This is a genomic window from Streptomyces sp. NPDC004629 (assembly GCF_042873595.1).
Classification (GTDB): domain Bacteria; phylum Actinomycetota; class Actinomycetes; order Streptomycetales; family Streptomycetaceae; genus Streptomyces.
Genome location: NZ_JBIALO010000011.1, coordinates 225,765 through 283,435 on the forward strand (window position 1 = coordinate 225,765; position 57,671 = coordinate 283,435).

The window sequence follows — 57,671 nt, forward strand, 5'->3', positions numbered from 1 at the left end:
GAAGCTCCAGAACTGGGACTGGTTGTCGATGACCTTGACGTCCGGCCAGTTGGGCTTGATGTAGTCCTTGAGGGTCGCGTCCTGTTCGAGGATGTTGTAGAGCACCAGCTTGTTGCTGACCTTGCGCTGGATGGTGGACCACTTCTTTGTGCCCTGGTACTGCTCCTGGATGGACATGAGTGCACGAGCCACGGTGTTGAGTCCGCCCCAGGCCTGTACGTAGAGCGGCCCCGGCTTGTCGTCGAGGATGGCCTCCTTGATCAATTCGGACCCGGCCGTGGGCTTGGAAGTGTCGCTGACATTCTCGATGTTGCCGATCTTGTACAGCGAGCGGAGCCGGGCGGGGGTGGGGTAGCCGTCCGCGTGCTTGCGCAGGTTGGGGTAGATCTCGGCGTACCGATCGAGGTAGTCGTCGACCCATTGGTCCCCGGTCCACCGGTACGGCGCCACCGTGTCCCCGTTGCCCGCCCAGTGGAACCGCGAGCTGGTGAGGACGATTCCGGCGGTGTCGAACTCGTTGGAGTAGTAGAGGTATCGGATGAAGGAGTCCATGTCGTCGACTTCGCCGTCGTTCGTCAGGATGACCCGCGGCTTGTGGTGGTGCTTGGGTCCGGCCGATGCGGCATGGGCGCCGGCGGAGGTGGTGGGCGCTGCCTGGGCCACGGTCGGCAGGACGGCCGCCGTGAGGGCGACCAGGATCGCTGTCGAGAGCTGACGCCGTCGGCGAGGTCTCGGGCCATGGATGTGCATGTGCCTCCTCTTGATTTCTCACGATGCGGGAGAGTGAGGTCTCCTGTGGCTCTGACGGTTCTGCGGTGACGTGCGAAGCATGGGGGGCGTTTCGAGCCCGGGAGCTGATGGTCGGATCCGCATGCACCGGCAACAGGCGGGCCGCGGACTCGTAGACGGGCGGTCGGCCGGCGGTGACGTCCCTGGCGGCGCCTGACCGTCGCCGCGTCATCCCGGATACCCGCGATGTATGCCTATTCATGACTGAGTCGACAGGCATGGATTCTGTGAGTGAGTCACGGCCCTGTCAATGGATCGAACAGAAGGAGTCCGCAGCGGACGTCGGGTACTCGCTTCGTCGCAGCGGGACTTCCAGCGGCGGGCGCACAGAAGCGGAATGACATGACGACTCACTGCCAAACGCGCTGAGCTGCGGCGAGAGTTGGGGCTACCGCAGGATCGGAACACGTGCAGCGGCACAGTTCCAGCGCATGCCACGTCGGACGAACAGCCGGCCGGGCGGGAGCGGGATGCGTACAGTCGGCTCCCACCAGGTGTGCCTGCAAAGGCCGAGCACCGTCGGAGTGCTCCGGCCGGGAGGTGTCGCACGTATCGCTACGGACCAGTTTTGGAAACCTTCTTGACACGTAAATAGGCCTCACGTAGCTTCCTCGACATGTCTGATCGGGACCGCATAAAAATGCACAAGGAGCCGACCTACGGGGCCGGCATCTGGCACTTCGCCACCTACGTCGACCGGTACGCGACCGACGGCTACGGCGACCCGAGGACCGTCCTCGATGCCATCAAGCTCGCCGGAGCGGTCGGTGACCTGTCCGTCGTCGATCTGAACTGGCCGTTCCCGCCCGGCGGCATCAGCACCGCCGAGGTCAAGGAGGCCCTCGCCGCCGAGGGACTGCGTGCCATCGCCGTGACGCCGGAGTTCTACACCGGCGCCTTCGCCAAGGGCGGCTTCACCAATCCCGACGCGGCCACTCGCCAACGGGCCATCGACCTGGTCGCCGCCTCGGCCGAGGTCGGACGCGAACTCGGTGTCGACTACATCAAGCTGTGGCCGGGGCAGGACGGATACGACTATCCCTTCCAGGCCGATTACACCGAACTCTGGGACAAGTCCGTCGGTGCGGTGCGTGAACTGGCGCAGTCGTTCCCCGACCTGAAGTTCGCGATCGAGTACAAGCCGCGTGAGCCCCGCAACCGTATGGTCTTCTCCTCCGTCGCCCGAACCTTGCTCGCGATCGAGGACATGGGCGTCGACAACGTCGGGATCCTTCTCGACTTCGGCCACTCCCTGTACGGCGGAGAGACCCCGGCGGAAGCGGCCAGGATGGCGATCGCTCGCGACAAGCTGTTCGCCATCGACGTCAACGACAACTTCCGCGGCTGGGACGACGACATGGTCGTCGGATCGGTGCACCTGCTGGAGACGTTCGAGTTCTTCTTCGCTCTGCGCGACGCCGGTTGGGACGGCGTATGGCAGCTCGACCAGTTCCCCTTCCGGGAGGACTCCGTGGAGGCCGCGCGCGCGGGCATCCGCACCATGCGCGCCTTCCACCACGCGCTGAACTATCTCGACCGGGACGCCCTCGCTGCGGCCCAGTCCGCGCAGGACGCCCTCGGTGCCCAGCGGATCGCAAAGCAGGCGCTCTACCGCGCGCTCGCGGAGAGCGAGTCGCTGTGACCACCGTTCAGGCCACGTCCGGCCCGCTTGAGGTGGACGAGTCCGCCGCCCGTCTCTACCTGGAGCTCGGCAAGCGACTTCGCACGGCATCCCCTTCCGAGGCGGCTCCCGAGCTGGCCCGGATATCCACCCGCATCCGCCGGGACATCCTGACGACCATTCAGGCGGCCGGCATGGGCCACGTCGGCGGAGACCTCTCCGTCACGGACTTGATGGTCACCGCCATCTGGGGTTGTCTGCGCCTCGACCCGTTCAAGCCGGACGACCCGCAGCGCGACCGGTTTGTGCTGAGCAAGGGTCACTGCGCCGCCGCACTGTACTCCACGCTCGCATCCTGCGGCTTCTTCGCACAGGAGCGTCTGACGGACTTCATGGGTCCGCTGTCGCCGCTCAACGGCCACCCGAACCGGGTCAAGGTGCCCGGCGTGGAGACCAACACCGGCCCGCTCGGCCATGGTTTCCCGGTCGCCACCGGTTGTGCACTCGGCGCAAAGCTGCGCGGCGAGTCATGGCGGACCATCGTCGTGCTCGGCGACGGTGAGATCCAGGAAGGCAGCAACTGGGAAGCGGCCATGACCGCTGCGCACTACGGCCTGGAGAACCTCGTCGCCGTCGTGGACCGCAACCGGCTGCAGCAGGGGGCACGCACCGAGGACACCAAGACGCTCGAACCGCTGGACCACAAATGGGCCAGTTTCGGGTGGGAGGTCCGGGTCATCGACGGCCACGACCATCGTGCGATCAAGGAAGCCTTCGGACCTTCGACCGCGGGACGCCCAGTCGCCGTGATCGCCAACACGATCAAGGGTAAGGGGATTTCGTTCATGGAAGACCGGGTCGAGTGGCACCACAAGGTGCCCACCGACGAGCAGGTTCGACTCGCTCTTGAGGAGCTGAGCCGATGACCGCGCTCGACGCGCCCGCCCTCACCTTCGACTGCCGGGCCGACTTCGCGGACGAGCTGATCACTCTCGCCCGGACCGACGACCGGATCGTGGCGGTGTGCAACGACTCGGTCGGCTCCAGCAACCTGGTCGCCTTCCGTGAGGAGTTCCCGGACCGTCTGATCAACGTGGGCATCGCCGAACAGGATCTGGTCGGGGTGTCGGCCGGACTCGCCAACGCGGGTTACATCCCCTTCGTGTCCGCTGCGGCACCCTTTCTCACCGGCCGTGCCCTGGAGCAGATCAAGGCCGATGTCGCCTACAGCGACCGACACGTGGTCCTGTGCGGTCAGAGCCCCGGCATGGCTTACGGAGAGCTGGGGCCGACCCACCATTCGATCGAGGACCTCTCCTGGATGCGGGCGGTTCCCGGATTGCAGATCGTCGTGCCGGCCGACCCCGCGCAGACCCGCAGCGCGGTGCGGTGGGCTGCCGCGTCGGGGCTCCCGTCCTATCTGCGCATCCCCCGTTTCAAGGTGCCCGCCGTCACACCACCCGATGCCCCCTTCGAGCACGGACGGGCCCTGAGGCTGGCAGAGGGCACCGACGTGACACTGATCGCCATCGGCACCATGGTCTCCCGTGCGCTGCAAGCGGCCGATCGCCTCAAGGAGCAGGGCATATCGGCGCGCGTGGTGAACATGACCTTCGTCGAACCGCTCGACGTCCAGGAAGTCCTCGCCGCCGCTGAAGACACCGGTGCCATCGTCACGGCGGAGGAGGGACTGGTCTCCGGGGGCCTCGGTGCGGCGGTGGCGCGTGTGGTCGCGGAGTCCCGTCCGGTGCCGGTACGCATGCTGGGCGTGCCCACGTTCGCTCCGACCGGCAGCACCTCCTTCTTGCTGGACCACTTCGGTCTGAACGCCGCGGGCATCGTCGGCGCCGCGCGTGAGGTTCTGGGGCGGGGCTGATGGAAAGGCTCGTCCTCGCTGTTGACCAAGGCACCAGCTCGACGAAGGCGCTCCTGGTCAATGCCGCCGGTCGTATCGTTGCGCGCGGTGACGCGGCGCTGTCCCAGAGCCATCCGGCACCCGGTCTCGTGGAGCAGGACGCACGTGCGCTGCTGGCCGGCGTGCAAGCGGCGATCGCTGCCTGCGTGAAAGGAATCGATCCCCGAGCGGTCGTGGGGATCGGGCTGAGTACCCAGCGCGAGTCTGTGGTCCTCTGGGAGACGAAGACGGGCCGGCCGGTCGCACCATTGGTGAGCTGGCAGGACCAGCGAGGGGCCGAACGAGCCGCTCGCCTCGAAGGAACGCCGTTCGCCGACCTGGTCCGCCAACGGACCGGACTTCCGCTCGACCCCATGTTCTCCGCGTTGAAGATGGCCGCACTTCTCGATGAGCACGATCCGACCCGCGAACTCGTGAGCTGCGGTCGGTTGCGCCTCGGCACGGTCGACAGCTGGCTTGTCAATGCCATCACCGGAGCCTTCGTCACAGAGATCGGAAACGCCTCACGCACCCAGCTGCTCAATCTCCGGACCGGAGCATTCGACAAGGACCTGCTGACGGCGTTCGGCGTACCCGAGCGGGCCCTTGGGGAGGTGGTCGCTTCGACCGGTCCCTTCGGACACACCAGCGGCTTCGATCCCCTGCCCGACGGCATCCCTGTTGCCGCGGTGCTGGGGGACTCACACTCCGCGTTGTTCGCCCACGCCGGATGGCGGCCGGGCGTGACGAAGGCGACGTACGGCACCGGCTCGTCCGTGATGACGCTGACCTCCTCGCTAGGAGCCGCCGGGGCCATCTGCGACACCATCGCATGGTCGGTGGGCGGGCCGGCCTTCGCTCAGGAGGCGAACATCCGCTCCAGTGGACGTACGCTGACCTGGCTGGCCGATCTTCTCGGCGCAACCGTGGAAGAGGTCATCGAGCTCGCGGAGTGCTCCGACGCCGATGGTGTGACACTCGTCCCCGCCTTCGGCGGTATCGGCGCACCGTGGTGGGACACCCGGGCGCAGCCTCTGCTCGCGGGCTTCAGTCTGGGAACCGGCCGTGGGCAGGTGGCCCGGGCCGCGCTGGAATCGGTGGCCCATCAAGTCGACGACGTGCTCGGCGCCATGACGGGGATCGACCGAGTGATGGCCGACGGAGGCCTGACGCGCAGCACGGCCCTCATGCAACTCCAGGCAGATCTCAGCGGCGTGGAAGTGGCCAGGACCCATCATCCGGATCTCTCGGCCGCCGGGGTCGCGGATCTCGCCGGACTGACTCTCGGCCTGTGGTCCACCCCCGATCTGGAAAAGCGGGCCGACGACGGTCTCGAAGTCTTCACGCCCACATGGAGCGAGGACCGACGCGAGGCGGCCGCCTCGCGATGGCATGAGCGCCTGCTGGCCGCCCGAGAACTGGGGGCCCGAGGAAACGAGAGGACATCATGACAGTAGTGCCCGAGGGCCGATCCACAGGGGACAGCGCTCGCCGACGCAATCCCATCACTCTCGGCCGCGGCAGTCTCATCGCACTTGTGGTGGTGCTCGCCGCGATGCTGGCCTCCACGACCTACCGCTCCGACAGCCAGGGCGCGCCCGGTCAGGCGGCCAAGTTCGATGCCGCAAAGTACGGTGCCGCCACGTACAAGCCGAAGGTCGTTCCAGCCATCCAGAAGAACGCCGTCGACATCGCCGTCCTGCACAAGGCGCTCGCGGCCGACGGCACTGCGGCGGGAAAGAAGTACGGCCACCGCGACGGCACCGGCCTCTACAGCTACGCGGTCACCCTCACCGGCACGGCCGGCAAGGCCGCGAGCGGGCTGCTGCCCGTCACCGTGCCGGGCCTGGGCAAGGCACGGGTCGCCGTCCAGATCGGGCCGGCCGTCAACGGGACCGCCCTGCGTGACGCTTCGGGCTTCATCAGATTCGGCCAGTTCGTCAACCAGGTCGACTACGCCGATGCGGGCACCGCGCTGAACAACCAGATGAAGGCAACGCTCCTCGCCCATGTGGACGCCGCCTCGCTCCAGGGCAAGAAGGTCACCGTGGTCGGTGCGACAAGCCCGCTCACCGCTGACCTGCTCACCGTCACCCCGATCTCGATCGAGTCCGCGTCGTGACCGCCACAGCCGCGCGGACGCGCACCGCCCCGCGCACGTCGATCCTGCAGGCTGTCGACGTCACCAAGATCTACGGCGGCACCAAGGCCCTGAAAGGTGTCAGCCTCGATGTCGCGCCCGGTCGTGTCCTGGTGCTGTTCGGCGAGAACGGTGCCGGCAAGTCGACTCTGATGAAGATCCTCAGCGGCGTCGAGTCGCCCACCACGGGACACATCGAACTCGACGGCGAGGCGGCGCAGTTCGGAAACGCCCGTGACGCTGCCGACCGTGGAGTCTCCATCATCCACCAGGAACTGAGCCTGTGCCCGAACCTGAGCATCCAGGACAACCTCTTCCTGGGACGCGAGCAGACCAGGCGCGGCCTGCTGAGCCGCGCCGTCCAGCGGGAGAAGGCGAAGGCGGTTCTGCGGCGCCTGGACGAGAGCCTCGACCCCGACGGCCTGGTCAGTGATCTGCGCCTAGGACAACAGCAGTTGGTGGAGATCGCCCGAGCCCTGCTGCAGAACGCACGCGTACTGATCATGGATGAGCCGACCTCGGCACTCAGCGCCCCGGAGGTCGAGGTCCTCTTCCAGGTCATCCGTGAACTCACCGCCGAAGGCGTAGCGGTGATCTACATCTCCCACCACCTCGAAGAAGCACTGGACATCGCCGACGACGTGGCCGTGCTACGGGACGGTTCGATGGTCGCGACTGCGGCAGCCGGCGATATCGACCTCGCCTGGGTCGTCCGCACCATGGTGGGACGCGAGCAGGACAGCCTCTTCCCCCTGCGTGAGCCCAGGCTCGGATCAGTCGCGGTGGAAACCGTGGACCTCTCGGTCGCCGATCCCGCCAACCCTGACCGTCTCGCAGTCGACGGTATCTCGCTGCAGATCCGGGCAGGCGAGACGGTCGGTATCTATGGGCTCATGGGAAGCGGGCGCACCGAACTCCTGGAGTGCCTGGCCGGCCGGCTGCCCGCAGCCTCGGGAGACGTCCGCCTGCACGGTGAACCGCTCACAGGCTCCATCCGCCAGCGCATCCAGGCGGGGGTCGCCCTGGTTCCGGAGGACCGTCAGCGCGACGGACTCGTCCAGACGATGAGCGTCGGTGAGAACCTGTCCCTTGCCGCCCTCACACGTTTCGTCCGCCGGCTCATCGTCAGCCGTAGCCGCGAACGATCCTCGGTCGAGTCGATGATCAACGACGTCACCGTGAAGACATCCGGCGCGGACGCGCCCATCGGTTCACTGAGCGGCGGCAATCAGCAGAAGGTCGTCATCGGCAAGGCCCTGATGACCGATCCCCGGGTTCTGCTGCTCGACGAGCCTTCGCGGGGCGTGGACGTCGCTGCCAAGGCGGATGTCTTCGACGTCATGGCGCAGCAGGCGCAACGCGGACTGGCCGTGCTGTTCACCACGTCCGAGGCCGAAGAAGCGCTGCACATCCCCGACCGCCTGCTTGTCCTGGTCCGCGGACGCCTGGTCGCGGACGTACCACCCAGCAAGATCACGCGAGACCGGCTGATGAGCCTGGCCGACGGAGCAGACACCACTGAAGAAGGCCCGCAATGACCGACACTCTGACCACCGAACACGCCTCCTCCCTGCAGCAGAGCCAGCAAGCCGCGAGGGAGGCCCGGCGCCTGAAGACCCTCAACTCGATCTTCGAGCTCCGGGCATTCATCGCACTCGGCGTACTGATCGTCGTCTTCAGCCTTCTGTCCGACTCCTTCCTCACCGTCGACAACGTCATCACGATGACCAAGCACGTCGCGATCAACGCGGTGCTCGCGCTGGGCATGCTGCTCGTCATCCTCAAAGGCGGCATCGACCTGTCGGTCGGCTCGACCGTGGGCCTCTCCGGAGTCATCGCGGGTGAATTGCTCAAGGGTCTGCACATCAGCGTCTTCGGGGTCGTCGCCTACCCACCCGTGTGGGCAGTGGTCGTCCTGTGCCTGATGATGGGCGCCGTCGTCGGCACCATCAACGGCATCCTCATCACCCGTCTGAACGTCGCGCCCTTCATCGCCACACTGGGCATGCTCTACGTGGCACGCGGTGCGGCCCTGCTGATCTCCGGCGGCACGACCTACCCCAACCTCGGCGGCGACCCCAGCACCCACAACACGGGATTCGGCTGGATAGGCGCCGGCCGGCCGCTGGGCCTTCCGGTGGCCATCTGGATGATGATCGCGCTGGCCGTCATCGTTGCGGTGCTGCTGCGCTCCACGGCGTTCGGGCGCTGGCTGTATGCGACCGGCGGCAACGAACGAGCCACCGAACTCACCGGCGTTCCCGTCAAACGCGTCAAGACGATCGTCTACGTCATCTCGGGTGCCTGCGCCGCCCTCTCCGGAGTCATCATCGCCTCCGAACTCACCTCGGCAGCCCCACAGGCCGGCGACAGTTTCGAACTCAACGCCATCGCGGCCGTCGTCATCGGGGGTGCCGCCCTCTCCGGAGGACGCGGCAATGTACGCGGCACCCTGGTCGGCGCCTTCGTGATCGGCTTCCTGGCCGACGGCCTCGTCATCCTCGGTGTCTCCACGTTCTGGCAGACGTTCATCAAGGGCGCCGTCATCATCATCGCCGTCATCCTCGACCAGAGCCAGCAGCGGTTCCAGCGACGGGGTGCGGCCGCCTCGGCGGTCGCCGTCGCAACCGCACAGTCCGACCCGGCAGAACCAGGGACGAACGGCACCACCGCGTCCCCCGGCACCTCCCGCTGAGGAAACCCACCCACAAGTTTCCCCCCACGCCTCACCCTCTTCCACTCGCGTCAGCGCTGACGCACATTCAGGAGGCCCACGTGTCCCACTCTCGACGTCACCTGCTCACCGCGGCGACCGCCGCCGTCACCGCAGGGCTGCTCCTCACCCTCAGCGCGTGCGGTTCGTCGGACGACTCCGACACGGGCACCAAGGCCTCGAACTCGAAAAAGAGCAACCTGATCGCGATCATCACCCCGTCGCCGGACAACCCCTTCTTCAAGGCTGAAGGGGACGCGGCCAAGGCCAAGGCCGAAAGCATGGGCTACAAGACCTCCGTGGCCTCACACGACGACGACCCGAACAAGCAGAGTGAGCTGGTCGACGCCGCCATCTCCCGTCATGCCGCGGCGATCATCCTCGACAACGCCGGAGCTGACGCGTCGATCGGCCCTGTCCAGAAGGCGACGAAGGCGGGAATCCCCGTCTTCCTCATCGACCGGGAGATCAACAAGACCGGCGTCGCCAAGGCGCAGATCGTGTCCAACAACTCCCAGGGGGCTCAGATCGCCGCTCAGGAGTTCGTCAAGGGCATGAAGGAGAAGGGCAACTACGTCGAACTCACCGGTAAGGCCTCCGACACCAACGCCGGTGTCCGTTCCAAGGGCTACAACGACGTCATCTCCCAGTACCCGGGCATGAAGAGGGTCGCCCAGCAGTCCGCCAACTGGGACCAGCAGGAGGCCTTCAGCAAGATGGAGACCATCCTCCAGCGCAACCCGAACATACAGGGTGTCATCGCCGGCAATGACACCATGGCCCTCGGGGCGCTCGCTGCCCTGAAGTCCGCGAAGAAGACCGGTGTGGTCGTGGTCGGCTTCGATGGAAGCCCCGACGCCATCGCCCAGATCAAGTCCGGCGCGATGCTGGCCACCGCTCTGCAGCCGGCGGCCCTCGGAGCCCAGCAGGCCGTGGAGCAGGCAGACACGTTCATCAAGACCGGCAAGACAGGGCAGCCGGAGAAGCAGTCCATCGACTGTGAACTGGTCACCAAGGCAAACGCCGACGACTTCGGAGTGTTCGCCAGGAAGTAGAAAACCGCTCAACGGTACGGGGCGAAGGCGACAAAGCGCGCTTTGCCCCGTAACCAATCGACTCCAGCCTGTATAATCAGGTACTTCGATCGGCCCTTACACGCCAGAGGAGACAGGACTCACCGGTGGTGATCGCTTCTACGCCGAGCCAGGATCACCTGCGACTACTCGTCAAAGTAGCTCGCATGTATCACGAGCGTGGGCTGCGGCAGCCCGAGATCGCCTCACAACTCAACATGTCCCAGCCGCGGGTCTCCCGTCTACTCAAAGAGGCGGCGGACCGGAACATAGTTCGCACAGTCGTGGTCTCCCCCGACGGCATTCACGCTGAAATCGAAGAGGCGCTGATCGAGCGGTACGAACTTCGGGACGCCGTCATCGTGGACACTGAAGGCACGGGAACGGATGTGATCCCTGCTCTTGCTGCCGCCACGGCAACGTATCTGGACGCCACCCTCAAGGGCGGTGACGTCATCGGCATTTCCTCCTGGAGCGCGACGCTCCTAGAGGCGGTCAACGTCATGCATGCCAAGAACCCGCCCGTGGCAGAGGACGTGGTTCAGATCGTCGGAGGCTCCGGAAGCCCCGAAGTCCAACTCCATGCCACCCGGCTCACCGGCCGCCTGGCCGAACTCACCGGGGCCCGGCCCGTTTTCGCACCGTCCGCCGCTCTCGTGGGCAGCCGTGAACTGCGCGACCTGCTGTCGCAGGAACCCGCGGTGGCTGCCGTGATGAAGGCATGGTCCCGCCTCACCCTCGCCCTGGTGGGCATCGGGACGCTTGACCCCTCTCCACTGCTGCGTCGCTCCGGAAATGCGATCGCCGCAGACGAACAACGCCAACTTGAGGAACTGGGGGCAGTCGGCGACGTCTGTACGCGCTATTTCGATGCGGAGGGTCGTGCCGTAGCCGCACCCTTCAACGATCGCATCATCGGCATCGCCCCGGAACAACTCCGGAGCATTGAACGTCGAATCGGAGTCGCCGGCGGTATGTCGAAACTGGCAGCCATTCGAGGAGCTGTCCGAGGTGGTTGGGTCAATATCCTCATCACCGACATCGAAGTTGCCCGCGCCCTTTTGAACCGCCGTTGACACTGTGACCGCGTCGCGGGCTCTACGCTCGCGTGAAGCCGTGGCTCCGCTCCACCTTCGCCACGTGCAGCGTGTAGCTCTCGTACCACTCGGCTCGCCCGCGCTTCTGCGCCGCGCGGTGCTCGGCGTTGCTTCGCCACTCCGTGAGGGCGTCGGCGTCGCGGAAGTACCCGACGGTGATGCCCAGCCCGCCAGGAGTCTGCGCGTGGTCCATCCCCAGAAACCCGGGAACGTCCTTCACCAGGTCTTCCATGCGTGCGTCGGTCTCGCTGTAGCCGCTCTGGTCCTGGGTTCGCACCGTAGTGAAGACAGCCACGTAGTAGGGCGGTTCATAGGCCTCGACGGGCGCGACGGGCGCTTCCGAGTGATCGCTCATGACGTCACCGTAAGACGGGATACGCCCGACGATCCAGCGTCTTTCCCGAACGGGATACATAACCGCCCTGTCCGGGCTCAGTGGGTGCGCGGTGTGCGGACGGCGAGGATGGCCATGTCGTCGTGGCCGTCGCTGGGGTGCTGGTCGGCCAGGGCTTCGACGAAATCCTGAAGGGGCAGGGCGGCGTGCTCCGAGGCGAGGGCCGCCAGGCGCTCCAGTCCTGTCTCGACCGGGTGTACCGGGTGTTCGATGAGGCCGTCGGTGAACATGATCACCGCGGAGCCGGCCGGTATGGGATGGGTGTGGTCGGTGCGTGGCCGGGTGGTGTCGACGCCCAGGGGAAGGTCGGGGTCGGCGTCCAGATAGCGGGCCGGGTGGCCGGGGCTGAGCAGCAGGGGTGGGGGGTGCCCCGCCGTACTCCAGTACAGCGTCCACCCGCCGGGCGGGGCGGGTTCGAGGCGGGCGAGGCAGACGGTGGTGACGGGCTGGTCGTCGATCGTCTGGAGAACTTGGTCGAGGTGGGCCAGGACGGCGCTGGGTGGGGTGCGCTGGTGACTGAGCAGAGCGCGCAGCATGTTGCGGATCTGGGCCATGGCGGCTGCGGCCGGCACATCGTGGCCGACAACGTCGCCGACAACGGCTGCACAGGCGCGGTCGGGCAGCAGGAGGGCGTCGTACCAGTCTCCGCCTATGTGACCTGGTGTTCTGGCCGCGCGATAGACCGCGGCGGCCCCGAAGGGATGCAGGTCGGGCAGGCGTGGCAGCAGGAGTCGTTGGAACTGTTCGGCGTCGAAGCGGGTTTGCTCATAGAGACGGGTGTCGTCGATGGCGAGGCCCGCCGCGCCGGCTAGTGCGACGATGAGTGCCTGGTCGTGGGCGTCGAAGGGCCGGCCGTCGCGGCGTTCGGCGACGTAGAGGTCACCGAAGATCCTGCCGCGGGTGCTGATCGCGGCGCCGAGCAGCGTGTGCATCGGCGGATGGCCGGGCGGGAAACCGGCCGAGTCCGGGTGGGCGGCGATGTCATCGACGCGCAGCGGTTCAGGGTGGCTGATCAGGTGTCCCAGCAGTCCGCGGCCGCGCGGGAAATCCACCTCGGCGAGATCGGCCCGCTCCTGATCCGACAGGCCCTTCGGGATGAACTCGGCGAGGTGAGCGCCGTGTTCATCGAGCACGCCGAGTGCGCCATAGCGGGCGCCGACCAGTTCCCTCGCGGTATCCACGATCAGCTGCAGGATCACGGACAGATCCATGTTCCGGCCGAGGACGGCCTCATACAGGTCGTGCAACCGGTCCTGGGCCCGCGCCAGCGATCTGAGCTGCTCGGCGATCAGCTCAAGCTCGGTCCCCAGACGCGGACGCCGAAACTGGTCCGACTGCCCGCAGTCGTTCTGTTCCCTTGGCATCATCGGCGCCTGCTCGCCTGCCGTTCGGTCTTTGTGGTCCTGCGCCGGACCGTAGGGGCGTCCGGCGATCCCGGCGGATCTGCCCGCAAAGCCGCTCACGCGATCCGCGCACCGCACGGGCTCCTGGAACGACCGTGATCAACAGCTCGCGACGTATCCCGTCGAACAACTCAAACCGATCATTACACCAAAGTCGGCACGTCACACGTGGATCACCGCCGCCCGTCCCGGCGGGGCGGTCCGGGAACGCACTGTGTGTGGTCACCGGTGCTCCCGCAGTAGCGTGACGCGGCGTTTGTACTCCTCTTCGTCGATCTCTCCGCGGGCGAAGCGCTCTGCGAGCAGGTCCTCCGCCCGTCGGCTCTCCCATCCGCTGTCGCCGGCCGGGCGGCTGCGGCGGGCGCCGGTGAGGTAGTGGGTCAGGGCGATGACCCCGGCGATCAGCAGTCCCCAGAACAGAATCATGATCATGGTCATGAGGAGCCATCCGCCCCAGCTCCAGTCGCCGTACCACATCACGCCCATCACCTTCTTGGGCCGGTCCACCCTTGGGGCCAGGATCGCGCGGTACGGCCTCGTCGGAAAGGAGTACATGGGTCCTCATCCTGGAGGCCGAACGGCCCATACGGGGCGGAGCGGGTGCTTGATCCCGGGCTGCGTCGCCGCCCCCTCGACGACCAGGGCTTCTGGCCGGCCTTCGAGGCGGCGGAGGCCCTGGCCGTCCCGCTCCACCTGCACCCCGTGACACCGCCGGCGGCCGTGCGGCACGCCTACTACGACGGGTTCGCACCCGAGGTCGGCGCGGCACCGGCGACCCACCGCCTCGGCCGGCGCTACGGCACCGGCGTGGCCCACCTGCGCCTGATCCTCGCCGGGGTGTTCGACCGCTTCCCCGGCCTGCGGCTCGTCAGCCACGCCTACCGTCGTGGCGGACCTGACCCGTCTCGTCACCTGACACGGGCCGGTGCGGCGGGCCGGGCGTCGACTCCCCGGTGGGACAGGCACAGGCTGCCCCTTCTGGCCGCAGCGTGCCGCACGTCGGCGTCGGTCCATCGCGGCCGGGTGCCGCGCTCGACCAGGGCGCACCGGACTCCTTCGTCGAAGTCGGGTTCGACGATGACGTTCCTGGCCGTGGCGAGTTCGCGGGCCAGGCAGTCACGCAGGGAGGCGTCGGCTCCGAGCCGCAGCAACCAGTCGGTCGTCACCAGGCTCGCGGGGCTCGCCGCGCGCAGGGCCGCGAGCGCAGCGGCGGGTCCTTCCCCTGGCAGGAGGCTCAGCGCGGGCTCCAGTTCGGCCAGCGGGGTGTCGGTGAAGACCGTGAGCATCGCTGTCGCCGCGTCCTCGTCGGCGTGGTCCGGCGTCGCAGGCGGTATGTGGGCTGCGTCAAGGGCGCCGATTCCGTCTCGTGCGAGCGCGTCGACCAGGTCTTCCAGGTGTGTGCGCGGCACATGATGGGTCGCCAGACCGCTGCTCAGGGCGCCCCCGGCAGCCACCCGCGCGCCGGTGAGCCCGAGGTAGCGGCCCCAGCCGGGGGTCAGGCGGGGCGGGAAGTGGCTGGCACCGACGTCGGGGAAGAAGCCGATGGCGGTCTCCGGCATGGCCAGCGCGCTGTGCTCGGTGACGACCCGGTGGCTGCCGTGGACCGACCCGTCCGCCGGGGCCAGATCGGAGGACATCGGTGTCCACCACAGTCAACAGTCGCGCTGTATCCGCGGGCCGTCCCGTCAGGGATCCGCGCCGCGCCGCGCTCCGCGGCGGCATCCTCGGCTACTACGCCGATCAGTTCGACATCTTTGTGCCGATCATCACCCTCGCGCCCGCGATGATCTACTTCGAGCCGGTCAACACCTCGAAGACCACGGCCGCGCTGATCGCCGCCGCGGTCTTCGCGGCCACCCTGCTCGCCCGCCCGCTCGGATCAGCGGTGTTCGGCTACTACGCCGACAAGGCGGGCCGACGGATCACCACCATGGTCGCGGTCGCCGGATTCGGTGTGACGACCTTCCTGATCGGACTGCTGCCGGGCCACCAGCACATAGGACTGTGGGCGATCGCCCTGCTGATCGGCATGCGCTTCCTCGGAGGCATCTTCATGGGAGGTGAATACGCCACCGCCGTACCCCTGGCGATGGAGTGGAGCCCCGCACGCAGACGAGGACTGGCCAGCGGGCTCATCACCTGTACCTCCCCGCTGGCCACCGCCTCGATCGCCGCTCTGAGCCTGCTCCTGCTCAGCGTCATGCCACCCGACGGCGTACACAGCACCTACGTCCAGTGGGGCTGGCGCATCCCGTTCTTCATCGGCGGCCTGCTCGGGATCGTCCTCTTCTTCTACTACCGCCGCAATGTCGAAGAGGCCCCCGCCTTCGAAGCCGGCGAGTCGACGGCATCCCCGCTGCGCGAACTCCTCGGCGGACGCCACCGCCGCGATCTCGCCCAGGTCTTCACCCTCATGACCGGTGCCTGGTTCCTCACCAACGTCGCCGCCGCCGTGCTGCCCTCGATGCTCAGGAACGACATCGGCCTGCCCGACCGCACCGTCAGCATCATCCTGTTGATCTCGTCGGTCGTCTGCGTCGGCACCTTCATCGGCTGCGCCGTGCTCTCCCAGCGCATCGGGCGGCGCCGCTTCTACACCCTCTTCGGCATCGTCGCCGCCGTCTTCGCCTCCACCTGCTACACACTGCTCACGACACTGAACGAGGACCAGGCCGTGCCCGCCACCCTACTGGTGATCGGCGTCCAGGTCTCGACGATCTCCATGTACGGGCCGATCGCCGCCTACCTCACCGAGCGGTTCCCGGCATCGATCCGCGCAACCGGCTATGGCGTCGGATACAGCCTGGCCCTGATCATCCCCTCGTTCTACGCCTTCTACATCAACGGGCTCGCCACGTTCACCGGCAGCGCGTCGGCCCCCGTCGTCCTCCTCGTCCTCGGTGGAGTGCTGGTCGCCGTCGGCGGAGCGCTCGGCCCCGAAACCAAGGACGTCGACATGACGGCCGGCACGGCTGCCGAAGCACGCCCATGACCGGTCTCTCCCCCGCGCCCGCCCCGGCGCCCTCCTCCGACGAAACCCGCACCAAGATCTTCACCGGCCCCCGGATCCTCGCCGGTGACGGCACCGAGCCGGAGGCCCTCGCCGTCCGCTCGGGGTGGATCGTCGCCACCGGCACCCGGCACGACCTGCGCTCCGCCTTCCCCACGGCCGAGGAGGTGGCCCTCGACGGTGCGCTCGTCGTTCCCGGCTTCAACGACGCCCACTGCCACCCCTCCCAAGCCGCACTCGCCCGCGTGCGCGTCGACCTGAACACCCTGCCGGACACCGGCGCCGTACTTACGGCCCTGCGCCGCCAGGCTCAACGCACACCCCCTCGCTCCACCGGGCCGTGGCCAACAGCGCCGGCCTGGCCGCCCTGGGCTACCGGAGCCCCGCAGACGCCCCACCAGGCGGTCAGCTCGGTGCGCATCCCGGCGGACGCCTGGACGGGCACCTCATCGAACGTGCTTGGCTGGACCCCTGACTACCCGGCACCGGAGCCACGTCGATCACACCGAACGGAACGCCCTGCGCACAACAGGCCGCGCTGAAGGAAGTGATCGCGGAACTCCACGCACCACCGCACTGGCCGCAGGCGAACTCACCGCACGCGTCGGCATGCTGCGGTGGCACAGCTACGCCGACCCCCGACAACAGACAGTCCTCGACACCATCGAGTCCCTGCCGAAGAACCGGACCCGGCACCGGATCGAGCACTGCAGCCTCATCGACGACGGCCTCGCCGAGCGGATCGCCCGCGCACGGCTCATCACCGTGCCGTTCGGACCGTTCGTCATGCTGCACGGAGAAAAACTGATCGACTACTACGGAGACCGGGTCGACAACGTCTGTGCCCACCGCACCCTGCGCGACGCCGGGATCGTCGTGGCCGACCCGTCCGACTACCCGCTGGCTCCCCCCGACCCCCTGGTGCCGAACAGCGCGTCGGGCCACGGGACGCGGTCGACGTCTACACCCGAGGCTCGGCAGCGGCCTCGGACGAAGTGTCCGTCAAGGGAACCCTGGCCGTGGGACGGCTGGCCGACCTGGCCGTACTGGACACCGACCTCACCACAGCCGAGCCCGACGCCCTGACCGAGATCCGGGTGCGTTCCACCTGGGTGGGCGGAGAGTGCGTATACACCAGCCACCGGTAGGCCCCGACCTCTCCGACGGTGCGCTGGACGCCTTCGGCGAGGAACACCGGCAGCTCGGCCGGCGGCACGCGGTGAGTCACAAATGCTCGCGGTGTGCCGTGCACGATGAGGGGGCGGGTCAGTTTTTGGTGTATCTGAGGTACGGAGCGACGCTGCGCAGCTTCTCGCAGGTCTCCTCGATCTCCCGCTCGGGGCTGGACTGAGCGGTGACCCCGGCGCCCGCACGCAGCCACACCTCGTTCGCCCTGCCGATGAGGGTGCGCAGGACGAGGGCTGCGTCCAGGCCGCCGCCGGTGCTCCCCCGGAACACCGCACCGCCGTACAGACCACGGGGCCCTTCCTCATGGCGGGCCAGGGCCCGCAGGGCTGCGCCTTTGGAGACACCGGTGGCGGTGATCGCGGGGAACAGCGAGGCGAACGCGTCCCAGGGCCCGGTTTCGGGCCGCAGCCGGCCCGTCACCCGCGAGGCAAGGTGCTGCACCGAGCCGCGCGGCCGGACCGCCATGAACTCCTCGACCGTGACGGAGCCGGGTCGGCACACGGCCTCCATCTCCTCCCAGGCCAGGCGTACGGACACAGCGTGTTCGTGTATTTCCTTGGGGTCGGTGAGCAGTTCCACGCGCCTGCGTTCGTTCTCCACCGGGTCGGCCACCCGTGCGCGGGTGCCCGCGAGCGGCTGAGTGCTCACGCGTCCGTCCTCGCCGACCTCCAGGACGGTCTCGGGGCTGAACCCGGCCGCCCGGTATCCGCCGAGGTCCATCAGGTAGGAGCGTGCCGGGGTGTTGGCCCGGCGGCCCGCGAGATAGGTCGCGGGGAAGTCCACGCGGGGCTCGGGGGGCAGCGGAACCTTCCGGGACACCACGGCCTTCTCCAGGAGTCCCGCCCGGATGTCCGCGACCGTACGGGCCACCGCCTCGCCGTAGGCTCCGGCGCCTGCGGCGATGACGCCCTCGGTGCTCTCCGGCGACAGTTCGTCGGGGGCGTTCCGCTGCGCCGGTGCTTCCACGAGCAGGTCGGCGACCTTGCGTGTCCATGCCTCGTCCACCGCGCGGACCAGGGTCCGGTCGCCGGTGAGGGTCACCTCGACGGACGGGATCAGAACGTGCAGCAGGGGGTGGTCCCCGGTCGCCGCGGGGTCCGCGTGGAGGAGGTGGGAGAGTTCGAAGGCGGCCCAGCCGTAGAAGTGGCGTTCCGCGTCGCGCAGGGCGGACAGGGCGGTGGCGAACGCCGTCAGTGGTTGCCGGTCGGTGCGCGATGTCCAGGTGCGCCCGGCGGCCCGCGCGGTGATGCCGGTGGCGTTCGCGGTGACGCTCACGGCGGAGCCCGCCGCGAAGTGCCAGACGCCGCCTTCCGTCTCGTACACCATGTACTGGTCGGCGAGTCGCGCCTGTGCGAGGCGGGTGGCGGTGGCCGCGGGGTCGTGGCAGGGCTCCCGGGTGCTCGCGCAGGCGAGCGGGGGGACGGAGTTCGCCCATGCCTCCCAGGTGGGCCGGGGACCGGTGCTCATCGTGTCGTGCCTTCCCTGTTGCGCTGGGTCCGGTGAATCGCTGGTGCCGGGTGAGGGGTCATGACCGTGCGGCCTCCAGTCGCCAGCCGTGGGCCCGGGCTCGTCGCTCCCAGAAGGAGGCGTACGTGCCGCCGGCCGTGACCAGGTCGTCGTGCGTGCCCCGTTCGGTGATCTCGCCGTCCTCCAGGACGAGGATCTGGTCGGCGCTCACGACGGTGCTCAGCCGGTGCGCGATGACCAGGAGGGTTTTACGGTCGGCCAGGGTGCGCACGGCCTCGGCGAAGTGCGCCTCGTTCTCCTGGTCGAGCGCGGCGGTGGCCTCGTCGAGGACGAGGATCGGGGCGTCCTTGAGCAGGGCGCGGGCGATGGACACGCGCTGGCGCTGCCCGCCGGACAGCCGCGCGCCGGCCTCCCCCACCGTCGTGGCCCACCCGTCGGGCAGTTCCTCGATCACTCGGTCAAGACCGGACAGGGCCGCGGCCGCGGCCAGTTCACCGGGACCGGCGTCCGGTGCGGCGATCCGGACGTTCTCCTCGATCGTGCCGTCGAAGAGGTAGACGTCCTGGAAGACGAGGGATACGTGGGCGGCCAGTTCGTCGGCGGTGATGTCGCGGACGTCGACGCCGCCGATGCGGACGGTTCCCTCGGTGGTGTCCAGGAAGCGGGCGAGCAGCCCGGCGACCGTGGTCTTGCCCGCGCCGGAGGGCCCGACCAGCGCCGTCATGCTGCGCTCGGGCAGGCGGAAGGTCACGTCGCGCAGGACCGGGCGTCCGGCCGTCCCGTCCGCCGCACCGCTGTCGTAGCTGAAGCCCACCCCTGTGAACTCGACGCTCGCGTCCCGGGGCGTCTCGGGCTCGGCGGGCTGGGGAAACGGCGGTTCGTCGAGGACCGCGCCGAGCCGTTCCAAGGTGTTGCGGGCGATGCGCATGCCCGCGCCGGCCTCGGCGGCGGACGACACGCTGTCGATCAGCCGGACCAGCAGCACGAGGAGTGCCAGCAGGGTGGGCACGGTGAGTGACCCGTCGAGTTGCCAGGAGACTCCCAGAGCGAGCAGCAGGGCGAACACGAGCCGGGTGACGAAGGAGAAGGAGACCAGACCGGGCAGGCCCCGTGCGATGAGCCGCCGGTCCGCGCGTGCCTCGGCCACCAGGGCGTCGTCCAGCGCCCCGTAGCCCTCCGCGGTCCGGCCGAACGCCCGCAGGACGGGCTGGTTGCGCGCGTATTCCAGGACCCGGTCGGCGGACTCGCCGATCGCGGCGTCACGGCCGAGGTCGAGCCGGCGCATCACCGCGGTGCTCGCCAGTTGGACGGCGAACAGTACGGGGGCGCAGAACAGCAGGACCAGGGCCGTGCGGACGTCGAAGAAGAAGGTGGCGACCACCAGCGTCACCGGCGTGAGGAAGGAGTTGATGAAGGGGCGCAGCAGGTGGGCCGGTGTGCTCATCACCTGGATGACGTTCTGTCCGGCCAGCCGGCTGAACTCGGCAGTGCGGCCGGCGGTGAACCAGCCGAGGGGCAGTCGCAGGGCCTGGTCCGCCATCCGGCGGTGGAGCACCCGGGAGAGCCGGGAGCCGACCGTGAATCCGCCGCTGAGGGCGGCGCCCTGGAGTACGGCGTGGGCGAGCGCGCAGACGACGAAAGCCGTCAGCCAGGGCCACACGTCGTCGGGGTCCGTGCCGAGCAGAGCCCTCAGGACGGGCACGAGGAGGGCGAAGGCGACGCCCTGGAGGACGGCCGCCCCGCACTGGAGGACGAGCAGCCGGTTCAACGGGCGGGAGCCTTCCGGCCCCAGGACGCGGTAGAGCTGACGGATCATCGTGTGCTTCCCTCTCGGATGTCGTCCGCCGCGCGGTCCGTGTCCGGGGAGGCGGTCAGCCGGCCGGGAACGGCGGCGGTCCGCTCCGGCGGTGCGGTCCGCTGGGCCTCCCACAGCGTGGCGTAACGGCCCTGGGCGGCCAGCAGGTCGTCGTGACGGCCCTGTTCGGTGATGCGTCCGTCCTCCAGCACCACGATCCGGTCGGCCGAGCGGACGGTGGCCAGCCGGTGGGCGATGACGAGCAGGGTGCGGCCGGCCGCGAGCGCGGACAGCGCGTCCTGGATCAGCGCCTCGGAGTGCGGATCGGCGTACGCGGTCGCCTCGTCGAGGACGAGGACGGGGGCGTCGGCGAGCAATGCCCGTGCGATGGAGAGGCGTTGCGCCTCTCCGCCGGAGAGGGTGACGGCCGTGCCGAGTTCGGTCGCATAGCCGTCAGGCAGGGCCATGACGCGGTCGTGGATGCGGGCGGCGCGCGCGCACCGTTCGACCTCCTCGTCGGTGGCGTCGGGGCGGCCCAGCCGGATGTTGTCGGCGACGCTCGCCCGCAGCAGCCGTACATCCTGGAGGACGAAGCCGACCCGCCGGTACAGCTCTGTCGCGGGGATGTCCCGCAGGTCGGCGCCGCCGAGGGTCACCTTGCCCTCGGTGACGTCGTGGAAGCGGGGCAGCAGCGACGCCAGGGTCGACTTGCCGGAACCGGAGGGTCCGACCAGCGCGGTGACCGTGCCGGGCGCGAGGTCGAGGTCGACCCCACGCAGGACGTCGGTGCGCCCGTCGTAGGAGAAGGACACCCCACGCATCGAGATGTGGTGGCCGTCGGGCAGGGCGGGGGTCGTGGGCTCGGGCAGGGCAGGGGTGCGCAGCAGCTCCGTGATGCGTACGGCGGCGGCCTGGCCGGCCCGGATCTGCTGGATGCGGGGGCCGACGACGCCCATCGGGGCGGCGACGGCGGGGCCGAGCAGCAGGAAGGGGACGAGTTCCGCGCCCGTCATCCAGCCGTTGGTGACGAACACCGCGCCCGCCACGGACAGAAGCAGCAGGACGACGGCCGGGGCGACCACCAGGACGGCGGCGGTGGAGCTGACCAGGGTGGCCCGGACCCAGCCGGAGAAGAAGTCGGCGAACCCCTCGGTCGCGGCGACGAAACGCTCGTGGGCCTTGCGTCCGCGCCCGAAGCTCTTGAAGACGGCGATGCCGGCCGCGAACTCCACGGCGGCGGCGGAGATCCGCCCCAGCGCGGCACCGAACTGTGCCATCTGCGCCGCCGCGCCCGACATGGCCCGGCCGAACAGGAGCACGCCGAGGATCAGGGGCACGACGCTGAGCAGGGCCAGGCGCCAGTCGACGCTGAACAGGTAGCCCAGAGCGAGCACCGGGGCGGTGAGCACGGCGACGACGTCGAGCAGCGTGTGGGCGAACAGCGTGTGCAGCGCGCTCACATCGTCCTGTACCGCCTGCTTGACCTCGCCGGTGCCCTTGTCGGTGAGCCGGCCGAGCGGCAGCCGCCCGATGTGCCGGGCGAGCCGGCGGCGGAGGGTGAGCTGGAGGTCGTTGTCGGCGACATGGGCGAGGGCACCGGCCGCCGTCGCGCACACCAGGGCGAGCAGGCCCCCCGCGCAGGCCAGCGTCACCAGCGGCCACAGGGCGTCACCGTCGGCGGGGGACGCTCTGGTGAGGCGGTCGGCGATACGCGAGACGGCGATGAACGGGACCACTCCGGCGAGGGCCGCGACAGCCTGGAGGCCGACGGCGAGGACCAGTCGGCCCCGGACGGGCTCGGCCAGCGCGCGCAGCGGCGGCGGGGGCGCCTCGGTGTCCGCGCCGGAGGCTGCCGGGTCCGGGCCGGGCCCGGACGGTTGTGACTTCACTTGACGAGTACTCCGATTTCGGGGATGGGCCTGCCGCCCGCCTCGGTGATGCGGCGGCTGGTCATGCCGGACTCTCGGGCCAGTTGGGCGACGTCGAAGGTGTGCCAGTCGTAGCTGTCGGCGACCTCGCGCACGGTGCGGCCGTCGCGCAGGACCTTCCAGGTGGTGGTGAACCGCATGGCGTCGCCCTCGGTGGGTTCGCCGCCGATCCACCACTCGTACGTCTGGCGTCCGATGGTCTCCCTGAGGGACATCACCGGTGGGATGACGCGTGGTGAGGAGACACCCATCAGCTCCACGACGATGGGCGCCCCGTCCGGCAGGCGGGCCGCGAGCCGCTTCCACAGCGCGACGCGTTCGGGGACGGTGAGATGACCGGCCACGCCGAAGATGACCACGGCGGAGAGCCGTTCGGGCAGGACGAGGTCCTGGGCGGCGCCGTCGACCACCGTCACCCGGCGTCGCAGGTCCGGGTCGCGGGCGACCCTGGAGGTGAGCATGGCGCGCATGGTGGCCGACGGCTCGGCCGCGAGGATGTCCGCTTCGGGCAGTGCGCAGGCGATGACTTCCGTCACGCGTCCGGTGCCCGCGCCGATCTCCAGGACGGGGCCGTGCGACACGTCCAGGCCGGTGAGGACGCGGGTCAGCGGGGGGCCGCTGCTGGCGGTGTGCCGGGTGGCGACCAGTTCGTAGAACTCGGCCGAGGTCGAGTAGTAGTCGATCACGATGGGCTCCGGGCGTGGGTGGCCGGGCGGGCGGACCCGGCCGGTCGGAAGGGTGCGGCTGGGACGCCGGGCGAGGCGGGCTGGGTACGGGCAGCCGGGCGGTGGCGGCTCATGGGGTGCTCGGCCATGTGTGTGCGCCCGTGGTCAGCGAGGGGTCCATCCTGCGCAGGACGGTGGCGACCACCTCGCGGCGTTGCGGGGTGAGATAGAAGTGGTCGCCGGGGAAGACACGTACCTCGGTACGGGTGGTGGTGAGGTCCGCCCAGCCGCCGGCCCGGTCGCGGCAGCGTTGTTCGCCGAGTTCCGGGTCCGCGCCGCCGGTCAGCACATGGATCGGACAGGTCAGCGGCGGCCGGGGGTCGGGTCGGTACGTCTCGATGATCCGGTAGTCGTGGCGTACGGTCCCGAGAACCATGGCACGCAGCCCGGGATCGTCGAGGACCTCACGGCTCGTGCCGCCGAGCCGGCCCAGTTCCGCGCTCAGTACGTCGTCGCTCTGGCGGTGCAGTTGCCCGGTCACCGCCGTGCCGGGAGCGGCCCGGCCCGACGCGAAGAGCCGGCGCGGGCCCGGTGCTCCGCGGCGGTCCAGCTCGTGGGCCAGTTCCCAGGCGACGGCGGAGCCCATGCTGTGCCCGAAGAGGGCGTACGGCCGGTCGAGCAGCGGCAGAACGGCGTCCGCCACCGCGCTCACCAGCTCCCCCATGCCGGCTGTCGCGGGCTCCTCGATGCGGTCTTCCCGGCCCGGGTACTGGATGCCGAGGAGTTCCACCTCGGGGGGCATCAGTGCCGCCCAGGGCCGGTAGAAGGTCGCGCTGCCGCCCGCGTGGGGCAGGCAGATCAGTGTGAGCCGGGACGCGGCCCCGTCGCTCCACCGCCTGATCCACGGGCTGTCCGCACGGGCGGCACGCGTGCAGGCGCCCGGCGAGAAGGCGGCGGTCACCAGGTCACCGTCAGTTCTTCGAGGCCGAAGGTGGCCGAGTCGTGCTTGAAGACGACCTGGTCCCGGTCGCCGGCGAGGCGGAGCGTGGGGACGCGGCGGATGAGCGTTTCCAGGGCGACCTCCAGCTCCAGCCGCGCCAGATGCTGTCCGATGCACTGGTGCACGCCGTAGCCGAACGCCACGTGATGGTTGTCCGTGCGGTGGAAGTCGACCCGCTCGGGGTGGTCGAACTGTTCGGGGTCGTGGTTGGCGCCGGCGAGGAGGGCGATGACACCGTCGTCGGCGGGGACGGTCCGGCCGGACAGCTCGATGTCCTCGGCGGCCACCCGCAGCGGTATGGAATCGGCGACGGAGAGGACGCGCAGGAGTTCGTCGACGGCGGCGGGCATCAGCGAGGTGTCGTGGCGCAGTTCGTCCATGAGTTCCGGCTGGTCCAGGAGGAGCAGGGTGCTCAGGGCGATCATGCTGGTGGTGGTCTCGCGGCCGGCGTTGATCGTGATGCCGAGGGTGGAGAGCAGCTGGTCCATCGTCACATTGCCGGTGGTCAGGTGATCGGTGACGAGCTGGGAGATCAGGTCGTCGCGGGGTTCCTCCCGCCGCTCGGCGATCAGTTCGGCGAGCAGCCCGAAGAGGCCGCCGAGGGCTTCGGAGACCTGCTCGGCGGTGCTGTGGCGCGAGCCGGAGATCCGGGTGACGTCCCGGAAGAACTCAAGGTTCTCCCGGGGGATGCCGAGCAGTTCGCAGATCACCGAGGTGGAGACGGCGTTGGCGTACGCGGAGACGAAGTCCGCGGGGCCGCCGGCGGCAAGCATGCCGTCCAGGACCTCCTCCACGCGTGCCTGCACGGCGGGTCGCATCGCGCGGACCCGGCGCACGGTGAACACCGGCAGGAGCATCCGCCGGTAACGGGTGTGCTCGGGGGCGTCGGTGCGGATGAAGGGCCGGAACCTGGCCCCGGCCTCCTGTTCGCCTTCCCCGAGGGCGGGGAAGTTGGCCCGGCGGATGTCCGCGCTGACGCGCGGATCCGAGAGCAGTTCGCGTACGTCGTCGTAGCGGGTCACCACCCAGGCTTCCCGCTTGGTCGGCAGGGTGACGCGGGCGACCGGGTCCTCGGCGCGCAGTGTGTCGTACTCCTCGGGTGCGGCGAAGGGACAGCCGCGCCGGATCGGGAAGTCGCGGGGCGGGACCGCCACGTGGGGTGCGGCGCCGGTGGTGGGTTCGTCGGGGGTGTCGGAGGTCGTCGGGGAGACGGGGATGCTCATCGGTGGTCCTCAGTCGTCGGTGAGGGAAGAGGCAAGGGATGCTTCGGTGGTGCGCGGGGTGTCCGGGGTGTCCGGCGCGTCCGGTTCGTACAGCGCATTCGGTGCGTCCGGTGCCCGGGTGAGTACGGCCAGCGGGGGTGCGCCGGGGCGGGTCGGCAGGGTGTGTGCGGTCATGCCGGACTCGGCCTCCACGTCCTTCAGGCCGAAGGGGGCCCAGCGGTAGGAGTCGCGTACTTCGCGTACCGCCTCCGTGGCGTCGTCCCGGTAGACGCGCCAGGTGGAGTGCAGGCGCATCAGGCCGTCGGCCGTGTCGTCGGGTGCCGCGCCGAACGACCACTCGTAGCGGTGCCGTCCGGCCGTGGCGGTGGCGAGCCTGGTCTCGGGCAGAGTCAGCGGCTCCTCGAAGCCCATGAGTTCGACGACCACGAGCCCGCCGGGGGCCAGCCGGCGGGTCAGCCGTCGCCACAGCAGGGCTCGTCCGGCGGGGTCGAGATGGCCGAGGACCCCGCAGAGCAGGACGACGCTGATCTGATCGGGGAGGTCCAGGTCGGGGGCCGCGTCCGCGGTGACCGTGATCCGGGAGCGCAGGTCCGGATCGCTGAAGACGCGGCTGGTGAGCACGGCGCGCATGCCGACCGCCGGTTCGCAGGCGACGATCTCCGCGTCCGGCCGGGCCCGGGCGACGGCCTCGGTCACCAGGCCGGTGCCCGCGCCGATGTCGACCACCGGCCCGCAGCTCAGGTCGGCGTCGGCGAGGAGCGCGGCGATCGCGGGGGCGCTCGCAGTCGCGGTGTGCTCGGCCGCGACGAGGTCGAAGAACTCCGCCGACGGGGTGTAGGGCGCGGTGTCCTCAGGGCCGGCCGTACCGCCCCGGCTCAGGCCGGGACGGGTGCCGGACGGTGCGTCGGAGGGTGCGTGCCGGGTGTCGGCACGCACGGCGTCCGGGGCCTGCCCGGCACCACCCCCGGAGAGTGCGTGGGCGGGGGGTTGTCCCGGCGCCGGGAAGATGTCACTGACCGCGAGGGGCCGCGGGGCGGCCGGCCGGACGATCTCGGGCGGTCCGAGCCGTGCCGCGAGGTCGGCCCAGATACGGCACACGGCCAGCTCGTACTGACCCGTGCGCAGGGCGTCGTCACCCCGCTCGGCGGCCTCACGGAGCCCGTCCAGGGCGCTCCCGATGGCTTCCGGCCACAGGTCGGAGAAGACGGTACGGAAGGTTCCCGTGTTCCCGACGACGGACGTGGTGCCGAGCCCCAGGCGGCCGGTGCCCGGGCCGTCCAGGACGAAGCGTCTGTCGGCGTCGCGTCCGATGTGCAGGCGGGGACTCCACAGGACGGGCCCGTGGGTGTCGGCCAGGGTGAGGACTCCGCCTTCCGTGCCGAGGGAGAGCCGGTGCCAGTGCAGGGCGTGGTTGTCCCGGTCGGAGGGGTCGAGCTGGTGGTGCACTCTCAGGGTGAGGGGTACGCCTGCGAACACACCGTGCAGGGAACGGAACGGCTGCGGCCCGATGTCTGCGGGCAGCGGTGCCGGGTCCGCGAAACGCCAGGGCCGCAGGGTCCCCAGTGCCTGTCCGAGGATGTCCACCAGCGGATGCATGAGGTGGACCGGTGTGGCGGCGTCCACGAAGAGCGGTCGCTGCCGTGCGACGAGCCTGCGGGCCGCGTCGATGAAGGCGCGGACGGGGGCGACGTGCGGGTAGTGGGTGTTGAGGCGGTACTGCACCCCCCGGCGGCGGGCGTGTTTGAGGTTGTCCGTCAGCTCGGTGAGGTGGAGGGGGTGTTCCTGGAGGACGTGGATGCCCCGGTCCATGAGCGCCTTGGCCAGCTCGGTGCCCTGCCCGCCCGATATGGACGAACTCACCGCCACGCACGCGGCGTCGATGCCGGCCGGGAGGTCGTCGAGGTCCGTGTGGTACGGGACGCCGAGGCTCCGGGCGTATGCCCGGGACGCTGCCGAACCCCGGCTGAGGATGCCGGCCAGCGCGTAGCCGGGGCGCAGGTGTGCCGCCTCGGCGTAGAAGCGGCCGAAGTTGGTGCCGCAGACCAGCACGCGGAACGGAGCCGGAGCGCTCACAGCACACCCTCTTCCACCTGCTCGGCGCCGGCCGCCGCGCCGGTGAGCCGTAGCTCGGCGGCTCCTTGGGAGCGCAGGTGCCGCACCACGGTGCCCGGGTCCAGCACATCGCAGGCGAAGTGCACGCCGGCCGGGACCTCGGCCCGGAGCACGGCGTCCACTGCCAGCGCGCCCACGGCCGCGGTGAGCCGGTAGCTGCTGGCCGCGCGCAGCGTCAGTCCGGCCGTGGCCGGCTTTCCGGACGCGGTGCCCGACAGCGCGAAGTCCATGACGTAGTAGGGCTTGCGTCCGGCCAGGTCGAGGTCGCCGGCGAGGATCAGACGGTCCGCCAGCGTCGCCGGGTCCTCTCCGGCGGCGAGACTTCCCGGCAGCAGATTGAGCAGCGCGCGTACGCGGGGACCGGGGTGGACGTTGTACCAGTCGAGCCGGTCGAGGCCCAGGACGCCGGCGAGGCGTTCGCTCTCACCGCTGAGATAGGGCTGCACGGCCACCCGGCCGGGGAAGCCGTCGTGTTCCGTGTCCTCGGCGGTGCGCAGGGCGCGCGGGACGCGCCGGCCGCCGCGGACGGCCGCAAGGGCCTCGCCGTAGGCCGCGCCGGCCGCGCCGCCGGAGGTGAGGGAGAGCATGAGGTCGCGTGCCACGGTCGGCGAGCACCTCTCCAGGCCGCCGCAGTGCGCGGTCAGCGCAAAGACGCTGTTCATTCCCTGCCCGGCCAGCCAGCGGGGCAGGAGGCTGGACAGGCCGGGCAGGGCCCCCGCCGACAGGACGACGGTGCGGCCGTCGCGGGCCGGGTCGCCGTCCTTGTGGATGTCCTCGGCGGCCGGATCGTCCCCGGCCACGTCGACGCAGTGCGCGCCGGCGGCGAGTGCCGCCGAGGCCACCGTGGCGCGGAGCAGGTAGGTGGGGCCGACGCAGTTGAGGACGATGTCGCAGCCCTCGGTGAAGGCGCGCAAGCCGTCCGGTGCGGTGGCGTCCGCCCAGACGGTCTCGTCATGGCCGGTGGGGTCCTCCTCGGCGACCTCGCAGAGGGCCGATGCGGTCCGGCCGCCCAGGCGGAGTCCTGTGTGGCCGAGTGCGCGCAGTTCGCGTACGGCGGCCCTGCCGACCGCCCCTGAGGCCCCCAGGACCCCGATCAGGGGCTTGTGTCCAGCCGTCGTGTTCCGGGTCATCGGGTGATCGCCCCCTGGGTCAGTTCACCGAGGGTCTTGAGGATGCCGGGCGCGTGCTCGACGGACAGGCAGCTGTAGTGGTCGCCGCCGATGTCGACGATGTCCAGGTCTCCCAGGGTGAGTTCCTCCCAGTAGGTGGTGACGGCGTCCTTGCTGCCGGGGAAGGGGTAGGCACCGTCGTGCCGCAGGAAGGTGATGTCACCCGCGTAGGGTTCGGCGTCGTACCGGGTGATGGCGAAGACGCTCTGACGGAAGGCGAGGAAGAGCCGCGTCATGTGGTCGGGTTCGTAGGTGCCGGCCGAGGCGGGAACCGCCTCGCACATCCGCGCGATGCGGGTGGCGCGGGGTACGCCGGCGAGTCGCCGGAAGCAGCTCGCGACGTCCTCGAACTCCTCGGGCAGCGCGGCGAGTCCGCCGTCCGGCAGGACACCGGGGCTGGCGGCGAGGACGGCGTCGGCCGCCGCGGCCACCCGGTACTGGTCGTCCGGGAAGCCGAGTTCGGCGGGGTCGATGCCCATCATGACGGCGAAGGAGTACTCGGCGAGCAGTTCGTCGTCGAGCCGGAAGCGGGGGCTGTGGCTGCTGATGACGGTCAGGCTCTCCACCGCTGCCCCGGACTCGGCCAGGTTGCGGGCCACCTCGGTGGCGATCAGGCCGCCCAGGCAGTAGCCGACGACATGGAAGCGGCTTTGCCCGTTCGCCGTCAGGGCCCGCGCGTAGTCGGACGCCACCTGCTCGATCAGTCCCTCCGGCGGGGCGGCGAGGAACCCGTTCAGGTCCGGGACCTCCACACCGACGACCTCGGCGAGGCCCGGCGAGCGCCGCCTGATCTCGGTGATCAGCGCCCGGTACGGCATGATCGTCGCGGTTCCGGCGTGCACGAGCACGGTCGTGGGCTCGTCGGCCGACCGGGCGCCGTGCAGGTGGATCACCGGGTCCGTACGCACGGCACCTGACGCGGGTGTGTCCTCGGGGCCGGCCAGGCCCCGCAGAAAGCCGGCGAGGCCGGCGACCGTGGGGCGGCGCAGCATATGGCGCAGGACGACCTCCCACTCCAGGTCCGCCGCCTGCGGTACGCGTTCGCGCAGCCGACCCACCATCCGGGCCACCAGGAGCGAGTCGCCGCCGAGGTCGAAGAAGTCGTCGTTGCGGGTGACGTGTTCGACCGCGAGGAGTTCCGTCCACAGGCCGGCCAGGCTGTTCTCCAGCTCGTCCCTCGGCCGCTCGTCCACGACGACCGGTGTGCTCTCCCGGGGCAGCCAGGTCCGCAGGCGCGCGCGGTCGGTCTTGCCGTTGGCCGTGCGGGGCAGGGCGTCGACGACCTGCCACACCGAGGGCAGCATGTACTCCGGGAGCCGGGTGGCCGCCGTGCGGGCCAGCTCTCCCACCGGCACATGGTGCCGGTCGTCCTTCATCGTGGCGATGAACACCTCCTGGCCGGTGAGCGCCAGGGTGTCCTCGGCCTCCGGTAGCGCGGTGACGTCGGATGCGGCGTGCCGGCCGAGGAGTTCACGCCACTGCGTGTGGGTGAGGAAGGACTGTCCGGTGTGCTCGCGCACATCCGTCCACGCCCGGCCGGCGACCTCCAGGAACTCCATGGAGACCAGCAGGGGCAGGTTCTCGTCGCGGGTGTTCTCCACGAACACGAGCTGTCCGCCCGGTACGAGCAGTTCTCGCAGCCGGCCCACGGCCGCGTCGGCGTCGGCGGCGGCGTGCAGCGTGTTGGCGCAGACCACGACGTCGAAGGTGTTGGGCAGCAGGTGCTGGGAGCGCGGGTCCTCGTCGACGTCGAAGCGTTGGTAACGGACCCAGCCGTGGTCGGCGAAGCGCTCGCGGGCCTCGCCCAGGAAGAACGCCGAGGCGTCGGTGAACAGGTAGTCGACGCCGTACTCGGCGAGGACGGGCACCAGTTCGCCCGTGGTGCCGCCGACGCCGCCGCCGACCTCCAGCACACGCAGCCGCTCCTCGCCGGTGTGGCTCGCCGCGATCTCGCGCAACGCGGCGACCACCGCACGGTTGAGGTGCCGGATGGCGAGGTTGTCCCGGTAGGCGGCGTCCGCGGCCTCCGTCGCCGCGCCGGGGAAGAGCAGGTCCCGGATGCCCACCTCCCCGGCGACCAGTTCGGGCAACCGTTCGGCGCAGGTGCGCATGACGGTCAGCAGCTCGGTGCTCCACCCGATCTCGTGTTCCACGTCTGCGGCCAGCCGCCAGCGGCGCTCCGCCTCGGGCGCGGAGACGGGGACAAGGCCGGTGTAGGTGTCGTCGGCGGCACGGTGGGTGAGCCGGTCCCGGGCGGCCAGGGCGCGCAGCCAGCGCCGCACGATGTGCCGGTGGCGGGGCGTGGCGCGCAGCGCCGTGCCCACCTCCTCCGCCGTGCGCGCGGCACCGTCCTCGAACACTCCGCAGCCCACGAGGGCTCGGGTCATCTCGGCGAGTGCCACCTCGTCGAGGGCGGCCAGGAACTCCGTGAGCCGTGCGGCGTCGACGGCCGCGGAGGCTTCCCGTACGGCGTCGGCGGCTGCCGCGCGCGCCTGTTCCGCGCCCGGCGGGGCCGGCTCGTCGCCGTCCTTGCGTGCCGTCTCCACGAACGCGGCCAGGCGTCGTCCGCCCGCGGCCGAGTCGTCGACGACGACCGCGCCCGCCGCGACCGCGGGGTGGGCCTGCACGGCGGCCTCCACCTCGGCGAGTTCGACGCGGTAGCCGCGGATCTTGATCTGGGCGTCCTCCCGGCCCAGGAACTCGATGGTTCCGTCGGGGAGATACCGGCCGAGGTCACCGGTGCGGTAGAGCCGCCGTCCGCTGACGGGGTCGGTGAGGAACCGCTCCGCCGTGCGGGCCTCGTCGCCGAGGTAGCCCAGGGCGACGCCGGCACCGCCGATGTACAGCTCACCCGGCACCCACTCGGGCCGTGGCCGCAGACGCTGGTCGAGTACGGCGAACGCCTGGTTGGTCAGGGGCTTGCCGTACGGGATGCTCGGGCGGGCGGTGTCCACCTCGCCGATCGGGTGGGCGATGGACCAGATGGAGCCCTCGGTGGCACCGCCGAGTGAGATGATCTCCAGTCCGGGCATGAGGTCGCGGGCCTGGTCGGGCAGGGCGACCGGTATCCAGTCGCCGGATATCAGCGCGAGCCGCAGCGAACCGTCGTCGGTGGGTGGCTCGGAGCGGAGCCAGTCGCACAGCATGTGCAGTTGGCCGGGCACCGAGTTCCACACCGTCACACCGAAGTCGCGGACGAGTTCGGCCCAGTGGGAGGGATCTCCGCGCCGGTCGGCCTGGGGAAGGACGAGGGTGGCGCCCACCGCGAGCGGCCCGAACAGGTCGTAGACGGACAGGTCGAAGCCGAGTCCCGCGATGCCGAGAACGCAGTCGCGCTCGGTGACCGCGTAGCGGCGGTTGATGTCCTGAACGGTGTTGAGGGCGGCCCGATGGCTGATCATCACGCCCTTGGGCGTGCCGGTGGAGCCCGAGGTGTAGATGACGTAGGCGAGTTCGTCCGGATCGCGTCGGGGCGCGGTCGGGCCGGAAGCGGTGGTTTCGGGGACGAGATCGACCGCGACGGCCGACACGGTCGCCGGGAGGTCGTCGGTCTCGGCGAGCCAGGACTGGGTGAGGACCGTGCGTACGCCCGCGTCGGCGATGATCGTGTCCCGGCGGGCCCGCGGCTGGGCCGTGTCGACGGGCAGATACGCACCGCCCGCGATGAGCGTGCCGAGGACGGCGGCGACCTGCTCCCATCCCTTGTCCATCCAGACGGCCACCGGCTCCCCGGGCGCCAGGCCGGACGCCGCTAGCGACTCGGCGACACCGCTCGCGCGGGCGACGAGTTGCCGGTAGGAGAGCGTCGTCTCGGGCGTCCGGACCGCGATCGCGTCCGGTGTGGCCTCTGCCCGGGCAAGCAGAGGTTCGTGGAGGAGGGCGTCCGGCAGAGGTCCCTCGGTCGCGTTGACCGTGCTTCGGCGGGCCTGCTGCGCCTCGGGAAGGGGGATGCGGACCGGTGCGTCCCAGGCGGCCTCACCGGCCTCACCGTCGGCCGACAGCTGTCGCACGAGTGCCGTCCAGGCGTCGAACATGGCCTCGGCCACCCCGTGGCTGAGCGCTCCCTCCCGGATGTCCCAGGACAGGCTGAGCGCGTCGCCGCGGTGCATGACCTGGCAGTCGAGCCATACCTGCGGCGTCCGGGTCGCGGCGTAGACCACCTCGGGGGGTACGCCCTCGGCGGTGCCGCCCTGGCCCAGGGCGCTGGTGAAGACGACCGGCATCAGGACCGGGGCGCCGGCCCTGCGGGAAAGCTCGGCCAGCACCTCCGAGCCGGTGAACAGCGGATGGGTCAGGTCTTCGAGGAGCTGCTGCCCGACGGTTCTGGTCCGTTCGGCGAAGGTGGCCGGGGCGGCGAGGTCGACGGCGAGCAGTTCGAGCGAGGTGAAGTCACCGACGAGACGGCCGATGTCCTCGTGCAGGCCGGGCCGGTCGACCGTGGGCACGTTGAGGGTGAACCGGCTGGTCCGCGACCAGTGCCCGACCGTCTCGGCGTAGGCGGCGAGCAGCGCCGTCGACACGGTCAGCCCGCGCCGCGCGGCGCGCTCGGTGAAACGCTCCCGCTCGGCCGCGGGCAGCAGGACCTCCAGCCGGCGGAACGTCACCGCGGCGCCGGACGCGCGCGGACGGCTCGCCTCCTCGAAGCCGCTCACGGCGGCCTCCCAGGGTTCGGCGAGGGGCAGTTCGGGGGCGGGCGGCAGCGTGTCGAGCCGTTCGGTCCAGTAGGCACGGTCACGGGAGTGGCCGTCGGTGTCGGCGAGGGCGCGGCGGGCCAGGACGTAGTCCCGGAAGGTGATCCGCGGAGCTTCGGGGAGTGCGGCACCCCCGTAGCGGTGCTGGAACTCGGCGAGCAGGATGCGCAGGCTCGCATGGTCGACGACGAGCATGTCGAAGGAGAGGTGGAGCACGGCCCGCCCGGCGGTCCTGCTCACATGAACGTCGAAGAGCGGCCACCGGTCGGTGGGGGTCTGACGTGCGGACAGCCGGGCGCGGGTGCGTTCCACCTCCGCCTCGGCGGAGGCGGGCGGGAGCGCGGTCAGGTCGTCGGCCCCGACGGCGAGGGCGGGTGCGTCGGGCAGGACCTGCTGGTAGCCGTCGTGGTGGATGACGGCGCGGAGCATGTCGTGCCGCCGGATCAGCTCCCGCCACACGGCGGTGACCCGGTCCACGTCCAGGTCGGGGTATTCCAGTTCGACGTAGGCGTGGCAGCCGACGCCGCCGTAGGCGTAGGCGTCGGTGCGGCCGATGAGGTAGGCGGCCTGGATGTCCGTCAGCGGGAACGGTTCGTGGCGGCTCTCGGGGTCGCCGCGCAGTGTGGGCTCCCCTGCCTCCAGGTGGCGCAGGATGGCGTCCTTGTGCGTGCGCAGTTCGGCTCGGTGTGTGTCGGTGAGCCGGCCCTGGGGGGCACGGAAACGCAGGTGTCCGTCCTGGGCCCACAGGACCACACCCTCGTCGGCGTAGCGGGCCAGCAGTTCAGCGATGTTCACAGCTCTCCGGTCTCGTAGGCGGTCTCGTGGACCGCGAGCGTTCGGGTGACGTCCGCGGCGAGCGCGGCGATGGTCGGTACGGCGAAGAAGCGGCGAACCGGCACGGTGGCTCCCAGACGGCGCTCGATCGCCGTGAGCAGGCGCAGCGCGGAGAGGCTGTCGCCGCCGAGGCTGAAGAAGTTGGCATGGCGGTCCGGCACGGGTTCCGCCAGGTACTCACGCCAGAGTTCGGCGAGGGCCGTCTCGGTCTCGCCCCGTGGCGGCTCGCAGTCGGCGGACACCGGCTCGGGGCCCGCCGTGCCGGCCAGCGCGTTGCGGTCGACCTTGCCGTTCGCGGTGAGCGGCAGGGCGGGCAGCAGCAGGATGCGGGAGGGGACGGCGTAGCCGGGCACCCGCTGCGCGAGCAGGCCGAAAAGGTCCTCGACAAGGCCCGGGTCCTCGATGGGCGAGCCGCCCTCGGCGGGATCCGGCTTCCCGTCGGGTGCGACGGCCTCGACGGGCGCGGCCCCGTCGCCGGGCGGCGTCTTCGGACCGACGGCCCTGGGGTCCAGCGGTACGGCGAAGGCGACCAGGCGTTTCGCGGTGCGCTCCCCCACGGCCACGACGGCGGCCCGCGCGACGGCGGGGTGTGCCTCCAGCGCGGCCTCGATCTCGCCCGCCTCGATACGGTGGCCGGCGATCTTGAGCTGGCTGTCGAGGCGGCCCAGGAACTCCAGCAGTCCGTCACCCCGGAACCGGCCCAGGTCGCCCGTCCGGTACCAGCGCCGGCCGTCCCGTACGACGAACTTCTCGGCGGTGCGGACCGGGTCGGCCAGATAACCGCGGGCCAGTCCCGCGCCGCCGATCCACAGCTCGCCGGGCGTCCAGTCGGGGCAGTCCCGCCCGTCCCGGTCGACCACCCGGTAGCGCTGCCCGGTCAGGGGACGGCCGTAGGGGATGGACACCCAGTAGGGGTCCACCTCGGCGACGGTCAGGGTGTTGGACCAGATGGCGGCTTCCGTCGCGCCGCCCATGGCGACGAACGCGCAGGGCCCTGCGGTCCGGGCCCGCAGGCGGGCCGGCAGGTCGAGGCCGATCCAGTCACCGGAGACCAGTGCGGTCCGCAGTCCCCGCACGCCGCCTGATGCGTGACCGCCCTGGACGCCCTGTTCGTCGGCGTCGAGCAACAGGTCGAGCAGGGCGGGGACGGTGTTCCAGACGCTCACGCCGTACCGGTCCAGCAGGCTCGGCCAGCGTGCTGGTTCCCGGCGCTGGTCCTCGGTGGGGAGCAGGAGGGAACCGCCCGCGGAGAGCAGGCCGAAGAGGTCGTACACGGACAGGTCGAAGTCCAGTGCGGACAGGGCGAAGACGCGGTCGTCCTCCTTGATGCCGTGCCGTGCGTTGATGTCCGCGATCGTGTTCCAGGCGGCGGCGTGGGAGATCTCGACGCCCTTGGGCTCGCCCGTGGAACCCGACGTGAAGATCACGTAGGCGAGCGCGTCGGGCGGCATCGTGTGCGGCGCCCGCAACGGCTCGCGGCGCTGTGTGTCGGCGAAGGGGACGGCGCGGGGACCTGTGCCGTCCGGGTCGGGCCAGTCCCCCAGGGCGACACGGAACCCGGCCGTGGTGTGCACCCGCCGCAACCGGGCAGCGGGCTGTTCGAGGCCGAGGGGGACGTATGCGGCGCCGGCCGCGAGGACACCGAGGACCGCCGCGATCTGTTCGGGTCCCTTGGGCAGGGTGACCGCGACCAGGTCGCCCGGCCGTACGCCCGCGTCGACGAGGGCGGCGGCGGTGCGCAGCCCCTGCTCGGCGAGGGTTGCGTAGGTGATCTCCTCCCCGGCCGTCGTGATGAGGGCGGTACGGTCGGGGCGGTCCGTCGCACGGGTGAAGAAGGTCTCGTGCAGCAGGCGCGGCGCGACCGGCTCCAGGGCGGATTCCCGTGCGGAGGCGGCACGCCGTTCGCGCTGGGTGGCGGGCAGCAGGTCGGGCAGCGGTGCCTCCCAGTCGCCGGTGACGAGGTGCCGCAGCAGCCGTGCATGGGCGTCGAACATCGCGTCCAGCACGCCCTCGGCGAACAGTTCCTCCACCGCGTCCCAGGTGACGATCAGATTCCCGGACTCCTCCGTGACCTGGTTGTCCAGGCAGACCTGCGGGGACTGGGAGATGCCCCAGACCTTCTCCGGGAAGCCCGTGTCCGGTCCGGCCAGCGTCGCGTCACCCACGCCGATGGCGCTGGTGAACACCACGGGTGCGGCGGCGTCCACCGTGCCCGTGCGACGGCCGAACTCCCTCAGCAGCCAGTCGATCGGCACATCGGCGTGGTCCAGGTCCTGTGCCTGACGGTGCTGCAGCGCGACGGCCGCCGCGAGCCAGGACGCGCCTTCGCGCCGGTGACCCGCGAGGGACAGGGAGGTGAAGTCGCCCAGCACCCGGTGGATGTGGGGGTGTACGTCACGCCGGTTGAAGAGGGTGAGTGTGACGGTCACGGCGTCGGTGCCGCTCCAGGCCGCCAGGACTTCCGCGTACAGGGCCAGCAGAACGGTGGAGGGCGTCAGGCCGTGCCGGGCCGCGTTCTGCTTGACGGCCTGCCAGTCCTCGGCGGGCAGGCTGAGCCGGCGCCGGGTGAAGTGGGGCGTGTCGAGCGTCGCCGGGTCCCGGTCGAAGGGCAGGGCGGGAGGGGGCGGCAGTTCGTTCAGCCGGGTCTGCCAGTGGGCGCGCGCCCGTGCGGCCGGCTCCGGGTCCGCCGTGGGGCGGGTCAGGTAGTCACGGAACGTCACGTCGACGGGCGGCAGTTCGTGTCCCGGGTCGGCGTAGAGCGCGTTCAGTTCGGCGTAGAGCGTGGTGATGGACAGCGCGTCGAGCACGAGGTAGTCCAGGCCGATGCCGACACGGACACGTGTCCCGCCTTCGCTCTCCTCCTCGCCTGCGCGGTAGCGCACGGCCTCGACGGCGAAGAGCGGCCACCGCGCGGGGTCGCGTACCTGGTGGGACAGCCGGGCGCGCAGGCCGGCAAGAGCCTCGGACGCGCCTTCGGCGCAGGCGTCCTCCACCGGTATGCGCACCGCGGGTACGTCGGGCAGGACACGCTGGTGTCCGTCCTCGACGACGGCGCGGAGCATGCCGTGCCGGCGGACGAGGGTGTTCCAGGCGCGCTCCAGCCGGTCCAGGTCGACGTCTGTGCCGTCGAACTCGGTGTAGTGCCAGGTGCCGACGCCACCGAGGGTGAAACGGGGATCGCGGCCCGTGTGGTAGGCGGCCTGGACGTCCGTCAGCGGGAACGGCTCGTGGGCGTGGTCCGGGTCGGGCACGAGGACGGACGGCGCCGGCTCGTCGGCCGCCGTCGTGGGGTGCAGCGTCGCGCAGAAGTGCTGGAGCACGGGGCGGGCGAACAGGTCGGCCACACGGGCGCCGGGGAACCCGGCGGCGCGCAGCCGGCCGATCATCCGCGTCGCGACGAGAGAGTCGCCGCCCAGCAGGAAGAAGCTGCTCTCGCGGCCCACCTCGGCCACCCCGAGCAGTTCGGCCCACTCGGCCGCGACGGCGGTCTCCACCGGGCCGGCCGGCGCGGATGTGCGGGCTTTGTCCTGGCCGGCGGTCTCGGTCAGGGCCCGGCGGACCGCCGCCCGGTCGAGCTTGCCGTTGGCGGTCAGCGGCAGGTCGTCGAGGACCAGGACGCGCTCGGGCACCATGTAGGAGGGCAGTCGTTCCGCCGCCCGGGTGCGGACGGCGGCCGGATCGGGTGCCCGGCCATGGGCGGACACGGCCGCGGCCAGGTGACGCACCGGCGTGTCGAGGACGGTGGCGATCGCGTGCAGAACGGCGGGGTCGTCCTCCAGCGCGGACTCGACCTCGCCCAGTTCGATGCGGTGGCCGCCGATCTTCACCTGGTGGTCGGCGCGTCCAAGGAACTCCAGCACACCGTCGGGCCGGTAGCGGGCCAGGTCACCGCTGCGGTACCAGCGCTCACCGGCGTGCTCGACGAAGCGTTCCGCCGTGCGCTCGGGGTCCGCCCGGTAACCGGTCGCCACACCGGGGCCGCCGATCCACAGTTCGCCGGGGACGAGATCGGGGCAGTCCCGTCCCCGTCCGTCCACGACGCGAGCCCGCATGTTGCGCAGCGGAACGCCGTACGGGACGGACTTCCAGTCCGGGTCGGTCTCCTCCACTTCGAAGACCGTCGAGTGGACCGCCGCCTCCGTCATGCCGCCGAGTGCCACGAAGCGGCAGCCGGGTACGAGGGCCCGGAGTCGGGCCGGCTGGTCGAGTCCGACCCAGTCCCCGCCGAGCAGGACCATGCGCAGCGATGTCCCCAGGCCCTCGGCGCCGCCGTCGTCCCCGGCGTCGGCTGCGGCCATCAGCAGGTCCAGCAGTGCTGGCACGCACTGCACCAGCGTCACCCCGTGCGTACGCACCAGTCGCGCCCAGTGGTGGGCGTCACGGCGGTGCTCCTGTCCCACGGCGACCACCTGGCCGCCCAGGGACAGGGGGGTGAAGATGTCCCAGGTGGCGAGGTCGAAATCCAGGGCGGAGATCGCGAGGGTGCGGTCGGAGGGCCCGAGCCCGAGCTGGTCCTCCATCGCCTCGATGGTGTTGACGACCGCTCGGTGCGGCACCTCGACGCCCTTGGGCAGTCCCGTCGAGCCGGACGTGAACAGCACGTAGGCGGGCAGGGCGGGATCCGGCCGGACGACCGGTGCGGGCCGGGCCGCCGACGCGTCCTCAAGGAGCAGCACCGGCGCTGAGGAGACGTCCGCGCACAGATGGGCGTGGGCCCGGTCGGTGAGTACGGCGGACGCGCCGGCCACGGAGTGGATGCGGTGTCTGCGCAGGGCGGGCTGTTCCACGCCGACGGGGGCGTAGGCCGCGCCCGCGGCCAGGATGCCGAGGACCGCGGTGATCTGGTCGGCGCCCTTGGGCAGGGTCAGCGTGACGGTGTCGCCTTCCCGCACGCCGTTGTCCCGCAGCAGGGCGGCGATCTGCCGTGCCGTGTGGGCGAGTTCGCCGTAGGTGAGCGTGTCGCCGGTCGTGCGGACGACCGCGGTGCGGCCCGGCTCGGTTTCGGCGAGCTGGAAGAAGCGGGTGTGCAGGGCGCGGTCCGGGACGGGCGTGGGCGGCAGGGCCGCGACCGCGCGCCGGGCGAGGACATCGGGCGCCGGCAGGCCGTCCACCGGCCGGGCCCAGGCGTCGGGGTCCGTCACCAGGCGGGTGATGAGGCGGCGGTAGGCGTCGAACGCGGCGTCGGGCACGCCTGCTTCGAACACGCCGTCCCGGACGTCCCAGTTGAGGAGGAGGCCGCCGTCGAGTTCGGTGACCTGGGCGTCCAGGTAGACCTGCGGGCCCTGCGAGATGATCCAGGAAGGGCGGCCGAAGGACTTCTGGACGTCCTGCTCGAAGATCTCGCCCAGCCCGATGGCACTGGTGTAGACGACGGGGGCCAGCACCGGGGAGCCCTCGACGCGGGCGAGGTCGCGCAGCACTTCGACGCCGCCGTACGCGCCGTGGGAGATGCCCTCTTGAAGGCGTTCCTGGAGGAGGCGGGCCTGCCGGGAGAACGGCAGGGACGCGCTCAGGTCCGCGTCGAGCAGGATGGAGCTGCTGAAGTCCCCGACCAGCCGGGCGACTTCGGGACTGAAGATCTCCCGGTCGAACAGCGGCAGGTTGAGCAGGAAACGCCGGCTGTCGCTCCAGGCGGCGATGACCTCGGCGAAGGCGGTGGCGAGGGCGGCGGCGGGGGTCAGGCCGTGCCGGCGTGCGGCGTTGATCAGCGCCGCCTTCTCGTCGGGGCCGAGCCAGTGGTGGAGGCGGCGGGAGTGGGTGAGTGTGGTGTCGTTCGCGCTGACCGGGGTGAGCGGATCGACGGTCGTCGGCAGTCGCGGGGCGCGCGGCAGTTCGTGCAGGCGCTCCCGCCACCAGGCGGCGTGCCGCTCGCGTTCCGCCCTTCGCCGGGTGTTGTGCTCGGCGAGGTACCGGCGGTAGTCGAGGCCGAGTGCGCGTGGCGGGTCGTCGGGACATTCGTAGAAGCGTTGCAGGTCGGACAGGAGAACGCGCAGGCTCAGCGCGTCGCCGGCCATCATGTCCAGGTCGATCTGCAGCCGCGTCCCGCCGCCCGGGAGCAGGCACACGGCCGCGCGGAAGACATCACCGGCGGCGATGTCCGTACGAGCGTGGGTGTTGCGTTCGCGCAGCAACTCCAGTTCGGACTCGGCTTCTTCAGGCGTGCGTTCGCGCAGATCGTGGACGGTCAGTGGCGCACCGGAAGCGCCGAGGCGCTGGCGCCCCTCCTCGTCGAAGACGGCCCTCAGCATGCCGTGCCGCCGCACCAGTGCCTGAAGGGCGGCGTCGAGCCGGGCCGGATCGACCTCACGGCCGTCGAGTTCGACGTAGAAGTGTGCGGCGACGCCGCCGAGGGGCTGCCCGTCCTGGCGTCCGATCCAGTAGGCATGCTGCATCGTCGCCAGAGGGAAGGATTCCTCCTCCGCCCCGGTCGTCGCCGCACCGGGTGATGCGGGGGCCGGGGCGGTCCGTGCCGACGCGGGCTGCCGGGCCGTGGCGGGCGCGTCGCCGCGCGGGGCCTGCCCCAGCAGGGCCGTCCATGCTCCCAGGGTCGGAACGCGCGTGAGGTCCTGGAAAGTGACCGTGCTGCCCTCGCGTCGCCAGGCGCCGACCAGGGACATCAGCACCAGTGAGTCGAGACCGAGTTCGAAGAGGTCACGGTCGTCGTCCAGTTCCCGCGGCGCCATGTCCAGCGCGCGGGCAACCGTTGCACGCACCGCCACCGCCGTGTGGGGGCCGCGGCTGTCGACGTCACCTTCCGATGTCCGCGCCTTGACGACTGCTTCATCGCTCACTACTGGGGGCCTTCCGGTCGGGTGGGGTGGGCGGCGGTCGGGGAGCGGACGCTGACAACTCCCGCGCGCAGGGCCGAAACACTTAGATAGAAACGATTATCATTTCTATACTTCACATCGTAGTCATATGACGGGCCCGGCGCCAGAGCCCAAGGCCCGGCAATGAGAGGCGGAGACCTGCATGACCGAGACTCAACCGACCTGGTCCGAGGCCGAATCGGCGCGCTACCGGGCCGCCGGCCACTGGGAGGGGGTGACCTTCGGTGCCCGCCTGCGGCGGGCGGCCGCCGGCCATGGCGGGCGCGTCGCCCTGGTCGACGGCGACCGGCGGTGGACCTACGCGGACCTGGACACCGAGGCCGACCGTGTCGCCGTCGGACTGCGCCGGCTGGGGATCGGGCGGGGCGACCGCGTGGTGGTCCAGCTCCCCAACTGCGCCGAGTTCCTGCTCGTCTGGTTCGCGCTGCAGCGACTCGGGGCGGTTCCGGTGCACGCCATGCCCGGCCACCGGCGCCGGGAGATCGGCCATCTGGTGCGACTGGCCGGCGCCGTGGCCTGTGTGGTGCCCGACCTGCACGCCAGGTTCGACCACCGGGAACTGATGAACGACGTACGGGCGGAGCAGGGGCCGGGCAGCTCGCTGCGGCATGTCATCGTGGTCGGCGACCCCGGCCCGTACGACCGCTTCGTCCCGTTCGACGCGCTGCGGGTGGACGCCTCGTCCGTGTCCGGCCCTGACTCCGGCGCCGGCGGAGCGGACCCCGCCGATCTCGCCCTGCTGCTGCTGTCCGGCGGCACCACGGGACTCCCCAAACTCATCCCGCGGACACACGACGACTACGCCTACAACGCCCGCGCCTGCGCCGGCATCTGCGCGCTCGACGCACAGGCCGTGTACTTGGCGGTCCTGCCGATCGGATTCAACTTCACCTTCGCCTGCCCCGGTGTGCTGGGCACCCTGATGGCCGGAGGAACCGTCGTCATCGCGCCGGACCCCAGTCCGCAGACGGCGTTCGCCCTCATCGAGCGGGAGCGCGTGACCATGACCTCCCTGACTCCGCCGCTCGTTCCCCACTGGATGGACGAAGCCGCCTCCGGCGCCTGGGACCTCGGGAGCCTCGCGGTGGTGCAGGTCGGCGGGGCACGGCTGCCGGAGGACCACGCGCGCAAGCTGGGGCCGGCGCTCGCAGTGAGCGTGCAACAGGTCTTCGGCATGGCCGAAGGGCTGATCAACCTCACTCGACTCGACGACCCGGACGACCTCGTGTGCACCACACAGGGCCGGCCCGTCTCGCCGGACGACGACGTGGTGGTGGTGGACGCGGACGGCAAGCCGGTCCCGGACGGCACGGCGGGTGAACTGCTCACCCGGGGCCCGTACACGCTGCGCGGCTACTACCGGGCCGAGGCACACAACCGCACGGCCTTCACCCCGGACGGCTACTACCGGTCCGGTGACGTGGTGCGGCGTCTGCCGACCGGGCACCTCGTGGTGGTGGGGCGGATCAAGGACCAGATCAACCGTGGCGGCGAGAAGATTCCCGCGGTCGAGGTGGAGGAGCAGTTGCTGACGCATCCGGCCATCACCGCGGCGGCCCTGGTCGGCGTGCCGGACGAGCGCTGGGGTGAGCGGTCCGTCGCCTTCGTCGTCTGCGCGGGCGCGTCCCTGGGCGTGCGAGAAGTGGCCATCCACCTGAAGGAGCGCGGGCTCGCCAGTTACAAGGCCCCGGACGAGGTCGTCCAGGTTCCCGCTCTTCCGCTCACCGCCGTCGGGAAGGTCGACAAGGCGGCGCTGGCTCTGCTGCTCCGGCGGTGAGGCGCGGCCGGGGGGAGCGCCCGGTGGGCGTTGCGCTCCCCCCGGCGGAGGTAAGAGGCTCCGCACCCGCCGCCCGCTCACCGCTGCTCCGGCACCGGGGAGACAGGACGGTCGGCGCAGGCGAGCAGTTCCCGGGTGACCGGGTGTTCCGGGGCCACCAGCACCCGGTCGACCGGGCCGGCCTCGGCCACCCGCCCCTTGTCCAGGACGACGACCCGCTCCGCGTGGCGTGCCACGGCTGCCAGGTCGTGTGTCACCATCACGACCGTCAGTCCCAGCGTCCGCCGCAGCGAGTCCAGCAGATCCAGAATCCCGCTCGCCGTCTCCGGGTCCAACGCCGAGGTGATCTCGTCGCACACCAGGACGCTTGGCCGGGCGGCCAGCGTCCGGGCCAGTGCGACGCGCTGCCGCTGGCCTCCCGACAACTCCCCCGGACGGCGCACCAGCACATCCGGGTCCAGTCCGACCCGGCCCAGCAGCCGTACGGCTTCGTGCGCCGCGTCCTGGGCCGACCGGCGCCCCACGCCCGTGAGGGGCCGCAAGAGTGCGGTGCGTACGGATTCCCGTGGGTTGAGGGCGCCGCGCGCGTCCTGCGCGACGAGTTGTACCGGGGTGCCGCCTCCTCGCTCCGCGCCGCGCTCCCGCCACTCGACACTGCCCCGCGTGGGCCGGTGGAGTCCCGCGAGACATCGGGCGAGGGTGGTCTTCCCGGACCCCGAGGGACCCACCACGGCGGTGCAGCAGCCCGCCGGTGCGGTGAGGGAGATGTCGTGCAGCACGGCGACGCGGCCGTGCGCGGCGGCCAGCCCTTGTACGGTCAACTCTCCGACGACGGCGGAGGCAACGCTCCGCGGGTTCCCCCGGCGGGGGCCGGCGATACCGGCCGGCGGCGGCACAGGCATCGGCGCCTTCGGTACGCCGCCCGCGGCGATCCGGCCCGCCTCCAGACGGATCACATCGTCCGCCACGGACGCGATCCACGCCGGGTCGTGGCTGACCAGCAACGCGGAGCGGTCCCCGCCGGCCAGGACCTCGCCCAGCAGCCTCCGCATCCCGGCCGCCAGAACCGTGTCCAGGCTGCTGGTGGGTTCGTCCAGGACCAGCAGGCTGGGCGTGCCCGCCAACGCGACAGCGAGGGCCACGCGTTGGGCCTGTCCTCCCGAGAGCTGGCGCGGCAGCCGTCGCTGGAAGGTCCGGTCGGCCGGGAGCCGCACGGACAGCAACAGCTCCTCGACCCGCGCCCGGACGTCGGTCGAACGGTGCGCGGACGAGCGCAGGCGCACCGCCTCGGCGATCTGCGTGCCGATCCGAAGCGCCGGGTTGAGTGACGAGGCGGGGTCCTGGCCCAGGAACGACACCACTCGCCCCCGCAGGCGGCGGGCGCCCCCGCGGTCGAACGGATCCAGGCCGGCCACCCGGACGGTTCCGCCACGGACCTCAAGGCCCGGACGGACATGCCCCAGCAGGCTGTACGCCAGAGTGCTCTTGCCTGAGCCCGACCTGCCCACGACCCCAAGGACCTGCCCGCGCGAAACCGACAGGCCGGCATCGTGCAGGACGGGCGGACCGCCGGTCGCCGGACCGAGTGTCAATCCGCTGATCTCGGCGAGCGGGGCGGTTCCGGACGGGCGGCCGGGCAGGTGGCCGGTCATGCGGCCCCCCGCCCCACCGTGTCCGCCAGCCGTCCGGCCAGCTGACCGACGCACACGGACAGCAGCACGAGCAGCAGGGCCGGGGCGAGGAACGGCGTGGCGGCCAGCGTCGCCCCGGGAACGTTCTCGCTCACCATGCGCCCCCAGTCGGGCGCAGCTCCGACCCGGCCGAGTCCGAGGAACCCCGCGGTGGCGGTGAGATGCAGGGAGGCGACCAGGCGCAGCGCGGTGTCCACCAGGGCCGGTCCGGCGATGTTGGGCAGCACGTCGTGGCGCAGTACGGCCCGCCGGGTGTCGCCCCGGGCCAGGGCGGCCTCGACGTACCCACTGGTCAGGACGGTGTCCGCCGCGGCGCGCAACACCCTGGTGGAGAAGGGGGCGGTGGCCAGGGCGACGGCTGCCACGACGGCCGTGTCGCTGCCGGGGAAACCGGCGGCCAGGACGAGGACGATCAGGAGAGCCGGGAGTACGGCCAGGGCGTCGACACAGCGCACCATCAGGTCGCCCAGTCGGCGGGACACCATGGCCGCCAGGACGCCGGCGGACAGCCCGACGGCACCGGCGGCCGCCGTTCCCGCGAGCGCGGTGAGCACGATGGTCCGGCCGCCGCTGAGCACCCGGCTCGCCACGTCCCGGCCCAGCACGTCGGTGCCGAGGAGAAAATGTCCGTCCGGCTGCTGGAAGGGCGCCGCGAGCTGCGCGGTGGGGCTGTGCGGAGCGGCCAGCGGGCCCAGCAGGGCAAGCAGGACGACGAGCAGCGTTCCCGCGCCCATCAGCAGGGGCGGCCGGCGGCGGCGCGGTGTGCGGTGACCGGCCGGACGGTCCCGCCGCCGAGGTGTCAGGACGGTGGTCATCGCCCGTGCCTCTCCCGCGCGCCGAGCAGACGCGCGCAGATGTCGCCCAGCAGGAGCACCGCGAGCATCACCGCGACGAGGGCGGTGGCGATGCCCTGCACCATCGGCACGTCCCGTGCGGCGACGGCCAGTTGCAGTTCCCGGCCGATGCCCGGGTAGTCGAACACGTTCTCCACCACCACGGCGGAGCCGACCAGCGCCCCCGTGGTGAGGGTGAGCGCCTGCACCGCGGGCCCTGCGGCATGGGGAAGGATGTGACGCACCGCGAGCCGCACCCCGCGGACGCCATTGAGTCGCGCCGCTTCGCAGTACGGTGTGGCCGCCGCGTCCGCGACGGAAACGCGCAGCAGTCTGGTGGCGACGGCGAGGCCGACCGCGCTGAGCGTCAGTACGGGCAGGACCAGGGCGCGCGGCACGTCGAGCGGGGTGCCTCCGAGGGGGATGACGGAGACACGCGGAAGGACCTCAAGCCATACCGCCAGTACCGCGATGAGCAGCGCCGCGATGACGAACTCGGGTACGGCCGCCAGAACTTGAGCGCAGGTCGAGACCAGGCGGTCTGCGCCGCCGCCGCGCAGCCCGGTCCACAGGCCCAGCAGCGTGGCGAGCGGTGCGGTGACCGCGAGGGTCAGTCCCGCGAGCAGCAGGCTGTTGGGCAGGCGGGTGGCGAGGACTTCGGTGACCGGTCGCTCCCCGACGAAGCCATGTCCCAGATCCCCTCGGAGGGCGTCGGCCGCCCAGGACGCGTACCGCTCGGCGGCGGGCCGGTCCAGACCGAGTTCGGCACGGACGTCGGCGCGTTGCCCCTCGGAGGCGTCCACACCGGCGACCGCGCTGACGGCGTCTCCCGGAAGGACGGCCGTGGCCGCGAAGATCGCGGCCGACAGCAGGACCAGCAGGACGGCCGCCCCCGCGAGGCGACGGCCGGCGAACGCGAGCAGGTTCACGCCAGGGACGCCTGGGAGAAGCCGGGGAACTGTTCGAAGAGATCGTCGCGTATTCCGTCGACCCCCTTGGCCTGGGCGTTCAGATTCGGCTTGAAGACCGGCAGCACCTGGTTGCCCTCCTCCCAGCGCGTGCGCTGCGCCTGCGTGCCCAGCCGCTTCGCCTCGGACTGGTCGCTCTCGGCGCGGGCCTTCGCCACCAGGGTGTCGGTCTGCGACTCCTTCCAGCCGAACGCCGACGGCGATCCGCCCGCCGTGCTCATCTGGTAGGTCGACAGCGCGGGGATGGGCATCTGGTACGAACCGGCCAGCGGCAGCGCCGCGTAGGCGGCGAAGTCGGCGTAGAGCTGCCCTGCGGGCAGTTCACGCAGCGACGCCTGGACGCCGGCCTTCTTCAGGTCCTCCACGAAGAGCGTGGCCATCTCCACCATGCCCGGCGTCTCGGGGCCGGTCGTCAGCCGGACCTTCATCCCGTCGGCGCCGGCCTTCTTGAGGAGCCGCCGGGCCCGCTCCGGGTCGTGGGCCCGCTGGGGCAGGCTCTCCGCGTAGTCGGGGAAGCCCAGGGACGGCAGGTCGTTGCCGATCTCGGCGTTTCCGTAGAAGACCGTCTCCACCATGGCCTTACGGTCGACCGCGAGCTTGAACGCCTCCCTCACCTGTGGATCGTCGAACGGCTCGACGCTCATGTTCATCTGGAAGGAGAGCCCCACCAGGTAGGGGCTCTTCGTCGGGACGAGCTGGACCGTCGCATGGTCCGCGAGGGTGCGTGCGGTGACGGGTGAGAGGTCGTGGGCGAAGTCGATCTCACCGCTCGTGAGCGCCCCGGCCCTGGCAGTCGAGTCCGCGATCGACCGCAGCTCCAGACCGTCCAGGCGAGGCACATGGCCGTAGTGGTCGTCGAAGCGCTCGAACGCCGATCCCTGACCTGCCGTGAACTCGGTGAGCCGGAAGGGCCCGCAACTGGGCATGCCCTTGCGGAAGCTCTTGGTGCCGTCCTTGACGACGAGGAAGTTGCCCTGGCAGAGGATCATGCGGCCGTCCGCGATGGGCCTGAGGGTGGGCAGTACGACCTTCAGGTCACCGTCCGCCTTGGCGTGCGCGAGGTCGAAGTTCGCGGCGGCGAGCCGGTACACGGGCAGTGTGCTCTTGCCCGCGAGGACGCTCAGCGAGTGCAGGATGTCGGCGGAGGTCAGCTCGGAGCCGTCCGTGAAGCGGACGCCGGGCCGCACGTGCAGCGTGTACGTCGACAGATCCTTGGAGATGTCGATGCCCTTGAGCACGCCGTAGCGCACCCCGTCGGGCCCGCTGGGATCGAGGTTGCCCAGGGTGCCGTGCCAGGCACGGGCACGCACCAGATCCAGTGCGGACGGGCCGTTGAAGAAGTCCAGCGTCTCGGAGGCACCCCCTCCGACGAAGGCGGCTCGCAGGGTGCCGCCCGAACGGGGCGAGGAACCGGATCCCGGCTTCCGGTCGGCGCCGGGCTCCTCGGTGGAGCACGCCGCCAGCAGGCCGGGCCCCACCGCCATGGCGGCGGCTCCCGCCGCGCCGCGGCGGAGGAAGGTACGGCGATCGAACTGTCTGGACATGCTTCTCCTTGACGTTCTGCTGAACTGGACCGGGGCGCCGGGAGACATTCGCGGCGCGTGAACCGAGGCCGGCACGAAGACCGGCGGCCGGTGGAGGACGGGCGGGCGTACCGAAGAGCCGCACCGGCCCCGGGGCCATGGGACGGTTGCCGGGCTACCTGAGGACGAGAGCGCCGGACGGGCATGCCCGAACGGCCTCGTGCACGGCGTCCGACTGGGACACCGGTGGCCTCTCGTCGAGGACGAGCACGAGCCCGTCCTTCTCGTCCTGGTCGAAGACGGCCGGCGCGGCGAGCACACACTGTCCCGCCCCCATGCACCGATCCCGCTCCGCGCTGAACTTCCCGTCACCGGACGCCCGGCCTGCCAAGGTCATGAGATCCCCTCCCCTGCCGCCGCACACGCGGCCGCCGATGCGGCAACCAGACAGTAATCGATAACGACTTCCATCTTCAACAACTTGCGCTCTCCAGAGCCGAAGTACAGGACACAACCTGTCCTCTACCTACGCCATGGTGGTGCACGAGCCGTTCGGGAGGCACCGCTCCTGGTCACGGCAGCCGCCACCCGGGCTTGGACGGCCGACGGCGCATACATCACATCGAGGTTGGGAGCAGGCCATGTCCGTCACCACCACCACTCATCTGAACTTCCGGGGCGCCGCACGCGAGGCGCTGGACTGCTACCGGTCCGTCTTCGGCGGACGTACTGTCGCGGTCACCTACAAGGACGCGGGCGCCGTGCAGCACGAGAGCGAGGCGGAGTGGGTGATGTGGGGCGAGGTGGCCGGCGACAACGGCTTCCACGTCATGGCCTACGACGTGCCCTCGCAACTGCCCTGGAACCAGGGCGAGAACCCGTTCTTCGTCTCCGTACGCGGTGACAACACCGAGGAGATCAGCGCCCTGTGGGGCAAGCTCGCCGACGGCTCGACCATCGTGCGTCCGCTGGAGCCCGCGCAGTGGGCGCCGCTGTACGGCATGCTCACCGACCGCTTCGGCGTCACCTGGGTCCTGGACGTCGCGGCCCCCTACAACGGCTGAACCAGCCGACCTGACATGCCTGCGCCGTCCGGGCCGCCGCAGCCACACGGGCGGCCCGGACGGCGCGGGCACCGGACACGTACAGCAGCGAAAAGAAGAGGGTCACCATGCGGATGCGGAAGCCGGAACGGACCGGCATCGAAGTCAGCGCCTGCTGCCTGGGCACCATGATGTCCGGCAAGAGGGGCAACCCGGATCACGACGACTGCGTGGGCACGATCCACCAGGCGCTCGACGCGGGCAACACTGTCGTGGACACCGCGGGCGTCTCCCTCACCCGCACGGGCCTGCGCCGACGCCGGTCCCACGAGCCGGCCGCAGCCTGACGCCATGACCGTCCTCGACAACCGCGCCCTCAACCGCGCCACCCTCGCCCGCCAGCACCTGCTCACACGCGGCGACACATCCATGCCCGAGGCGGTGGCCCATCTGTGCGGCCTACAGGCGCAAGAGCCCCACGAGCCGTTCATCGGGCTGTGGTCCCGCCTGGCCGACTTCACACCCGCGCAACTGGACGAAGCGCTCACCGGTCGCACCGTGGTGCGCACCCATCTGATGCGCCGCACCGTCCACCTCGTCACCTCCGACGACGCGCTCGCCTGGCGGGCCCGTCACGACACCATGCTGCGCGGGCGAGTGCTGGGCACCTATCGGCGCGAACTGGCCGGCATCGACCTGGACGAGGTCGCCGCCGCCGGCCGCGCGGCCATGGCCGACCAGCAGCCCCGCACCATGAGTGAGCTGGTACAAGCCGTCGAAGACCGCTGGCCCGGTCCACCACGCCGGGCACTGGGCGAGTTGCTTGTCGCCGCCCTGATCCCCATGGCCCAACTCCCGCCCCGCGGCCTGTGGCACCGGACCGCCGGCGTACGCAACCTGCCGTTGGCCACCTGGCTGGAACGGGACATCGACCCGCTGCCCGCCGGGGACAGCGATCCCGTCGGGCAGCGGCTGCTGCGCCGCTACCTCGCCGCCTACGGGCCCGCCGCCAGTGCGGATCTACGCGCCTGGTGCGGCCTCGCCGGACTGCCCGCCGCTGTCGAAGCCGCACGGGAAGAACTCGTCGTCTTCCGCGACGAACGCGGCCGCGAACTGCTCGATCTGCCCGACGCACCTCGCCCCCACCCCGACACCCCGGCCCCCGTCCGGTTCCTGCCGGCCTTCGACAATGCCATCCTCGGCTACGCCGACCGAAGCCGCATCATCGACGCACCTCACCTCGGTCTGTCCGTCGCAGGGCACCGCACGGTCCTTGTCGACGGACGTGTCACCGCAACCTGGACCGTGCGCAGCCGGCACCTTCGTGTCAGTCCCCTGCGCCCCCTCACCGCCCCGGAACAGGAAGCCGTCCGCGCCGAGGCCGAGAACCTGATCACCTTTCTGGACGAAGGCATCGATCAGGTCCGGCTCGACACCGAAAGCTGACGATCATGCGCCCCGGTTCCCGACGTGACAGGCATGCGCATCGCGCCGGGCGGACGGCGGTCAGATGGTCATGCGCACGCCGTAGGCGCGCAGCCAGGCGTCCAGTTGGAGCGTCGTCTCAAGGGCCGCCCGGCTCGTGCCCTGCTCAAGGGCGGCGGCTCCCCTACCGGCCACCGCCTTCCGCAACTCCTCCGACAGCAGCGGGGCGAGCGGCCCGTCTTCGGCGCGGACCACCTCCACGAGCCGTTCGCGCAGGCCACGGTCGTAGGCGTCGTCCCGGATGGAGGGGTAGGGCGCCTTGATCCGCTGGGCCACGGCCTCCGGCAGGAGATCCCGCATCGCGGCCCGCAGCAGGCTCTTCTCCCGCCCGTCGAAGGTCTTCATGGCCCACGGAACGTTGAAGGTGTACTGCACGAGCCGGTGATCCGCGAAGGGAACCCGGACCTCCAGGCCGCAGGCCATGCTCATTCGGTCCTTGCGGTCGAACAGCACCTGGGCATGGCGGGTGAGCGCCAGATAGGTGACCTCCCGGTAGCGCGCCTCGGCCGGGTCGGCGATGTGGTCGCTTGCAGCGATCTCCGCCACCGCGCTGCTGTGGCAGTCGCGTTCGTAGGTGTCCAGGTCCAGCTTGGCGAGCAGGTCGGGGGCGAAGACGACATCGTTGCCCCGGTAGGCGTTCCGGCCGTCGTGCACCCAGGGGAAGGTGCCGGAGAAGACCGAGCCGGACTCGCGCTGCCAGCGGTAGCCGCCGAAGACCTCGTCGCCGCACTCCCCGGAGAGCGCGACGGTGGAGTGCCGGCGCACTCCCGCGAACAGCAGGTGCAGCGAGGCGTGTTCGTCACCCTTGGCGATCGGCAGGTCGTAGCCGGCCAGCACCGAAGCCCGCAGCTCCGGGTCGAGCAAGTCGGCGGTTTTCAAGGGGAGTTCACTGTGCTGCGAGCCGACGTGCTCCGCCAGTATCCGGGCGTAGACGTGATCGTCGTTGGCCGGTGTGGTGCTCCGATGGGTGGGGTCCGCGTCGCTGACCGAGCAGGAACGGATGCCGCCCGGTCCCTGCGCGCGGGAGATGTCGGCGGCGAGCGCGGTGAGGGAGCCGGAGTCCAGGCCGCCGGAGAGCAGAGTGCACAGCGGCACATCGGCCACCATCTGCTGGGCGACGATGGTTTCGAGCATCTCGCGGACGGTGCCGATGGTGCGTTCCAGGGAATCGGTGTGTTCGGCCACCCTCAGGCGCCAGTAGCACTGCTCCACGGCGCCGGCCCGGGTGACGCGGACGGTGCAGCCCGGCGGAACCTCGCGCAGCCCGCGGAAGATCGCATGGCCGGGCACCTTGGCGACCGACAGGACGTCGCGCAGCCCGTCGATGTCCATCACCGCCGGGAAGTCGGGGTGCGCGAGGATGGCTTTGGGCTCGGAGCCGAACAGCACTCCGGTGGGGGTGGTCGCATAGTAGAGCGGCTTGACGCCCATCCGGTCGCGGACCAGCAGCAGTTCCTCGCTGCGTTCGTCCCAGACGGCGAACGCGTAGATGCCCTGGAGGCGGTGCACGAGGTCGGGTCCCCACTCCTGGTAGGCGCGCAGCACCACCTCGGTGTCGCTGCGGGTCCGGAAGTGGTGTCCCAGGGACTGGAGCTGGGTGCGCAACTCCATGAAGTTGTAGGTCTCGCCGCTGTAGGTCAGGGCGGCGCCGGGAGCCGCGCCGTCGTCGGCCGCCATCGGCTGGCAGCCGCCCTCAAGGTCGATGACGGACAGCCGCCGGTGCCCCAGCGCGGCATGCGTCCCGAGCCAGAGGCCCCCGGCGTCCGGGCCACGGCGCGTCATCGTGGCTGTCATCGCCTGTGCGATCTGCTGCTCCCGTGTGAGATCGCGCGCGAAGTCGACCCAACCGGCTATTCCGCACATGAAGTTACTCCTGAGGTGTGAGGGCAGGGAATGGCTGTCCGGGCGGTTTCACAGGCGTTCGACGTGGGCCTGTGGGGCGGCGGTGCCACGGGTGTCGAGCAGCAGCCGGGCATGCCGTCCGATCTCGTCGAGGTCGTAGGCGGCGTGCCGCTGGAGCAGGATCACCAGGTCCGCTCGGGCCAGGGCGCGGGGCAGGTCGGACAGTGCGGAGGGAACCGGGGTTCCGTCGACGTCCCAGACCGACACATAGGGGTCGTGGAACGACACCCGCGCGTTCAGCGCGCGCAGCCGCCGCACCACGTGACGGGCCGCCGTTTCCCGCTGGTCGGCGATGTCGGCCTTGTACGTCACGCCCAGCAGCAGCACCTCCGCCCCGCCGAGGGTCTGGCCGGACCGGTCGAGGAGGCGCTGGGCACGCTCCACGACGTACCGGGGCATCCGGGTGTTGATCTCCTGGGCGAGTTCGACCATCCGGAAGGGGTAGCCAAGCGTCCGGACCTTGTGGGCGAGGTAGTTCGGGTCGATGGGGATGCAGTGGCCACCGACGCCAGGGCCGGGCCGGAACGCCTGGAAGCCGAAGGGCTTGGTCGCCGCGCAGTCGATCGAGTCCCACAGGTCGATCCCCAGCTCGTTGCAGAACACCGCCATCTCATTGACAAGCGCGATGTTGACGTGCCGGTAGGTGTTCTCGATCAGCTTGGCCATCTCGGCCTCACGGGTGCCGACCGCCTGGACGACCTTGTCGACGAACTTGCCGTAGAAGGTGGCCGCGGCCGCGGTGCAGTCGGGGGTGTGCCCGCCGACGATCTTGGGAGTGTTCCGGATGCCGTAGAGCCGATTGCCCGGGTCGACCCGCTCCGGGGAGAAGGCCATGGAGAAGTCGGTCCCGGCGGTCAGGCCCGAGCGTTCCAGGATCGGACGCACCACCTCGTCGGTGGTGCCCGGATAGGTGGTCGACTCCAGCACCACGAGGGTGCCGGGGCGGAGGTGGCGAGCGATCGCCTCGCATGCGCTCTCCACCATGGCCAGGTCGGGCCCGCCGTGTGCGGACAACGGGGTCGGCACGCACACCACGACCGTGGCGGCGTCGGCGATCGCCTGTTCGTCGGTGGTCGCGGTGAAACCCGCCGCGATCATGTCGGCGACCGCCGCGTCGTCGATGTCGTCGACGTGGGACCTGCCGGCGTTGAGCCGGGCCACCGTCACGGGGTCGCGGTCCAGTCCCGTGACGGTCAGTCCGGATCTGCACGCCTCCAGCGCGAGCGGCAGTCCGACATAACCGAGCCCTATGACGACCAGATCATTGCGCACAATGTCCCCTTTCTTTCGGTCTCGGTGAGTGGGGCGGAATGGGTGCCGCACCAGGGGATGGCTCGTGGGCACGCGCACCGGTCAGTTGCGCGTACGCCCGGCGAACAGCACGATCAACGCGCTGGGCAGGAGGAGGACGGCGAAGGCCGCGCCATAGCCCGCCGGCCCGGTCGAACCGGCCGCCCAGCAGAGGTTGAGCACGAGGGTGGACAGTCCCAGCACCCCTATCTGCCCGAGGTTCTGGTTGGTCTGCATGGCCGCGCCGGCATGGCCCCGCCGGCCCGGCCGGCTGTGCGCGAGGGACAACACGATGAGGGACGGCTCCAGCATGCCCATACCGATGGCGGCCAAGGGCATCGCGGCGGCAGCGGTGAGGGACGGGACACCGGGGAGCGTGCCGACGACCGCAACCGCGACCGCGACCGTCTGCACCACGGCGCCGAGCCGGACCAGCCGGTGCCGCGGCCAGCCCTCCAGCACCCGGCCCTGAACCCAGGAGGCACCCGCCCACACCACGGAGGCGCTGGTGAAGACCAGACCGATGATCAGCGCGGACACCTCCCTCTCGGCCACCAGCATCAGTGGGACGAACGCCTCCAGGGTGAAGAACACCCCCGACCCCAGACCGCGCAACAGCACGGTGACCGGCAGTCCCCCGCGGGCCCGCCAGGTTCCGGCGGGCAGCAGCCGAGGAGCCAAAGCCACCAGAAGAACCAGCCCCACGGCGGCGAACAGAGCGTGCTGGACGTTCCAACCCGACACCCCGTACTGGCCCAGTGCCGCGCCGACGCTCACCGCCGCAGCGATCAGCAGCGCCGGGCGCGGCGCGGGCTCGTCGGACGGCTCGTCCACCGCCCAGGTACGCCCGCGCCGCAGCACGGCCACCAGCGCGAGCGCGGGTACCAGCGTCAGCGCGGCCAGGCCGTAGAACACGCCGCGCCACGACCACCATTCGGTCACCAGCCCGGCCAGTGGCGGGCCCGTCAGGGACGGGACGATCCAGCTGGCGCTCATCAGGGCCAGCGCGCGGGGACGCAGCCGGGACGGGTAGGCCTCGCCGATGGCGGTGTTGACCGACACCGCGACCATCCCGGCTGCCAGACCGTCGAGGAAACGCCCGGCCGCGAGCTGCCACACGGACGTGCTGGTGGCGGCCACCAGCAGGGTGATCACGGTCAGCACCATGCCGGTGGCCAGCGGCCGGCGCGCCCCGGACCGGTCGGCCCAGTTCCCGCCCACGACGCCGCCGAGCAGGCTGGCCGCCACGAAGCAGCCCGCCACCAACGGGAACAGAGAGACCCCGTCCAGGGCCTCGGCCGCCGTCGGCAGGGTGGGAACCACGGCCAGCGCGGCGAAGCCGGTGAGGAACATCGTCGCGGCGAAGGTGACCGTGGCGGCCAGGTAGGAACGGGAGAACAGGCCCTCCGCGGGCTGCTGTTCCCCGGGCCGTGCCATGGATTTCTGCTCAGACATCGCTGCCGTTCTGCAAAAGTCCGGCGAGCGGGTCGCCACCGGTCTGCGGAAGTCCGATGACCGGGTCGCCACCGGTCTGCGGAAGTCCGGTGACCGGGTCATGGATGTCGCAGGCCAGCCACTGCGCCAGCGCCCGCAACCCCCCGACGACCGGTGCCGAAGGCCGCCACTCCAGCTCGGACTCGATCAGACCGGTCGCCATGATGCCCTGCCGCACGCCGGAACCGGGTGTCTCCTCCCAGGGAGTCCGACGGGCGAGCAGTGCGACCAGCTCGGCCAGTTCCTCCTCACCGTAGACCTCGGAGGCGACGTTGAGGACCGGTTGCCGCGGAGCGGCGGACAGCACGGCGTGGACGGCCCCGGCCAGGTCCCGGTGGTCGAGCACCTGATGCCGGCGGCTGCGGTCGAGCGGCAGCGGACGCCGGGTCCAGGCACGGAGCATCGACCGCGCGGCAGCTCCCTCGGTCAGCACGCCGGCCCCCACCACCTCGGCTGACCGCAGTACCTGGACGACGACCCCGTTCTCCGCGCCCCAGCGGCGGCACTGCTCCTCCTGCTGCCACCACGCCGCCGCCTCCGGATCGGCGGGCGGCTCGCTCACCGAGGACTCGGTGACGAGGTGATCGTCGTCCTCACCCCGGTAGACCGCGGCCGAGCTGACATGGACGAACCGCACGACACTCGCCTTCTGCGCGGCCGACAGCACCTCCGAGAGCGGGCCGGCTCCGGACGTGGGGTCGCCCAGGTGCACCATGCAGGCGGTGTCGTCCAGCTGCCCGGCATCGACCGGCGCGGGCACATGCGTGCTCCGGTAGCCAAAGTCGCCCAGAAGTCCGGCCAGTTGTCGTCCGAAGCCTCCGTCACCGCCGGTGACGGCCAACCGGGGCCCCTGCGCCGGAGGCGCCCCGGCCGGCTCGGCACGGTGCCCTTCCCCGAACGCGGTCATCGCCAGGTCCCGGATGGGCGGGATCAGCTCGCGCAGTTCCTCGGCTGTGTAGTCCTCGCACAGACCGCCGGGTCCCAGCGAGTCCATCACGGTGCGCAGTGTCTTTACGGCCGGAGCCTCGCCGGAGACCCGGGCGACCACGACACCCATCGCGAAGGCCGTCTCCCAGACGCCCTGGGCCACCTGCCCGGGCAGCTTAGCCGTATCGGCCGCCGCCAAGGCGGTGCGGCAGTGCTCGGCCAGCCCCAGGCGCCGCAGATAGCGTTCGGTCTCGATGTACGCCCACTGCTCCTGCGCGCGTCGGCGTATCGCCGTGCGGGCGTCGCCGTACTGGTAGAAGGGCACGACCGCGAACTGTGCGCAGTCGTAGGCGGCGGGTTCCGCCGCACGACTGGTGAACACCGCCGCCTGCCGCCAGCCGTGTGTGCTGTTCCCGGCGATGCTGGGCACTTCGCTGTGGTCCACCGTGCCGGGCACGGACACCCGGATCGGTACACCGAGCGAGTTCAGGTAGCGCTGCATCACCACGTCGTAGGGCCAGCCGTTACCGTGTTCGGCCGCGAATGCCGGATAGCCGCGGGCCACCTCGGCGGGCAGCATCAGGGCCAGGCAGGGTGTGTGCTCTTCCACGGCGTACGTCCATTCCCGGCCCGCCAGTGCCGCCAGCCGCACGGCAGCGCCGGTGCGGCCCTCCCAGCCCGCGTAGAAGGCCACGGCCTCGTGGCGCACGGCCGCCGCGACCCGCTCGGCGTAGGGGTAGAAGCCCTCGGCGAGCACCACGTCGTCCTGGAGCACCAGGTGGTGGGTGGCCTCCGGGCCCACGCTCTGCCAGGCGAGGGCGGCGGAGCGCAGGGCCGTCGGCGGCCCGTCCGGCTCGGGGTCCGTCACCACCTGGACCCGGCCCGCCGGGTCCAGCTCCGCGAGCCGCCGGGCCGCGCTGCTCCGGGACGGATGGGTCATCACAGCGCCGCTCAGCCGGACCGGGGCCGGTGCGGCGTCCGTGGAACGTCGGATCGTCATGGCAAACACCTTCGCAGTAGTGGGCGGCGGAGCCACCGGGTGGAGTGATCTCGGCCACAAGGGGTTTCCGTTGCCCGGGACCGGACCAGACATCCTTCCAATTCCCTAAGCCTGCAAGCGACTTGGAGGTTGGTATGGCCGATGGCGAAGCCCTCTCGCCCGACGGGCTGAAGGTCCGGGTGGCACACCGCCGCAATCCGTACGGATACGTTCTCGACGACGCCGAACTCGACGCCGTGCTCCTGGCGGCCGGACTGCGCCGGGCAGCCAGCATCTGGCACCACCACACCGCGGACGAGACACATGTGCCGCGCGGCACCTACCCTCGGGCCGCCATGGCCTTCGTCCTGATGGACGCCACCGCGGGCCCCTGGGAGCGGAACGAGGAAGCGGTGCTCGGGGCAGTGGTCATCGGCGATCTGGGTCATACCTTCCTGCCCAACGCGGCCGCCAAGGCCGGCGCGCACCGCCGACTCGGCCGCACCAACGGCGAGGCCGTGCACGTGGATCCGCATCTGCTGGGCGCCGGAGGCTTTCGCTACGGGTACTCTGCGCAGGTCCGCGGCCAGATCGTCGGAGCCAGTGGGCAGAGCACCGACCAGGACCTCTACGAGGCGGCCCGGCTCGCCGCGGACTTCGTCGACGCGGTGAACGCCCGGCACCTGAGCTGGGAGGAGCGGCACAGCGCGGACATCTGGGCGT

At 71.0% G+C, this 57,671-nt stretch carries 41 protein-coding genes (2 of these 41 cut by a window edge); 17 read left to right on the plus strand and 24 right to left on the minus strand.

Translation table 11 applies throughout. The features are described from left to right. Positions 1-750 carry the 5' portion of a nucleoside hydrolase-like domain-containing protein gene (locus tag ACFYTE_RS19220; protein WP_388711403.1) on the minus strand. The gene continues 789 nt to the left of window position 1, outside the view, so 750 of the gene's 1,539 nt are visible here — the first part of the coding sequence; its start codon is at positions 748-750; the stop codon falls past the left edge of the window. 679 nt (positions 751-1,429) lie between these two features. Between ACFYTE_RS19220 and ACFYTE_RS19225 the strand changes: the two genes are divergently transcribed. From ACFYTE_RS19225 to ACFYTE_RS19265, 9 genes are all read left to right on the plus strand, one after another. Next, the gene (locus ACFYTE_RS19225; RefSeq protein ID WP_388711406.1) at positions 1,430-2,431 is read left to right on the plus strand and encodes a sugar phosphate isomerase/epimerase family protein; all 1,002 of its coding nucleotides are present in this window, start codon (positions 1,430-1,432) and stop codon (positions 2,429-2,431) included. Continuing rightward, a complete protein-coding gene (locus ACFYTE_RS19230; RefSeq protein WP_388711409.1) occupies positions 2,428-3,336 on the plus strand; it encodes a transketolase in 909 nt (302 codons plus the stop codon). Before ACFYTE_RS19225 ends, ACFYTE_RS19230 begins: the two co-directional genes overlap by 4 nt. Next, positions 3,333-4,286 (plus strand): transketolase family protein, encoded by a 954-nt coding sequence (locus ACFYTE_RS19235; RefSeq protein WP_388711411.1) that lies wholly within the window; start codon positions 3,333-3,335, stop codon positions 4,284-4,286. The genes ACFYTE_RS19230 and ACFYTE_RS19235 overlap by 4 nt, the downstream gene beginning before the upstream one ends. After that, the gene (locus ACFYTE_RS19240; RefSeq protein WP_388711414.1) at positions 4,286-5,755 is read left to right on the plus strand and encodes an FGGY family carbohydrate kinase; all 1,470 of its coding nucleotides are present in this window, start codon (positions 4,286-4,288) and stop codon (positions 5,753-5,755) included. Before ACFYTE_RS19235 ends, ACFYTE_RS19240 begins: the two co-directional genes overlap by 1 nt. Further along, positions 5,752-6,426: a DUF2291 family protein gene (locus ACFYTE_RS19245; protein ID WP_388711417.1), complete on the plus strand. Its 675-nt coding sequence runs from the start codon at positions 5,752-5,754 to the stop codon at positions 6,424-6,426. The genes ACFYTE_RS19240 and ACFYTE_RS19245 overlap by 4 nt, the downstream gene beginning before the upstream one ends. Beyond that, positions 6,423-7,982, plus strand: coding sequence for a sugar ABC transporter ATP-binding protein (locus tag ACFYTE_RS19250; protein ID WP_388711419.1), 1,560 nt, complete (start codon positions 6,423-6,425; stop codon positions 7,980-7,982). The genes ACFYTE_RS19245 and ACFYTE_RS19250 overlap by 4 nt, the downstream gene beginning before the upstream one ends. Next, positions 7,979-9,139 (plus strand): ABC transporter permease, encoded by a 1,161-nt coding sequence (locus tag ACFYTE_RS19255; RefSeq protein WP_388711422.1) that lies wholly within the window; start codon positions 7,979-7,981, stop codon positions 9,137-9,139. The genes ACFYTE_RS19250 and ACFYTE_RS19255 overlap by 4 nt, the downstream gene beginning before the upstream one ends. 80 nt (positions 9,140-9,219) lie before the next feature. Continuing rightward, positions 9,220-10,212 carry a D-ribose ABC transporter substrate-binding protein gene (locus tag ACFYTE_RS19260; protein ID WP_388711425.1) on the plus strand — a complete coding sequence of 331 codons (993 nt, stop codon included), beginning with the start codon at positions 9,220-9,222 and terminating at the stop codon, positions 10,210-10,212. A gap of 128 nt (positions 10,213-10,340) precedes the next feature. After that, positions 10,341-11,306, plus strand: a complete 966-nt coding sequence (locus tag ACFYTE_RS19265; RefSeq protein ID WP_388711623.1) for a sugar-binding transcriptional regulator — start codon at positions 10,341-10,343, stop codon at positions 11,304-11,306. 22 nt (positions 11,307-11,328) lie between these two features. Here the strand turns inward: ACFYTE_RS19265 and ACFYTE_RS19270 are convergent, their stop codons facing one another. The 4 genes from ACFYTE_RS19270 to ACFYTE_RS19285 form a co-directional block, all read right to left on the minus strand. Then, a complete protein-coding gene (locus ACFYTE_RS19270; protein WP_388711428.1) occupies positions 11,329-11,682 on the minus strand; it encodes an antibiotic biosynthesis monooxygenase family protein in 354 nt (117 codons plus the stop codon). A 77-nt stretch (positions 11,683-11,759) separates the two neighbouring features. After that, complete coding sequence (locus ACFYTE_RS19275; RefSeq protein ID WP_388711626.1) at positions 11,760-13,085, minus strand: PP2C family protein-serine/threonine phosphatase; 1,326 nt, start codon at positions 13,083-13,085, stop codon at positions 11,760-11,762. A 261-nt stretch (positions 13,086-13,346) separates the two neighbouring features. Then, positions 13,347-13,679: an SHOCT domain-containing protein gene (locus tag ACFYTE_RS19280; protein ID WP_388711431.1), complete on the minus strand. Its 333-nt coding sequence runs from the start codon at positions 13,677-13,679 to the stop codon at positions 13,347-13,349. Between the two features lie 353 nt (positions 13,680-14,032). After that, the gene (locus ACFYTE_RS19285; protein WP_388711434.1) at positions 14,033-14,761 is read right to left on the minus strand and encodes an enoyl-CoA hydratase/isomerase family protein; all 729 of its coding nucleotides are present in this window, start codon (positions 14,759-14,761) and stop codon (positions 14,033-14,035) included. Positions 14,762-14,763: 2 nt separating this feature from the next. Between ACFYTE_RS19285 and ACFYTE_RS19290 the strand changes: the two genes are divergently transcribed. From ACFYTE_RS19290 to ACFYTE_RS19300, 3 genes are all read left to right on the plus strand, one after another. Continuing rightward, a complete protein-coding gene (locus ACFYTE_RS19290) occupies positions 14,764-16,116 on the plus strand; it encodes an MFS transporter (RefSeq protein ID WP_388711437.1) in 1,353 nt (450 codons plus the stop codon). Beyond that, positions 16,113-16,676: an amidohydrolase family protein gene (locus ACFYTE_RS19295; RefSeq protein WP_388711440.1), complete on the plus strand. Its 564-nt coding sequence runs from the start codon at positions 16,113-16,115 to the stop codon at positions 16,674-16,676. The genes ACFYTE_RS19290 and ACFYTE_RS19295 overlap by 4 nt, the downstream gene beginning before the upstream one ends. Before the next feature lie 75 nt (positions 16,677-16,751). Next, positions 16,752-17,282 (plus strand): amidohydrolase family protein, encoded by a 531-nt coding sequence (locus ACFYTE_RS19300; protein ID WP_388711443.1) that lies wholly within the window; start codon positions 16,752-16,754, stop codon positions 17,280-17,282. A 118-nt stretch (positions 17,283-17,400) separates the two neighbouring features. Here the strand turns inward: ACFYTE_RS19300 and ACFYTE_RS19305 are convergent, their stop codons facing one another. From ACFYTE_RS19305 to ACFYTE_RS19350, 10 genes are all read right to left on the minus strand, one after another. Next, positions 17,401-18,789, minus strand: a complete 1,389-nt coding sequence (locus ACFYTE_RS19305; RefSeq protein ID WP_388711446.1) for a salicylate synthase — start codon at positions 18,787-18,789, stop codon at positions 17,401-17,403. A 58-nt stretch (positions 18,790-18,847) separates the two neighbouring features. Continuing rightward, entirely contained in the window at positions 18,848-20,605 is a 1,758-nt protein-coding gene (locus ACFYTE_RS19310; RefSeq protein WP_388711448.1) for an ABC transporter ATP-binding protein, read from the minus strand. Continuing rightward, entirely contained in the window at positions 20,602-22,473 is a 1,872-nt protein-coding gene (locus ACFYTE_RS19315) for an ABC transporter ATP-binding protein (RefSeq protein WP_388711451.1), read from the minus strand. The genes ACFYTE_RS19310 and ACFYTE_RS19315 overlap by 4 nt, the downstream gene beginning before the upstream one ends. Further along, complete coding sequence (locus ACFYTE_RS19320; RefSeq protein WP_388711454.1) at positions 22,470-23,198, minus strand: class I SAM-dependent methyltransferase; 729 nt, start codon at positions 23,196-23,198, stop codon at positions 22,470-22,472. Before ACFYTE_RS19320 ends, ACFYTE_RS19315 begins: the two co-directional genes overlap by 4 nt. Before the next feature lie 109 nt (positions 23,199-23,307). Then, a complete protein-coding gene (locus ACFYTE_RS19325; protein WP_388711457.1) occupies positions 23,308-24,138 on the minus strand; it encodes a thioesterase II family protein in 831 nt (276 codons plus the stop codon). Continuing rightward, positions 24,135-25,400 carry a cytochrome P450 gene (locus ACFYTE_RS19330; RefSeq protein ID WP_388711460.1) on the minus strand — a complete coding sequence of 422 codons (1,266 nt, stop codon included), beginning with the start codon at positions 25,398-25,400 and terminating at the stop codon, positions 24,135-24,137. The genes ACFYTE_RS19325 and ACFYTE_RS19330 overlap by 4 nt, the downstream gene beginning before the upstream one ends. A 9-nt stretch (positions 25,401-25,409) precedes the next feature. Continuing rightward, complete coding sequence (locus ACFYTE_RS19335; RefSeq protein ID WP_388711463.1) at positions 25,410-27,473, minus strand: Gfo/Idh/MocA family oxidoreductase; 2,064 nt, start codon at positions 27,471-27,473, stop codon at positions 25,410-25,412. Next, positions 27,470-28,642, minus strand: a complete 1,173-nt coding sequence (locus tag ACFYTE_RS19340) for a saccharopine dehydrogenase NADP-binding domain-containing protein (protein WP_388711466.1) — start codon at positions 28,640-28,642, stop codon at positions 27,470-27,472. Before ACFYTE_RS19340 ends, ACFYTE_RS19335 begins: the two co-directional genes overlap by 4 nt. Continuing rightward, positions 28,639-34,167 (minus strand): amino acid adenylation domain-containing protein, encoded by a 5,529-nt coding sequence (locus ACFYTE_RS19345; protein WP_388711469.1) that lies wholly within the window; start codon positions 34,165-34,167, stop codon positions 28,639-28,641. The genes ACFYTE_RS19340 and ACFYTE_RS19345 overlap by 4 nt, the downstream gene beginning before the upstream one ends. Next, the gene (locus ACFYTE_RS19350) at positions 34,164-40,889 is read right to left on the minus strand and encodes an amino acid adenylation domain-containing protein (RefSeq protein ID WP_388711629.1); all 6,726 of its coding nucleotides are present in this window, start codon (positions 40,887-40,889) and stop codon (positions 34,164-34,166) included. The genes ACFYTE_RS19345 and ACFYTE_RS19350 overlap by 4 nt, the downstream gene beginning before the upstream one ends. A 289-nt stretch (positions 40,890-41,178) precedes the next feature. Between ACFYTE_RS19350 and ACFYTE_RS19355 the strand changes: the two genes are divergently transcribed. Next, the gene (locus ACFYTE_RS19355; RefSeq protein ID WP_388711471.1) at positions 41,179-42,813 is read left to right on the plus strand and encodes a (2,3-dihydroxybenzoyl)adenylate synthase; all 1,635 of its coding nucleotides are present in this window, start codon (positions 41,179-41,181) and stop codon (positions 42,811-42,813) included. A 77-nt stretch (positions 42,814-42,890) separates the two neighbouring features. Here ACFYTE_RS19355 and ACFYTE_RS19360 read toward each other — a convergent pair whose 3' ends face one another. From ACFYTE_RS19360 to ACFYTE_RS19380, 5 genes are all read right to left on the minus strand, one after another. Next, positions 42,891-44,465: an ABC transporter ATP-binding protein gene (locus tag ACFYTE_RS19360; protein WP_388711474.1), complete on the minus strand. Its 1,575-nt coding sequence runs from the start codon at positions 44,463-44,465 to the stop codon at positions 42,891-42,893. After that, positions 44,462-45,319 carry an ABC transporter permease gene (locus ACFYTE_RS19365; RefSeq protein WP_388711477.1) on the minus strand — a complete coding sequence of 286 codons (858 nt, stop codon included), beginning with the start codon at positions 45,317-45,319 and terminating at the stop codon, positions 44,462-44,464. Before ACFYTE_RS19365 ends, ACFYTE_RS19360 begins: the two co-directional genes overlap by 4 nt. Further along, positions 45,316-46,266, minus strand: a complete 951-nt coding sequence (locus ACFYTE_RS19370) for an ABC transporter permease (protein WP_388711480.1) — start codon at positions 46,264-46,266, stop codon at positions 45,316-45,318. Before ACFYTE_RS19370 ends, ACFYTE_RS19365 begins: the two co-directional genes overlap by 4 nt. After that, the gene (locus ACFYTE_RS19375) at positions 46,263-47,849 is read right to left on the minus strand and encodes an ABC transporter substrate-binding protein (RefSeq protein ID WP_388711483.1); all 1,587 of its coding nucleotides are present in this window, start codon (positions 47,847-47,849) and stop codon (positions 46,263-46,265) included. Before ACFYTE_RS19375 ends, ACFYTE_RS19370 begins: the two co-directional genes overlap by 4 nt. 154 nt (positions 47,850-48,003) lie before the next feature. Continuing rightward, entirely contained in the window at positions 48,004-48,225 is a 222-nt protein-coding gene (locus tag ACFYTE_RS19380) for a ferredoxin (protein ID WP_388711486.1), read from the minus strand. Between the two features lie 244 nt (positions 48,226-48,469). Between ACFYTE_RS19380 and ACFYTE_RS19385 the strand changes: the two genes are divergently transcribed. The 3 genes from ACFYTE_RS19385 (at position 48,470) to ACFYTE_RS19395 (ending at position 50,317) form a co-directional block, all read left to right on the plus strand. After that, positions 48,470-48,892: a VOC family protein gene (locus ACFYTE_RS19385; RefSeq protein WP_388711489.1), complete on the plus strand. Its 423-nt coding sequence runs from the start codon at positions 48,470-48,472 to the stop codon at positions 48,890-48,892. A gap of 107 nt (positions 48,893-48,999) precedes the next feature. Next, the gene (locus ACFYTE_RS19390; RefSeq protein ID WP_388711493.1) at positions 49,000-49,218 is read left to right on the plus strand and encodes a hypothetical protein; all 219 of its coding nucleotides are present in this window, start codon (positions 49,000-49,002) and stop codon (positions 49,216-49,218) included. Between the two features lie 4 nt (positions 49,219-49,222). Beyond that, positions 49,223-50,317 carry a winged helix DNA-binding domain-containing protein gene (locus ACFYTE_RS19395; protein WP_388711496.1) on the plus strand — a complete coding sequence of 365 codons (1,095 nt, stop codon included), beginning with the start codon at positions 49,223-49,225 and terminating at the stop codon, positions 50,315-50,317. A gap of 60 nt (positions 50,318-50,377) precedes the next feature. Here the strand turns inward: ACFYTE_RS19395 and asnB are convergent, their stop codons facing one another. The 4 genes from asnB to ACFYTE_RS19415 all read right to left on the minus strand — a co-directional run bounded on the left by asnB (position 50,378) and on the right by ACFYTE_RS19415 (position 56,969). Beyond that, positions 50,378-52,219: an asparagine synthase (glutamine-hydrolyzing) gene (gene asnB / locus ACFYTE_RS19400; protein WP_388711499.1), complete on the minus strand. Its 1,842-nt coding sequence runs from the start codon at positions 52,217-52,219 to the stop codon at positions 50,378-50,380. Between the two features lie 48 nt (positions 52,220-52,267). Continuing rightward, positions 52,268-53,530, minus strand: coding sequence for a nucleotide sugar dehydrogenase (locus tag ACFYTE_RS19405; RefSeq protein ID WP_388711502.1), 1,263 nt, complete (start codon positions 53,528-53,530; stop codon positions 52,268-52,270). An 81-nt stretch (positions 53,531-53,611) separates the two neighbouring features. After that, positions 53,612-55,003 carry an MFS transporter gene (locus ACFYTE_RS19410; protein ID WP_388711505.1) on the minus strand — a complete coding sequence of 464 codons (1,392 nt, stop codon included), beginning with the start codon at positions 55,001-55,003 and terminating at the stop codon, positions 53,612-53,614. Next, on the minus strand, positions 54,996-56,969 hold the full coding sequence (locus tag ACFYTE_RS19415) for an NAD-dependent epimerase/dehydratase family protein (RefSeq protein ID WP_388711508.1): 1,974 nt from the start codon (positions 56,967-56,969) through the stop codon (positions 54,996-54,998). The genes ACFYTE_RS19410 and ACFYTE_RS19415 overlap by 8 nt, the downstream gene beginning before the upstream one ends. Positions 56,970-57,103: 134 nt before the next feature. Between ACFYTE_RS19415 and ACFYTE_RS19420 the strand changes: the two genes are divergently transcribed. Then, positions 57,104-57,671, plus strand: partial view of a hypothetical protein gene (locus tag ACFYTE_RS19420; RefSeq protein WP_388711511.1) — the 5' portion only. Its footprint extends 62 nt past the window's final position; only the first 568 of its 630 coding nucleotides appear in the window; it begins with the start codon at positions 57,104-57,106; the stop codon falls past the right edge of the window.

What these genes read in the sequence shown, in the direction of transcription:
- ACFYTE_RS19225 (WP_388711406.1), top strand. Translation starts at nt 1,430, where the DNA reads ATGCACAAGGAGCCGACCTACGGGGCCGGCATCTGGCACTTCGCCACC.
- ACFYTE_RS19310 (WP_388711448.1), bottom strand. Translation starts at nt 20,605, where the DNA reads ATGATCCGTCAGCTCTACCGCGTCCTGGGGCCGGAAGGCTCCCGCCCG.
- asnB (WP_388711499.1), bottom strand. Translation starts at nt 52,219, where the DNA reads ATGTGCGGAATAGCCGGTTGGGTCGACTTCGCGCGCGATCTCACACGG.
- ACFYTE_RS19395 (WP_388711496.1), top strand. Translation starts at nt 49,223, where the DNA reads ATGACCGTCCTCGACAACCGCGCCCTCAACCGCGCCACCCTCGCCCGC.
- ACFYTE_RS19380 (WP_388711486.1), bottom strand. Translation starts at nt 48,225, where the DNA reads ATGACCTTGGCAGGCCGGGCGTCCGGTGACGGGAAGTTCAGCGCGGAG.
- ACFYTE_RS19280 (WP_388711431.1), bottom strand. Translation starts at nt 13,679, where the DNA reads ATGTACTCCTTTCCGACGAGGCCGTACCGCGCGATCCTGGCCCCAAGG.
- ACFYTE_RS19295 (WP_388711440.1), top strand. Translation starts at nt 16,113, where the DNA reads ATGACCGGTCTCTCCCCCGCGCCCGCCCCGGCGCCCTCCTCCGACGAA.
- ACFYTE_RS19330 (WP_388711460.1), bottom strand. Translation starts at nt 25,400, where the DNA reads ATGAGCATCCCCGTCTCCCCGACGACCTCCGACACCCCCGACGAACCC.
- ACFYTE_RS19375 (WP_388711483.1), bottom strand. Translation starts at nt 47,849, where the DNA reads ATGTCCAGACAGTTCGATCGCCGTACCTTCCTCCGCCGCGGCGCGGCG.
- ACFYTE_RS19255 (WP_388711422.1), top strand. Translation starts at nt 7,979, where the DNA reads ATGACCGACACTCTGACCACCGAACACGCCTCCTCCCTGCAGCAGAGC.
- ACFYTE_RS19235 (WP_388711411.1), top strand. Translation starts at nt 3,333, where the DNA reads ATGACCGCGCTCGACGCGCCCGCCCTCACCTTCGACTGCCGGGCCGAC.
- ACFYTE_RS19340 (WP_388711466.1), bottom strand. Translation starts at nt 28,642, where the DNA reads ATGACCCGGAACACGACGGCTGGACACAAGCCCCTGATCGGGGTCCTG.
- ACFYTE_RS19245 (WP_388711417.1), top strand. Translation starts at nt 5,752, where the DNA reads ATGACAGTAGTGCCCGAGGGCCGATCCACAGGGGACAGCGCTCGCCGA.
- ACFYTE_RS19240 (WP_388711414.1), top strand. Translation starts at nt 4,286, where the DNA reads ATGGAAAGGCTCGTCCTCGCTGTTGACCAAGGCACCAGCTCGACGAAG.
- ACFYTE_RS19415 (WP_388711508.1), bottom strand. Translation starts at nt 56,969, where the DNA reads ATGACGATCCGACGTTCCACGGACGCCGCACCGGCCCCGGTCCGGCTG.
- ACFYTE_RS19350 (WP_388711629.1), bottom strand. Translation starts at nt 40,889, where the DNA reads ATGGCGCCGCGGGAACTGGACGACGACCGTGACCTCTTCGAACTCGGT.
- ACFYTE_RS19410 (WP_388711505.1), bottom strand. Translation starts at nt 55,003, where the DNA reads ATGTCTGAGCAGAAATCCATGGCACGGCCCGGGGAACAGCAGCCCGCG.
- ACFYTE_RS19360 (WP_388711474.1), bottom strand. Translation starts at nt 44,465, where the DNA reads ATGACCGGCCACCTGCCCGGCCGCCCGTCCGGAACCGCCCCGCTCGCC.
- ACFYTE_RS19365 (WP_388711477.1), bottom strand. Translation starts at nt 45,319, where the DNA reads ATGACCACCGTCCTGACACCTCGGCGGCGGGACCGTCCGGCCGGTCAC.
- ACFYTE_RS19390 (WP_388711493.1), top strand. Translation starts at nt 49,000, where the DNA reads ATGCGGATGCGGAAGCCGGAACGGACCGGCATCGAAGTCAGCGCCTGC.
- ACFYTE_RS19305 (WP_388711446.1), bottom strand. Translation starts at nt 18,789, where the DNA reads ATGAGCACCGGTCCCCGGCCCACCTGGGAGGCATGGGCGAACTCCGTC.
- ACFYTE_RS19275 (WP_388711626.1), bottom strand. Translation starts at nt 13,085, where the DNA reads ATGCCAAGGGAACAGAACGACTGCGGGCAGTCGGACCAGTTTCGGCGT.
- ACFYTE_RS19385 (WP_388711489.1), top strand. Translation starts at nt 48,470, where the DNA reads ATGTCCGTCACCACCACCACTCATCTGAACTTCCGGGGCGCCGCACGC.
- ACFYTE_RS19270 (WP_388711428.1), bottom strand. Translation starts at nt 11,682, where the DNA reads ATGAGCGATCACTCGGAAGCGCCCGTCGCGCCCGTCGAGGCCTATGAA.
- ACFYTE_RS19285 (WP_388711434.1), bottom strand. Translation starts at nt 14,761, where the DNA reads ATGTCCTCCGATCTGGCCCCGGCGGACGGGTCGGTCCACGGCAGCCAC.
- ACFYTE_RS19355 (WP_388711471.1), top strand. Translation starts at nt 41,179, where the DNA reads ATGACCGAGACTCAACCGACCTGGTCCGAGGCCGAATCGGCGCGCTAC.